This window comes from Parapedobacter sp., assembly GCF_035556095.1.
Classification (GTDB): domain Bacteria; phylum Bacteroidota; class Bacteroidia; order Sphingobacteriales; family Sphingobacteriaceae; genus Parapedobacter.
Genome location: NZ_DATMFT010000025.1, coordinates 57,526 through 115,196, shown reverse-complemented (window position 1 = coordinate 115,196; position 57,671 = coordinate 57,526). Strand labels below are relative to the sequence as shown.

At 50.0% G+C, this 57,671-nt stretch carries 47 protein-coding genes (2 of these 47 only partly in view); 23 read left to right on the top strand and 24 right to left on the bottom strand.

Features of this window, described 5'->3' with window-relative positions; genetic code table 11:
- The 11 genes from VNQ80_RS16215 to VNQ80_RS16165 all read right to left on the bottom strand — a co-directional run.
- Positions 1-1,321, bottom strand: partial view of an ABC transporter permease gene (locus tag VNQ80_RS16215; protein ID WP_325640553.1) — the 5' portion only. The gene continues 1,088 nt to the left of window position 1, outside the view; the window shows 1,321 of its 2,409 coding nt (coding positions 1-1,321); the start codon lies at positions 1,319-1,321; its stop codon lies beyond the left edge, outside the window.
- A gap of 30 nt (positions 1,322-1,351) precedes the next feature.
- Positions 1,352-3,778, bottom strand: a complete 2,427-nt coding sequence (locus tag VNQ80_RS16210) for an FtsX-like permease family protein (protein ID WP_325640551.1) — start codon at positions 3,776-3,778, stop codon at positions 1,352-1,354.
- 86 nt (positions 3,779-3,864) lie between these two features.
- Positions 3,865-6,237 carry an ABC transporter permease gene (locus VNQ80_RS16205; protein ID WP_325640549.1) on the bottom strand — a complete coding sequence of 791 codons (2,373 nt, stop codon included), beginning with the start codon at positions 6,235-6,237 and terminating at the stop codon, positions 3,865-3,867.
- Positions 6,238-6,309: 72 nt separating this feature from the next.
- On the bottom strand, positions 6,310-8,736 hold the full coding sequence (locus tag VNQ80_RS16200) for an ABC transporter permease (protein ID WP_325640547.1): 2,427 nt from the start codon (positions 8,734-8,736) through the stop codon (positions 6,310-6,312).
- A 52-nt stretch (positions 8,737-8,788) separates the two neighbouring features.
- Complete coding sequence (locus tag VNQ80_RS16195; protein WP_325640546.1) at positions 8,789-11,203, bottom strand: ABC transporter permease; 2,415 nt, start codon at positions 11,201-11,203, stop codon at positions 8,789-8,791.
- A 67-nt stretch (positions 11,204-11,270) separates the two neighbouring features.
- Positions 11,271-13,646: an ABC transporter permease gene (locus VNQ80_RS16190; protein WP_325640545.1), complete on the bottom strand. Its 2,376-nt coding sequence runs from the start codon at positions 13,644-13,646 to the stop codon at positions 11,271-11,273.
- A gap of 88 nt (positions 13,647-13,734) precedes the next feature.
- Positions 13,735-16,203 (bottom strand): ABC transporter permease, encoded by a 2,469-nt coding sequence (locus VNQ80_RS16185; protein ID WP_325640543.1) that lies wholly within the window; start codon positions 16,201-16,203, stop codon positions 13,735-13,737.
- 131 nt (positions 16,204-16,334) lie between these two features.
- Positions 16,335-18,746 carry an FtsX-like permease family protein gene (locus VNQ80_RS16180; protein ID WP_325640540.1) on the bottom strand — a complete coding sequence of 804 codons (2,412 nt, stop codon included), beginning with the start codon at positions 18,744-18,746 and terminating at the stop codon, positions 16,335-16,337.
- 370 nt (positions 18,747-19,116) lie between these two features.
- A complete protein-coding gene (locus VNQ80_RS16175; RefSeq protein ID WP_325640538.1) occupies positions 19,117-21,483 on the bottom strand; it encodes an ABC transporter permease in 2,367 nt (788 codons plus the stop codon).
- Positions 21,484-21,564: 81 nt separating this feature from the next.
- Positions 21,565-23,988 carry an ABC transporter permease gene (locus VNQ80_RS16170; protein ID WP_325640535.1) on the bottom strand — a complete coding sequence of 808 codons (2,424 nt, stop codon included), beginning with the start codon at positions 23,986-23,988 and terminating at the stop codon, positions 21,565-21,567.
- Between the two features lie 258 nt (positions 23,989-24,246).
- On the bottom strand, positions 24,247-25,062 hold the full coding sequence (locus VNQ80_RS16165; protein ID WP_325640533.1) for an SGNH/GDSL hydrolase family protein: 816 nt from the start codon (positions 25,060-25,062) through the stop codon (positions 24,247-24,249).
- A gap of 206 nt (positions 25,063-25,268) precedes the next feature.
- Between VNQ80_RS16165 and VNQ80_RS16160 the strand changes: the two genes are divergently transcribed.
- Complete coding sequence (locus VNQ80_RS16160; protein ID WP_325640531.1) at positions 25,269-26,033, top strand: DUF4197 domain-containing protein; 765 nt, start codon at positions 25,269-25,271, stop codon at positions 26,031-26,033.
- A gap of 11 nt (positions 26,034-26,044) precedes the next feature.
- Positions 26,045-27,208 (top strand): FAD-dependent monooxygenase, encoded by a 1,164-nt coding sequence (locus VNQ80_RS16155; RefSeq protein ID WP_325640529.1) that lies wholly within the window; start codon positions 26,045-26,047, stop codon positions 27,206-27,208.
- A 9-nt stretch (positions 27,209-27,217) separates the two neighbouring features.
- Here VNQ80_RS16155 and lgt read toward each other — a convergent pair whose 3' ends face one another.
- The 3 genes from lgt to VNQ80_RS16140 are packed head-to-tail and all read right to left on the bottom strand — an operon-like array spanning position 27,218 to position 28,642.
- Positions 27,218-28,090 (bottom strand): prolipoprotein diacylglyceryl transferase, encoded by an 873-nt coding sequence (lgt, locus tag VNQ80_RS16150; protein ID WP_325640527.1) that lies wholly within the window; start codon positions 28,088-28,090, stop codon positions 27,218-27,220.
- A gap of 52 nt (positions 28,091-28,142) precedes the next feature.
- Positions 28,143-28,403 carry a DUF6929 family protein gene (locus VNQ80_RS16145; protein WP_325640525.1) on the bottom strand — a complete coding sequence of 87 codons (261 nt, stop codon included), beginning with the start codon at positions 28,401-28,403 and terminating at the stop codon, positions 28,143-28,145.
- Positions 28,400-28,642 (bottom strand): helix-turn-helix transcriptional regulator, encoded by a 243-nt coding sequence (locus tag VNQ80_RS16140; RefSeq protein WP_325640523.1) that lies wholly within the window; start codon positions 28,640-28,642, stop codon positions 28,400-28,402. Before VNQ80_RS16140 ends, VNQ80_RS16145 begins: the two co-directional genes overlap by 4 nt.
- 120 nt (positions 28,643-28,762) lie before the next feature.
- On the opposite strand from VNQ80_RS16140, the gene VNQ80_RS16135 reads away from it, so the two are divergent.
- From VNQ80_RS16135 to VNQ80_RS20970, 3 genes are all read left to right on the top strand, one after another.
- Positions 28,763-30,535 (top strand): HEPN domain-containing protein, encoded by a 1,773-nt coding sequence (locus VNQ80_RS16135; protein ID WP_325640521.1) that lies wholly within the window; start codon positions 28,763-28,765, stop codon positions 30,533-30,535.
- Positions 30,536-30,727: 192 nt separating this feature from the next.
- Complete coding sequence (locus VNQ80_RS16130; protein WP_325640519.1) at positions 30,728-30,871, top strand: hypothetical protein; 144 nt, start codon at positions 30,728-30,730, stop codon at positions 30,869-30,871.
- Between the two features lie 148 nt (positions 30,872-31,019).
- Entirely contained in the window at positions 31,020-31,592 is a 573-nt protein-coding gene (locus tag VNQ80_RS20970; RefSeq protein ID WP_414693006.1) for a type II toxin-antitoxin system VapC family toxin, read from the top strand.
- Here VNQ80_RS20970 and VNQ80_RS16125 read toward each other — a convergent pair.
- Both VNQ80_RS16125 and VNQ80_RS16120 read right to left on the bottom strand, forming a co-directional pair.
- On the bottom strand, positions 31,566-32,498 hold the full coding sequence (locus VNQ80_RS16125; protein ID WP_325640517.1) for a hypothetical protein: 933 nt from the start codon (positions 32,496-32,498) through the stop codon (positions 31,566-31,568). The two genes, VNQ80_RS20970 and VNQ80_RS16125, sit on opposite strands and share 27 nt — an antisense overlap.
- Positions 32,499-32,562: 64 nt before the next feature.
- Entirely contained in the window at positions 32,563-33,177 is a 615-nt protein-coding gene (locus VNQ80_RS16120) for a hypothetical protein (RefSeq protein ID WP_325640515.1), read from the bottom strand.
- 77 nt (positions 33,178-33,254) lie between these two features.
- Here VNQ80_RS16120 and VNQ80_RS16115 point away from each other — a divergent pair, with 77 nt between their 5' ends.
- The 3 genes from VNQ80_RS16115 (at position 33,255) to VNQ80_RS16105 (ending at position 36,293) form a co-directional block, all read left to right on the top strand.
- Entirely contained in the window at positions 33,255-33,824 is a 570-nt protein-coding gene (locus VNQ80_RS16115; RefSeq protein ID WP_325640513.1) for a PhnA domain-containing protein, read from the top strand.
- 124 nt (positions 33,825-33,948) lie between these two features.
- Entirely contained in the window at positions 33,949-35,283 is a 1,335-nt protein-coding gene (locus VNQ80_RS16110) for a cytochrome ubiquinol oxidase subunit I (RefSeq protein ID WP_325640511.1), read from the top strand.
- A gap of 5 nt (positions 35,284-35,288) precedes the next feature.
- Positions 35,289-36,293: a cytochrome d ubiquinol oxidase subunit II gene (locus VNQ80_RS16105; RefSeq protein WP_325640509.1), complete on the top strand. Its 1,005-nt coding sequence runs from the start codon at positions 35,289-35,291 to the stop codon at positions 36,291-36,293.
- 3 nt (positions 36,294-36,296) lie between these two features.
- On the opposite strand, the gene lpxK is transcribed toward VNQ80_RS16105, so the two are convergent.
- Entirely contained in the window at positions 36,297-37,349 is a 1,053-nt protein-coding gene (lpxK, locus tag VNQ80_RS16100; protein WP_325640507.1) for a tetraacyldisaccharide 4'-kinase, read from the bottom strand.
- 47 nt (positions 37,350-37,396) lie between these two features.
- On the opposite strand from lpxK, the gene mqnB reads away from it, so the two are divergent.
- The 6 genes from mqnB to VNQ80_RS16070 all read left to right on the top strand — a co-directional run bounded on the left by mqnB (position 37,397) and on the right by VNQ80_RS16070 (position 41,971).
- A complete protein-coding gene (gene mqnB / locus VNQ80_RS16095) occupies positions 37,397-38,041 on the top strand; it encodes a futalosine hydrolase (RefSeq protein WP_325640505.1) in 645 nt (214 codons plus the stop codon).
- Between the two features lie 92 nt (positions 38,042-38,133).
- Complete coding sequence (locus VNQ80_RS16090; RefSeq protein WP_325640503.1) at positions 38,134-39,120, top strand: pyruvate dehydrogenase complex E1 component subunit beta; 987 nt, start codon at positions 38,134-38,136, stop codon at positions 39,118-39,120.
- An 87-nt stretch (positions 39,121-39,207) separates the two neighbouring features.
- Entirely contained in the window at positions 39,208-39,642 is a 435-nt protein-coding gene (locus VNQ80_RS16085; RefSeq protein WP_325640501.1) for a DoxX family protein, read from the top strand.
- Positions 39,643-39,709: 67 nt separating this feature from the next.
- On the top strand, positions 39,710-40,882 hold the full coding sequence (locus VNQ80_RS16080; protein WP_325640499.1) for a trans-sulfuration enzyme family protein: 1,173 nt from the start codon (positions 39,710-39,712) through the stop codon (positions 40,880-40,882).
- Positions 40,879-41,295, top strand: a complete 417-nt coding sequence (locus tag VNQ80_RS16075; RefSeq protein ID WP_325640497.1) for an OsmC family protein — start codon at positions 40,879-40,881, stop codon at positions 41,293-41,295. Before VNQ80_RS16080 ends, VNQ80_RS16075 begins: the two co-directional genes overlap by 4 nt.
- Positions 41,296-41,440: 145 nt before the next feature.
- On the top strand, positions 41,441-41,971 hold the full coding sequence (locus VNQ80_RS16070) for a YceI family protein (protein WP_325640495.1): 531 nt from the start codon (positions 41,441-41,443) through the stop codon (positions 41,969-41,971).
- A gap of 51 nt (positions 41,972-42,022) precedes the next feature.
- Here the strand turns inward: VNQ80_RS16070 and VNQ80_RS16065 are convergent, their stop codons facing one another.
- Positions 42,023-43,066, bottom strand: coding sequence for a DUF2157 domain-containing protein (locus VNQ80_RS16065; protein ID WP_325640493.1), 1,044 nt, complete (start codon positions 43,064-43,066; stop codon positions 42,023-42,025).
- A 51-nt stretch (positions 43,067-43,117) separates the two neighbouring features.
- Positions 43,118-44,317, bottom strand: coding sequence for an aspartyl protease family protein (locus VNQ80_RS16060; protein ID WP_325640491.1), 1,200 nt, complete (start codon positions 44,315-44,317; stop codon positions 43,118-43,120).
- 340 nt (positions 44,318-44,657) lie between these two features.
- Between VNQ80_RS16060 and VNQ80_RS16050 the strand changes: the two genes are divergently transcribed.
- The 5 genes from VNQ80_RS16050 to VNQ80_RS16030 all read left to right on the top strand — a co-directional run bounded on the left by VNQ80_RS16050 (position 44,658) and on the right by VNQ80_RS16030 (position 49,282).
- Positions 44,658-46,553, top strand: a complete 1,896-nt coding sequence (locus VNQ80_RS16050) for a heparinase II/III domain-containing protein (RefSeq protein WP_325640489.1) — start codon at positions 44,658-44,660, stop codon at positions 46,551-46,553.
- A 64-nt stretch (positions 46,554-46,617) separates the two neighbouring features.
- A complete protein-coding gene (locus VNQ80_RS16045) occupies positions 46,618-47,583 on the top strand; it encodes a CPBP family intramembrane glutamic endopeptidase (RefSeq protein WP_325640487.1) in 966 nt (321 codons plus the stop codon).
- Entirely contained in the window at positions 47,564-47,782 is a 219-nt protein-coding gene (locus VNQ80_RS16040) for a DUF2007 domain-containing protein (RefSeq protein ID WP_325640485.1), read from the top strand. The genes VNQ80_RS16045 and VNQ80_RS16040 overlap by 20 nt, the downstream gene beginning before the upstream one ends.
- 4 nt (positions 47,783-47,786) lie before the next feature.
- A complete protein-coding gene (locus tag VNQ80_RS16035) occupies positions 47,787-48,587 on the top strand; it encodes a phosphatidate cytidylyltransferase (RefSeq protein WP_325640483.1) in 801 nt (266 codons plus the stop codon).
- 20 nt (positions 48,588-48,607) lie between these two features.
- A complete protein-coding gene (locus VNQ80_RS16030) occupies positions 48,608-49,282 on the top strand; it encodes a DUF2461 domain-containing protein (protein WP_325640481.1) in 675 nt (224 codons plus the stop codon).
- On the opposite strand, the gene VNQ80_RS16025 is transcribed toward VNQ80_RS16030, so the two are convergent.
- The gene (locus VNQ80_RS16025) at positions 49,283-50,482 is read right to left on the bottom strand and encodes an anhydro-N-acetylmuramic acid kinase (protein WP_325640479.1); all 1,200 of its coding nucleotides are present in this window, start codon (positions 50,480-50,482) and stop codon (positions 49,283-49,285) included.
- A gap of 193 nt (positions 50,483-50,675) precedes the next feature.
- Between VNQ80_RS16025 and gcvH the strand changes: the two genes are divergently transcribed.
- On the top strand, positions 50,676-51,056 hold the full coding sequence (gene gcvH / locus VNQ80_RS16020; RefSeq protein WP_325640477.1) for a glycine cleavage system protein GcvH: 381 nt from the start codon (positions 50,676-50,678) through the stop codon (positions 51,054-51,056).
- A gap of 94 nt (positions 51,057-51,150) precedes the next feature.
- Positions 51,151-51,573 carry a VanZ family protein gene (locus tag VNQ80_RS16015; protein WP_325640475.1) on the top strand — a complete coding sequence of 141 codons (423 nt, stop codon included), beginning with the start codon at positions 51,151-51,153 and terminating at the stop codon, positions 51,571-51,573.
- Positions 51,574-51,706: 133 nt separating this feature from the next.
- On the opposite strand, the gene VNQ80_RS16010 is transcribed toward VNQ80_RS16015, so the two are convergent.
- Positions 51,707-52,405 (bottom strand): ComF family protein, encoded by a 699-nt coding sequence (locus VNQ80_RS16010; protein ID WP_325640473.1) that lies wholly within the window; start codon positions 52,403-52,405, stop codon positions 51,707-51,709.
- Between the two features lie 6 nt (positions 52,406-52,411).
- Entirely contained in the window at positions 52,412-53,476 is a 1,065-nt protein-coding gene (gene rlmN, locus VNQ80_RS16005; protein ID WP_325640471.1) for a 23S rRNA (adenine(2503)-C(2))-methyltransferase RlmN, read from the bottom strand.
- Positions 53,477-53,635: 159 nt separating this feature from the next.
- Between rlmN and VNQ80_RS16000 the strand changes: the two genes are divergently transcribed.
- Complete coding sequence (locus tag VNQ80_RS16000) at positions 53,636-54,811, top strand: amidohydrolase family protein (protein ID WP_325640469.1); 1,176 nt, start codon at positions 53,636-53,638, stop codon at positions 54,809-54,811.
- On the opposite strand, the gene VNQ80_RS15995 is transcribed toward VNQ80_RS16000, so the two are convergent.
- Positions 54,808-55,380, bottom strand: coding sequence for a hypothetical protein (locus VNQ80_RS15995; protein WP_325640467.1), 573 nt, complete (start codon positions 55,378-55,380; stop codon positions 54,808-54,810). The two genes, VNQ80_RS16000 and VNQ80_RS15995, sit on opposite strands and share 4 nt — an antisense overlap.
- A 189-nt stretch (positions 55,381-55,569) precedes the next feature.
- Positions 55,570-57,393: a DUF4153 domain-containing protein gene (locus VNQ80_RS15990; protein ID WP_325640465.1), complete on the bottom strand. Its 1,824-nt coding sequence runs from the start codon at positions 57,391-57,393 to the stop codon at positions 55,570-55,572.
- Between the two features lie 194 nt (positions 57,394-57,587).
- Between VNQ80_RS15990 and VNQ80_RS15985 the strand changes: the two genes are divergently transcribed.
- Positions 57,588-57,671, top strand: partial view of a DMT family transporter gene (locus VNQ80_RS15985; RefSeq protein ID WP_325640461.1) — the 5' end (the start) only. 885 nt of this gene lie beyond the right edge of the window; 84 of the gene's 969 nt are visible here — the first part of the coding sequence; it begins with the start codon at positions 57,588-57,590; its stop codon lies off the right edge, out of view.

Genomic DNA, 57,671 nt, shown 5'->3' with positions numbered 1-57,671 from the left:
GGATCGCGATGGAAATAGCAAACTGGGCTACAACAAGACTTTTTCGTAGCCACCCTTGGCTGGTTTTACCCGCCTTCAGCACCTCTTGCATGGTGCCCATTACACGGAAGCCAGATACTAACCAAGCCGGGTATAATCCGCTGAACAGGCAAATGGAAAAGAACGCGATAAGGGCGTATGCGAGATAAGGCCCCGCAGCCGTGAAGCTGAATGCCAGTGGATGGCCGATAAATCGCTCCATGGCTGGGAAAGCCAGCTGATAGCATACCCACGATAAACCACCGGCTACGCTGAAAATGAGCAGTGATTCGAGTAATGATTGCAACAAAATCCGTTTACGCGAAGCACCCAGTATTTTCTGCACACCAGTCTCTTTCAATCGGCTGCTGGCGTGCGCCGTGCTGAGGTTGATGTAGTTGATACTGGCAATGAGCAGCAGCAATGCTGCTACGGCGGCGAAAATATAGCTGTGTTTTATATTGCCTTTTACGAATTGGTACGCGGGGAAATCCGTTTTCAAGTAGATGTCGGACATTGGTTGCAGGGCAAACCGTATGTTGTCTTTTTCAGTAAACTGGGCGTACCAACTGTTTATCTTTTGCTCAAACAGCCGGGGGTCGGTCCCTTCACGCAGCAGGATGTAATGTCTTGCATACCGCATCCCTGGGCCTTTGCCGTCTTTGGCGAGCGCGTGTTCTTTACGTTCTCTTAGTAAAATCATATCTGCCCGCAGGTGGGTATTCGATGGGATGTCTTTCATCACACCAGCCACCATGTATTCGTTGGCTTTTTCGCCATATTGGGGCACATCATAAACCCGTTGCCCCAACGGATTTTTCCCGGAAAAATGGGTCTTGCTGAACGATTCGGATAAGATGATTTTATTGATGTCTCCTGCGGGAGTAATATCTTCGTGCGCAAGTAAGTTGATGTCCAACAGCTGTAGCACTACCGTATCTGCGTGAAGCATCGTTGTTTCGAGTGGTAGCGGGTCGGTCTTTTCAATTTTCAGGTGAGCGGATACGGGATAGATTTCACTGTAATCGGCTACTTCGGGAAAGTATTGCTTTAATGCCGGTGCAAGCCCGGCGTAAACCGTTCCGCCCTTTTGGGAATAAGCGCCACCACCCTCCCGGATGGATAACAAGCGATAGGTGTCGGCTGAACGGCTCCATTGCTTGTCGTAAGACAGTTCATCGATTACGACCGTACCGATCAACAAACAAGCGGTGATACCCAACGTCAAGCCGAAAATATGGATAAGTGTATATAGCTTTCCTTTCTTCAGGCTACGGAGGGCAATTTTTATCGCGTATTTCATAAATTTATATACTTACTCATCTTTATATACTTACTCATCCCGCAACGACTCAACCGGGTTGACTACCGCTGCCCGTATGGCCTGCCAGCCAACCGTTAGTAGCGCAGTTGCCCCGGCGATCACTCCAGCCAAAGCAAATATCCACCACGCCACGTCGATACGGTAAGCGAAATCTTCCAACCACCGGGTCATCGCCCACCACGCGATGGGCGAGGCAATGACGAGGGCAATCGCCACCAATTTGATATAATCAATGGCGAATAGCCGTACAATGCTAGCGACGGATGCTCCCAGGACCTTTCGGATGCCGATTTCTTTCACACGTTGTCCGGTGGCCTGTACGACCAGCCCGAAGATACCCAGTGACGCTAAAAATAAGGTTAGGATACTGAAAAGTGTAAACAAGTAACTTAACTTCGTTTCTTTTTCATATTGATTTTTGACCAAATCTTCCAGCCAATCCAGTCTCAGCGTTTGTTCGGGATGGAATTGCTTCCACAGTAGGTTGAGGTTACGCATCACGCGTGATTCATACCCTGCTTTCACTTTTATTAGCACGGAGGCATAATTTAGATCGCCATCTAGCTGGATAACGGTGGGTTTAATAGGGTCCCGAAGGGAAACGCTGTGAAAATCGTCGATAATACCTACTGGAGTAGCATTCATTAACGGCGCAGATTCTTCGAGCATTGGTATTTCAAGCTGTTTAGCAGTGTTGGCCGTCAGCAACACCTTGGAAGACTTTAGGGGGCTCATCAGCCCCGCTTCATCGATCCTGAACGCCGTTGTTGCGGTGTTTACGTCCCGATTGTCAAAAAGGCGCCCATCCAAAAGACGAAAACCCAGTAATGCCGGTAAATCGGTATCGCCAATGATAAAGTTAAGTTCTATGGTTTCGGCCGGACGTTGGGGATGGGGCAGCTTCATGACCATATCACCGGTACCAAGGGTTGGGACCCATCTTGTGAAGCTGACCTGATCGACACCGGGAATCTGAGATATTTCGTGTTTCAGTGCACCGCTGGAACCTCTCGTGTTGAAAGAGCGTATGGTTAGCACATTGGAAGGGTTGAACCCTAGGTCTTTATCTGCCATAAACCGCATCTGCCGCCAAACGGTAATCATGCCAATAAGCACTAGCAGAGCAAGGCCAAATTGGGTTGCTATCAGTATTTTGCGAGCGGTGGAAACGGTTGACAGATTACTTGCTCCAAAACGATTTTTTAAGGCATTGCTTGCCTTAAAACCCGATATCATTGTGGCGGGGTAGGTGCTGGTAATCAATCCGATAAATAAAACCAGTAAAAGAAGCGACAAGAATAACGGCATATCGCCGATTAGACTTACGGTAAGTTCATGGCCAATAAATTGATTCAAGGGCCGTAGAAATAACGCGTAAAGGCTACAGGCAAGTACCATGGAAATACCAAAGAACAACAACCCTTCGACCAAGAACTGGGAAGTAAGCTGGCTTTTTGAAGCTCCTACGACTTTACGGATACCTGTTTCGCGCAATCGCCTGATCGCACGGGCACTGCTAAGGTTGACAAAGTTGATGCACGCGATAGCCAAAAGAAGTACGGCGACTATGGAGAAAATAAACATATCGCTCGGGCTGCCTTTTACGTCTTGATCTGCGAAGTCCGATTTTAAATAGATATCACCGATGGGTTGAAACTCATACGAACTTATCGCTCCTTTTTTGCTGTCTGGTACGTCAGTCAAAAAATTGCGATACCAATGATTGACTTTTTTCGTAAATGCGGCTATATCCGTATTAGGTTTCATCAAGATCAGTTCCTCTTCGTAGTAGCCGTCCCACCCATTACGGCTAAGCGCTCGGGGAGACGCTTTGGTAACGTGCAACCCTTCAGCCCGAAGGTAGGTATTCGTCGGTAAATCCGCTATTACGCCTGTGATTAGAAATGGAGTGGCATTGGCTCCGCTATAGAGGATTTTACCTATCGGGTTTTCATTTGGGAAATTTTGTTGCCGAAACCGATCGGTGATGATCAGGTTATTCACATCGTTGGTATAATGTTGTGGATTGCCTGCCGTGATGGTAAAATCGAGCATGTTCCACACATTGGTATCGGCCCTTATGACCTTCATGTGAGTGGGTTCACCATCGGTTTTTGCCTTACGGAAGTCGTAACGCCATGTGTGTATCTTCGAAGTGGCTTCCACTTCTGGAAAATTGTCTTTAAGTGCATCGCCGAGGCCTGCGGGTGCTAAGGCTTTCTTGCCGGCTAGTGCCCGAGTAGAGTCGTGGGTAATGATGCGGTACAGGTCGTCTTTACGCGTCCAGAACTTATCGTAAGACAAATTATCCAGTACAACGGTACTTACCAGCATACATGCGCATAGCCCGATAGTGAGACCTGCAACATTGATAATTGAATAGACGTTATCTTTGGCTATCGTGCGCCAAGCAATTTTAAAATAGTTCTTTATCATTCTTTAGTAGTTAGTACAAAGTACTTAGTCGTTGGAAAAGTCAATCTTTACTCCATCAATCCTTGCTCCTTCATCCAATAAACCCATCACTCGTCCCTCAAACTATCCACGGGATTGGCCACTGCTGCTTTGAACGTTCTGAAACCGACTACGATTAACATACTGCAAAGCGTGAATAGGCCGGTAAGTGCAAAGAACCACCAAGGAATTTCAATGCGATACGCAAAATCCTCCAGCCAATCGCTCATTATCCACCAAGCGGTTGGGAAAGCGATCACTGCCGCTAGGCAGACTAATTTAAAGAAATTCATGGAGAGGAGACACATAATGGAATATACCGAGGCTCCAAACACCTTACGGATGCCGATTTCCCTTACTTTACGCTCTACGGTATAGACGACGATACCAAATACGCCTAAAACCGCTAACAACATGCTGATTCCACTGAATAACAGCAACTGGTGAAATTGTTTCCGTTCACTTTGGTATTGATCGATAAGCATTTCGTCTGTCCAATTCATTCGGGGCAACCGACCGGGAAACGTTTGGTTCCAAGCAGCCTCCACCGCTGCCAAGGCCTCTCTTTCTTTGCCTTTGGCAACCCGGACCAATAGGCACCCCCGGTCCAACTCGTGCCGACCCTGGAGTATAACCGCTTCTATCGGTTCGCGAAGACTGTTGAAATGGAAATCTTGTATAATCCCCACGGGTATGCCATGACCATTTTGGTCCGCTTCGTTCAGTGTCGCACCCAAACGAAGAGCAGCTGTTTGTGTATATAATGCATTTGGAAAGTCGACCATATAGCCCTCATCCCATCCGTCCACATTCGTAAGGTTATCTTTTGCGAAGGAGTTGCTCAACATACGCCCATCCATGAGCCTGAATCCGATTACGCTCAAAAAGTCGAAATCGGCCTCAATAAAAGAGGTTTCCACGGCTTCATTTGGGTTATCCGGAGCGGTGATACGCCTGGTCACGTAGTGGCCGCTCCCCGGTGCCCAATGGGATAAACTTACTGCGGTGATGCCCGGCTGTTGCAATAGTGTCTGCTTGAATGCCGCGCCTTTCCCTTCCCACGACATGTAGTCCAAAACGAGGAGATTAGCAGGCTCATAGCCCAAATCTTTCTCCAGCATGTACCGCAACTGTTGCCGAATGGTAAGCATACCCACTAAGACAAGCATGGCAATGCTGAACTGCAAAACAATAAGTGTGCTGGTTAGGCCGGTTTTCAATGGGATGCGGAGAATTTCCATCCGTTTTTTCAACGCATGGGAGGTTTTTGTTTTTGCCAACGACCACGCTGGTGCTAAACCGCAACTCAATCCTAGGCCCAGCCATCCTACCAGCAGAAGCGAGCCCAACAGGAGTGAACGGTGAAATACCAAGGTAAGCGAATAGCCAATGTATGTTTCTATTCCCGGAATTACCAGTAGGTAGAGAAAAAAGGCCATTGCAAAGGACAAACCGAAGAATACTAGACTTTCGGTGACGCCCTGCAGGACCAGTTGGACCCGTCGGGCGCCAAATGTTTTCCGCACACCCATCTCCAGCGAGCGTTTCAGTGCATGGGCAAAACTCAAATTGATGAAATTGATGCTGGCTAGTGTCAATATTAATAAGCCGATTCCTGCTAGCACATAGACGTCCCTCGGTTCTTTTTTGGCACCAAAGCCGGAACGCAGATGGATATCTCGGATAGCCTGAAACTCAAAACCGCTTCGATACTCGTCCGCTTTCTGTGTCAAATAATCTTGGTACCAAGTGTTTGTTTGGGTTGTCAGCATACCCATATCGGTACCTTTCTTTATCCGCACATATTGTTTGGTAACATAGCCTGCACCGTAAGGGCTTAGCGCTTGGCTTTCTTTTTCAGAAAGCTCGATGGCCTCCGCACGTAAGTGCGTATTTTGTGGTAAATCACGGATAATAGCCGTTACTATATAGGGTTGTGGTTCACCCTGGTTAGGCCGGTTATAAAAGGTTTCGCCAATCACTTTTACACCTTTGAAATATTCCCGATGTAGGCTTTCCGTAATCACCAGATTCTTGACGCCGGCAATGATTTGTTTCGGATTACCTTCCAAGCAGTACGTATCAAATAGGTTGAAGAAGTTGGTATCGGTATCCAACGTGGCAAGCGTTATGTGCCGGTTAGTGGATTGGTCAAGTATCAGGTTCAGTTTTGCCGTACTTAGATTGGTGTGTTCAAGGATCGAGGGGAACTGCTGTTTCAAGGCGTTCCCGAGGCCTGCGAGAGCACCCGGGCCCCGATAGAGGATATTTCCATCCTGGTCGGTGTTCACTGAATTGATAGCGAATAATTCGTCGGATAATGTCCATTGCTTATCGTACGACAGATCATCCATAACCAATGTTGTAATGCACATCACCACGGTGAGGCCGATGGTCAGCCCCGTTAAGTTTATAACGGAGTAGGCTCGATTGCTTAACATTGTGCGCCAAGCGATTTTAAAATGGTTCTTGATCATTTTTTAGGTTTCTTCCATCCTTATTCCAATTCCTTATTACTCATCCCTCAAACTGTCCACTGGATTGGCCACCGCTGCCCGTATGGCTTGCCAACTGACGGTAAGGAGGGCGATCACCATCGCCACCAGTCCGGCAGTAGCAAACATCCACCACTGGATGTCGATTCGGTAAGCGAAATCTTCCAGCCATTTGGTCATCGCCCACCAGGCTATCGGGGTGGCGATGAGAATTGCCAGAAACACCAGTTTGACAAAGTCTCGCGATAAAAGGGCCACGATCTCCGATACCGATGCGCCTAGTACCTTGCGGATACCGACCTCTTTTACCCGTTGTTGGGTTACAAACATGGCCATCGCCAATATGCCGAGTGCGGAAATGAGCAAGCTCATAGCGGCAAACACCATCGAGAAAACCAAGGCTTTTCGATCACTCTTGTAAAGCCGGTCGAATTCCTCATCCAAAAAAGTATATTCAAAAGGTTTATCGGGATATTGTCTTTTCCAAGCCGCTTCCGTAACAGCGAGTGCTTCGGCAACACGTCCATCTTGGGCCTCTACCATGAATTTGCCTCCCATCGCGTGCTGATCAAGTTCAATGATTACTGGCTCAATCGGTTGGTGTAGGCTGGCGTGATGGAAATCTTTGACGACTCCGATAATTGTCCCTTGGTACATACCGAGCACATCGAAAGTAGTACCCACGACCGGTTCGTTTAAGCCAAAAGCATTAATTGCGGTCTCGTTGATAATGATGTTATTTTGGTCGGAGACATTGTTGTCGTCAAACCACCGGCCTGCGACTAATTCAATATCGGCCAAATCCAGGTAGTCGTGGTCGACCCATAACCGTACAGCTTTCGGGAGGTTCCCTTTTTTGGGATAGCCAATCCACTCATGTTCAACTCCCATGCTTCTGGGGTTATCGATTAACGAAGCCCCGTTAACACGCGTGACTGCCTTGATTGAACTGTTTCGCAAAAGCTCCTCTTTAAGGGTATTAACGCCACGGAGGTAGTTGGCTTGCTCCGGAGACCCGGGGTAAATCACCTCGCCCGTGTTTGTCTTTCTTTGGAAGATAAAAACTTGGTCCATCTGGTATGCTTCGGTAGCTAGCTGGATATACTTGAATTGCCTATGAATGACGATAACGGCTACCACCATGGCAACAGCAAGAACCATCTGGCCCACCATCAACATCTCACGGAACCGACGGTTGTCGCTGTGTTCCAAAACCCGCCCTTTGAAGAGATTGAGCGGACTGGCTTTGCCAGTCAGTAAAGCTGGATAAACCCCTGTGAGGAGCATGACCACCACAAAGGTGGCTGCCAGCAAAACCAAGGTTTCTACGTCGGCCAAGGAAAATACCAGCGAGGTTTCAAAATACCGATTGAAATGCGGTAATAGTAAAACGACGAGTAATAGGGTTACTACCGAGCTGATAAGAACCGTTACCAGTGTTTCGGTCATTATTTGGTTGAATAGTTGCCACTTGGCAGCTCCGCTTACTTTTCGGATGCCGATTTCCTTATGACGGGTAGTCATCCGCGCTATCGAAAGGTTGACGAAATTTACACTTGCCGTAAGTAGTAACAAAAATGCTAGCGCCGAAAATATGACGATTGATTGTTTGTTACCTTGCGGTAATGTTGAGAATTGGAACCCTCCCAAATGAATACCGGATAAGGGAACCAAATGATGGTGAAATTCCCCTTCTTCTTTGTAGGGTTGATTTTTCGCGAATATCGGTGTTATCTTAGACGCGATTACCGCGGGGTCTGCGTTGCGATGTGGTTTGATGATGACGTAGGGGATGTATGCACCCCATTCATCTGTATAATTTTGGAAGTAGGTCTTCTTTAACAAATCCTGATGGGGCAGTAAGACCCCTTGATGAAAGGTAGAATTTGCGGGGACATCGGCAAATACCGCTACAACCGTGGTAGGAATGCTGTCGACGACGATTGTTTTTCCAACCGCGGGTTCCCTACCAAAATAATGTTCGGCTTTAGACTCGCTGATGGCGATGACATTCGGCTCGGTCCGCAACCGATCGAATGACCCTGCGGTGATCCGGTAATCAAGTAGGTTTATCCAATTTGAATCAATGAATAAAAGGTCCCTTTCAAAAAAGCGTTTGTCATCCAAAGCAAACACCAGATCCATATAGCTTCCAGGAAAAGCCACAGCAACCCGCTCTACCTCGGGGATTTCTGATTTGATAGCTTGGCTGGCGGCATATGGCGCTGACTCGCTATACTCGCCGCTACCGCTGTTGAATTCAGTTAACAAAAAAATGTGGTCGGCATCGCTATTCACGGAGTTATATGAGCGTTCGTGCTGTACCCACAACAGAATCAACACGACGACCGATAAGGCGACAGCCAGCCCACCAATGTTAATGACGTTAGGAAGAATATTCCGATACAATGATCTGAATGCGATGCTGAAATAGTTTTTTATCATTTGTTTCGTAGTTGGTACAACACACGCTTTTTGCCCTAATTCCGATTTCTAATTACTCATCCCGCAACGACTCCACCGGGTTGGCCACCGCTGCCCGGATGGCCTGTCCACTTATGGTGAGCAGCGCTATCACTACGGCCACTAATCCCGCCAGCGCAAACATCCACCATTGGATTTCGATGCGGTAGGCGAAATTAGCAAGCCATCGATCCATCGCAAACCAAGCGATCGGAAAGGCAATCAGTGAAGCAACGAGTACCAATTTCAAAAAGCCTTTAGACAGCAATTGCGTTACCTGTGTTACGGTAGCTCCCAATACCTTCCTTATCCCAATTTCTTTGATTCGTTGTTCTGCCGTAAAGGTTGCTAACCCAAACAACCCAAGACACGCCACCAATATGGTCAGTACGGTGAACATATTAAGAATAATGGCTGTTTCCTGCTCGGCGGCATAGGTATGACGGAACAGGTCGTCCATGAATGCGTACGTAAAGGGCTCGCCTGTACCAAAGTCATCCCATTGCTGCTCCATTGTTGCCAGCAAGCCCGAGATATCCGGTGTGTTTATTTTAAAGATGAGTCCGCCTTCGGGATGAAGTGTCAAAAACAGCGGACTGATGGCCTCGTGCAACGACTTGAAATGGAAGTTTTTTACCACGCCGACTATACGGAAAGGAAAGTTATCGCCTTTCGGACTGTTTTGCCTGATTATGGTTTTGCCTACAGCGATTGATGCGTCCCAACCCAAGGCCCTTGCCGCGGTCTCATTTACAATAATTCCTGAAGAGTCCGTGGCGAGATCTTTGGAAAAATTCCTTCCTTGGATGATGTGCATACCCAATGTTGGGATATAATCTTCATCCACATGATAATCTACTCCATTTACAATATGCTTATCGTTGCCTTGCGGGTAGGCCAGTGCATTGTTGTAATGGCTGGGCCCGGCGGGCTTATACCACGATGCCGTTGCGCTTACTACCCTTGAATCCTGCAATAGCTGCCGTTTAAATACCTGTTCATTGTTGCCCAGTGCATAAGAATTTGGGATGGTGATGAGCTGTTCTTTATCGAAACCGAGATCCTTGTTTTGTATATACCTCATTTGCTCGTACACGACTATGGTCCCGATAATGAGCGTTACTGAAACAAAGAACTGAAACACGACAAGTCCACTTCTTAGGCTGACGGTTTTAACGCGGCCCGAGGGCTTGCCCTTTAGCACTGCGACAGGCTTGAATGAAGACAAGTAAAAAGCCGGATAAATACCAGCAATTGCACCCACCAGCATGCCCAAGCAGACCAGGGCGAGCGTAGGTCCAACATCAATGGTTAACTCCTTGCCCGAAATGTGATTGAACGCCGGTAAGACGAGCTGCACCAGTATGAATGCGACCATTAGCGAAAAACACGAGATGAGAGTCGATTCGGATAGGAATTGTTTGATGAGTTGGAACCTACCAGAGCCTACCACCTTCCTTATCCCGACCTCCTTTGCCCGTTTGGATGCGCCCGCTGTAGAAAGGTTGACGAAGTTGATGCAGGCCACCGCCACCATAAACAGGGCAATACCCGAAAAGATGTACACAAACGCCTTATTCCCGCCTGGCTGAAATTCCGTTGTCGTGTAGGAATTAAGATGGATATCCGACAAGGGTTGTAAGTCAAATCCAAGCCGATTGCCTTGGGTGGTGAATTGCTCCAAGCTTATGCCCATGTGCTCCTGAATCTGCGGACCCATATAGGTCTTAACCATTTGCGGAAACCTGGCTTCCAACTGTTCCAGGTCGCTGCCCGACCTTAACAGGAGATAGGTGTGAAATCCGCCATACATCCACGAATCAGACTTCGCATCGGCGTAGCCCACCATGGAACCCAATAAATCGAAGTGGAAATGGGAATTGACAGGAATGTCTTCGATGACACCCGTTACCACATAAGGTTGGTTGCCATCATCGGTCAATACGATGGTTTTCCCGATCGCATTTTCTTCGCCAAAATATTTCCTGGCGGTAGATTGTGTGATGACGACCGTGTGGGGTTTGAGCAAGGCCGTTTCGGAGTTGCCCTCAACCATCGGTAGCGTGAAGATGCTGAAGACATTGGGGTCGGCGAAAGCAAACCGGTCGCCTTCAAATACGTCATCTCCATGCAGCCACTTTCGGTAGCCATAATCGAGCAGCCTGGTGGCATCCTGTACTTCCGGGAAGTCGTTCACCATGGTTTGGGCCACCGGAGCCATCACAATGCTTTCGTTTATTTTGCCGCCATTGATGTCGGCACGGAAAACCATCCGCACGATATTCGGGGCATGCTCATGGAACTTATCATAGCTTAACTCATCCTGTACATACAGCATGATAATAAAACATGCCGCGACACCCAGTGACAAGCCAGCGATATTGATGGATGAAAATAGCTTGTTCCTTATCAGGTTCCGCCAGGCAATTTTGAAATAGTTTCTAATCATTTTTTAGACATTAAACATCAGACCATAGCGTCCTTATTCCTTGCTCTTTCCATCTTTATTCTACTAATCACTCGTCACGCAGTGACTCCACCGGATTGGCCACCGCTGCCCGTATGGCCTGCCAGCTTACGGTCAGCAGCGCGATGACCACCGCTGCCGATCCTGCCACGGCAAACATCCACCATTGGATATCGATGCGGTAGGCGAAGTCTTCCAGCCATTTGTTCATGGCCCACCACGCAATCGGTGAGGCGATGACGACGGCCATCACCACGAGTTTAATGAAATCCGTCGAAAGTAGCCTTACGATACCCGATACTGATGCGCCCAGTACCTTGCGGATACCGATTTCCTTTACCCGTTGCTGGGCAAAAATCGTGGATAGCCCCAATAGTCCCATGCATGCGATCAGTAATATCAACAAGGCCACATAATTGGTTACCACCAATATCCCGTCGAGCAGGGCATACTGGTTGGCCACCCGCTCATCCATCACCTGATAGGCAAATGTCTTTTTGGACGGGATTTGTTTGAAAGCATCCGTTAGTTCGGCCATGATCTGCGTTTTGCGTTGGGGGTCAATGCGGATACTTAAGTAACTGTTGGATGCAAGCCCAGCTTCGCCCCCATAAAAATGGATTAAAGGGCCTATGGCATGAGCAAGGCTACCATAGTGAAAATCTTTCATTACACCGATAACAGTGACCACTTGGTCCGACCCATTTTGGCGGAGTTTTTTCCCGATCGGGTCTGTCCAACCAAACGCCGTCGCCGCCGTTTCATTGATGAGTATTTTATCGTCTTCCGTCGCCTTGAGGCGATCGTCGAAATTCCGACCGGCAACAATCGGGATCTGGAACGTTTCGGCAAAACCGGCATCGGCCTGCAAGTACTGAATATATCTCTCCGTGCCACCTTCAACATCGGCAAAACCATTGCCATTACCCCAATAAGCGGTAGGGATTTCTTGAGAAGTAGAAATAGCTTTTACGTAAGGATTGGCTTTCAGCGATTGAAGCATGACATCGAAACGGCTGTCCGCTTGTTCGGGCTGCTCAAATGCGAGGTCCAGCGTACCTACAACCACATCTTCAGCGTTGAAACCTAGCGGCGTACTTTTCATGTGCCGGATTTGCTTGTTCAGGATAAAAGCCATGCATAGGAATGTGATGCCCAGTACAAACTGTGTAGTGATGAAGGTATTCCGGATACCGCTTTTCCCCATCTTATTGCTAACCTTTCCTTTAACGGCTTCCGTTAGCCTCAGGCTATTGAGGCGTAAGCTAGGTATGATAGCGGCAAGAAATACAGCTGCTAACGCAACGGCAGCAACCAGGATAGCCACAGCATATCCTGGTTGCAAATCCACTTGGCCCAAACTTCCGCCTATCACATCGTTTAAGAGCCTCAGTAAAACCAACCGGAAGATAATCAAGCCCAAAATGAGCGATAGTATCATCACAAGACCGTTTTCTATACCGAATTGCACGAGACTATTCCATTTGGAGGAACCGACGATCCGCCGTACGGCGACATCCTTGGTGCGCCTGAATAAGATGGCCATATTGAGGTTAATCAAGTTAACCACGATGATCAACAAGATAAAGACAGCTGCGGCAACTGCTCCGATGATGACCTTACGCACCGTATCTCCTACTTCTGTTTTCAGCTGGGTAAAAGGGACAACGTTTACCACATTGTTGTTTATCTGGGGGGCGTAATGGTGTTGGACAATACCCGCGATTTTCTGGTTTAAGCGTTCGGGGTCGGCCCCGTCTCGGAGCACAAGGTACCCCGGCGCAAAGACATTGTACCAATTGGCCATTTCCTCAAAGCCGTCTACATGGTCCCGGAGAAACTGTACTGGGAGAAACACATCCGCAGCGAGGGAGGAAGTTGCCGGTATGTCCAGTACGCCGGTTACCGTACGTGGGATGCTATCCGATACGATGACCATTTCGCCCAATGCCGGTTTATCACCAAATAGTTGGGTCTTTACCCGTTTGGAAATAACCAGCGATTGGCTTTCGTGCATGGCTGTTGTCGGCTCCCCCTCCGCCAGTTTGAATGAAAACAGCTGTAAAAAATCAGGGTCTACATAGACGGTATTCTCCTGAACCTCATACTCTCCGAACGACAACCAAGGATTGTAACCGATTTGCCAGTGGGAGGCTGCTTCCACTTCCGGGCAGGTGGCGGCAATCTCATCCAGCAAAGGGAATGTGGTTTGTTGATGGCTGTTTCCGTCCGGCGTAGTTGTTTTGAGGTAATACATCCTATCCTTCCGCTCGTGGAATTCATCGCGCGAGAAGTATTGGTTTACCAACAACGCTAGCGACAGTATGCTAGCCAGCCCGAACGCTAGCCCTAGGATATTGATGAGCGTGAAAACTTTGTTGCGCCAAAGGTTCCGCCAAGCCGTTTTGATGTAATTGGTTATCATATTTTAGTGTTTAGTAAGAAGTCCTTAAACATCAGATATTCGCCAAGAGACCGTTGCATCTTTAATCCTTGCTCTTTGCTCCAATATATCATTCATCCCGAAGCGACTCCACCGGATTCGCCACCGCGGCGCGTATGGCCTGCCAGCTCACGGTGAGCAGTGCGATGACAACCGCCGCCAGTCCCGCCATGACGAACATCCACCATTGGATATCGATGCGGTAAGCGAAATCTTCCAACCATTTGGTCATCGCCCACCACGCGATGGGTGAGGCGATGACAATGGCCAAACACACTAATTTTACAAAGTCTTTGGACAGCAGGGCCACGATGCCTGAAATGGAAGCACCTAATACTTTCCGGATGCCGATTTCCTTAGTGCGCTGGAAAGCAATGAGGGTGGCTAAACCGAACAACCCGAGGCAACTGATCAGGATGGTAATGGTGGTGGCCAGATTAATCAATCGGCCAACCTGCCTCTCCTGTCGATACATGGCCTCCAGCGTTTCGTCGTAAAAACGAAATTGATAGCCATCGGCGGGATAAAATCGTGCCCATTTCTGGCCAATGGCTTTCAAGGTTGCTTGCCAACGATCGGGGTCCCTACTGTCCAGCTTGATGTTGAATGAAGAGAGGTTCGCTTTGTAGCTCGATAGGATTGTCGATGTAATGGGAGTATAAAAATCCTGCGTATGGAAATCCTTGACGACGCCGACAATGGGATGTTTGGTATTGCCGCGTTGGCCGATAAACTGCCCAATGGCTTCCTGCGGAGTAGCGAAGCCAAATGCTTCGGCAGCCGTTTCGTTGATGATAAACTCGGAGATGGTATCGGAAGCATGGATATTCCGACCTGCCAATAATTCCATTTTATATAACCCCAGGTACGCGGTATCGATGGTTTTCTTGAAGCCGGTGATTTCTATAGGGTCCTTCCCGTCCGGCACATAGCCGAACGGACTTGACGAATAGCCGGACGACAAGGGCGCCGTTCCCATGGCTACGTTGGCAACTCCCGGAAGCGTGCGGATTTCGGTCAGCAGTGTGAATTGCTTGCCTTCGTAATGTGGGTCATTCGTGTATTTCCAGGGCACATCCACCAGTACCGTGGCGTCTTTGTCAAAACCCATGTCGGCTTTAAGGGTATGGCGCAGTTGGGTGCTTACGATAATCGTGCAGATGATAAACACCAATGCAATGGTAAACTGGAAGACAATCAGCACTTTCTGCAAGCTAAACCCGCGTATGGGCGTCTGGTTGTCAAACCATTTCTTGAACACATTAACTGTTTTTACCCGGGTAATCAGCCAACTTGGATAGCCGCCCGCGGCGAGTGTGACGAGTACAATGAGGGCAAGTATAAACCCGATAAGCTCGTAACCATTGCCCTGTGGCGTGATACCCGCGGGGATAATGTCTTCCAGTAGCCAAAAGCCTAAGCGGGTAAAGGCAAATGCCAGCGCCGATGCCATGAGGGTAACGGCCAGCGTTTCGCTGAGGAACTGGCTAATCAGCTGCCAGTGGCCGCCACCGAGCGTTTTACGCACGCCGATTTCCTTGCCCCGTTGCGGAATTTGGGCTACACTCATGTTGATGTAGTTGATGCAGGCAAGGAGCAACAGGAAAATCCCTATCCCGATAAGCCCGTACATTACCGGTTTACTAGTTTTGGTTACATTATATTCCGACACGTGTGTGGCGAAGTGGACATCCCTGATGGGAAGGAGCTCATAGGTCCGGCTGCGCGGGGGAGCATCCGTTTTTCCCTGGTTCTGTTGCTCTTCCGCAAGTGCTGCCCAATGGCGCGCGTCCAGTTCGTTGATTTGCTGCCGTTTGGCATCCACATTTGCCCCTTTGCCGAATTGTAGATACAATCGATCGGTGCCGTTGGTGTTCGTCCATTGATACGTTTCGTAAGCTATTCTCGGCAGTACGACAAACTCCTGTCCGGCAAATTCGGAAGGCGTGTCATAATCGGCAACGATGCCTGTTACGGTACGGGTTACCGTATCCTGTCCGTAGTAGGTGATGGTTTTATTCAACATGGCCTCCGGCTTGGTGTCCGGAAAGTATAGGTTTGCACGGCTTTCGGTCAGCACCACGCTTTCGGGGACGTCGAGGGCATTATGCTTGTCGCCTGCCAACCACCGATAGGGAAGCATTTGAAAGTAGGCGGTGTTCGTGGCTATAATGCCTTCGGGCTCTTCCTTCACAAAAGGAGGTTGGTTTTGCCGCCTGATTTCGACGTGGTAGACCCACTGGCGGAAAGCGGGCACCACGTGCTCCACTCCGGTTATTTCGTCTTCGATTCCTTGGTACAACGGTGCCGACGCCCCCCCGATGGCGCGTTGTTCGCCGTCCCTGTCGAACGTACTGATGACCTTGAATATGCGATCGCTATTGGGCAAGCCGGCATCGTAGCTGAATTCGTGGTCAACAATCCGGAAGATGATCCAGCAGGCGCTGATGCCGATAGCCAAGCCGAGGATGTTGAGTCCGGTAAATAGGCGATTGCGCCATAAGTGGCGAAGGGTGGTTTTTATGTAGTTTTTCAGCATATCGTTTGTTTTTATTGGTGCTTCAGCTATCCTCCCTTCGGTCGGATGGTTTTATCATTTTTAAACACTAGATATAAGATATGGGATTACCACGTCCTTGTTCCTTGCTCTTATCATCCTTATTCCGTTCATCACTCAGCCCTCAAACTATTCACCGGATTGGCCGATGCGGCCCGGATGGCCTGTCCACTTATGGTGAGCAGCGCTATCACTACGGCCACTAATCCCGCCAACGCAAACATCCACCATTGGATTTCGATGCGATAAGCAAAATCTTCCAACCACAAGTTCATCGCCCACCACGCAATAGGTGTGGCTACGATTAGGGCGAAGGTGACCAGCTTTATGTAATCTGAAACGAATAGCCGCACAATGCTACCAACTGAAGCCCCTAGCACCTTACGGACTCCGATTTCTTTCACACGCTGCGCTGTGGAATGTACAACGAGGCCAAGAAGGCCGAGAACAGCAAGGAATAGCGTCAGTGCGGTGAAAAGCTTAAATAAGATGGCTTGCTGGGCTTCTTTTTCATATTGGGATTTCACCATATCGTCGAGCCACTGCAATTGGAGTGGTTTTTCGTCGTGGAAATGTTTCCAAAGTTGGTTAACACTGCGCATGACCTGTGATTCATACCCCGGCATCACTTTGATGAGGACACAAGGATATTGGATGTCTTCGCTTACGTGGATCATGGTTGGTTTTATTGGATTGTGTAGCGAGACACTATGGAAATCACTTACAATACCGATAGGTGTGCCAATAAATGACGGAACAAATGTATCTAGGGAGGTGATGTCGAACAGGCTAGCGGTACTGGCCATAAGAATCACTTTAGCGTGGTTCCTGTACTGCCTTCGGGTGTCTTTATCCTCCGAAAACAGCATATCACGCGTTAAGCCGATAGTTGCTTCTCGTTGATCAAACAAGCGCCCCTCTTCGACGCGCAATCCGAGCAACGTCGGTAAATCCCTGTCGCCAAAGATGATGTTTACCTGTACGTGTTCATAGGGCCGTTTTGGATGGGTGAGATTTAATGATATACCTCCCGTACCCTGAGTTGGTAACCACTCCGAGAGGCTCACGTGTGCTACGCCGGGAAGCTTGGCGATTTCTTGTTTCAGAATACCGCCTTTCCCGCCGGCAGAAAAGCTGTTGATGGTCAGTATGTGGTCGGTATTGTAACCCAGATCTTTGTTGGCCATGAACTGCATCTGCCTCCACACGGTAATCATACCAATAAGCACGAGCAAAGCAAAGCTAAATTGAGTGGCGACCAACACTTTCCGTACAGTGGAAATGCTGACAATCGTATCCGGTGCAAAGCGATTACGCAACGCCGAGGTGGTTTTGAACCCAGATAACACGATGGCGGGGTAGATACTCGTTAAAACTGCAATAAGCAAGACGGCTACGGTACCCGCTGCGAACAAGGGTAAGTTGGTCATGAAATCGACGGCAAGCCCGTGAGTGAGGAAACGTTCTAATGGTGCCAATGCTAACCCATATAGTGCAAAAGCCAACAGTGCAGACGTGCTGAAGAACAGCAAGCTTTCCGTAAGAACCTGGCGAATGAGCTGCCTCCTTGTCGCGCCCAACACCTTACGGACACCCGTTTCGCGAAATCTGCGGATAATACGTGCCGTATTTAGATTTACAAAATTGATACAGGCGATGGCCAGGAGCAGAACGGCTACTACCGAAAAGATATAGATGTTGCTCCAGCTACCTTTGACCTCCTGGTAGGCAAATTCCGAATTGAGGTATATATCCGTGATGGGTTGAAACTCATATAATGGAGGATTTTTTAGAGCGAGTTCCGAAGCATCTGCAAGGAAATTTCGGTACCAGCGATTTGCTTTCGTGGTAAAAACGGCCATATCCGTATTGGGCTTCATGAGCACCAGCTGTTCTTCGTGGTTACCCCATCCTTCGCGGCTGAGTGCCTCGCTTGCTGGTTGGGTAATCTCTAGCCCGTCAGCTCGTAGATACGTATTGGTTGGCAAATCGGCCATGACTCCAGTAATAAGGAAAGGTTTGGCTTCGTCGTCATAAGTGGATACACTATAGATGGTTTTTCCTATTGGGTTTTCGTCGACGAAGTGTGTTTTTCGGAAACGCTCGGAAATAATGAGGTTATTTATACCGGGGGTGTATTGCCGCGGGCTTCCGGCCAAAATAGCAAAGTCGAGCATTCCCCAAATATTGGTGTCTGCAACGATGACATCCATCGTGATTGCTTCTTCATCAGCTTTAGTCTTGCGGAAGTCATATTGCCATTTCTGTACGGCTGCTGCCCGTGATATTTCAGGCAGGTTGTTCGCCATCTCAATGCCCAGGTTGGAGTAGGCTACTTCCGATTTTCCTTCCAAGCCTGCGGTGGTATCGACGGTAACGATGCGGTACAGCGCGTCCCGATGTGTCCAGAATCTATCATACGATATGTCGTCCAGCACGACAGTAGCCATTAACATGCAAGCACAGAGTCCTACCGTCAGACCGACTACGTTGATGATGGCATAGGTTTTATCCTTAACTATCATGCGCCACGCGGTTTTAAAATAAATTTCAGTCATTTTTATATTTATGAACTTGTGAACATTTGAATTCGTGTTGTATCTTACTAATATTTTGTCTAGACTTTTATTTAATCTATTCGTGAATCGATTTGCCCATTCCACGGGCTATCACCTTACGCACGCTAACATCCAATTATTCATCACTCAACGAATCCACCGGATTGGCGATTGCTGCGCGGATAGCCTGCCACTTACCGCGCTGAGTACTCTTTATTTTTCCAAAGGTTACACCATATTAATGTTGAAATAGCTCTTTATCATTTTCTTTGCATTTATTCGGCAGTTGAACTACCTATGGTGTTTGCCACACAGGCTTTTATCATTAGGTGGTTAATCACTCATTTCTTAAACTCTCGGTCGGGTTTGTCAGGGCAGCTTTGATGGCCTGCGAACTCACCGTAAATAATGCAATCGTCAATGCCCCGATGCCCGCCAGTGCAAACACCCACCAATGCAGGTCGGTGCGGTACTCGTAATTGTCAAGCCAATCGTACATAATCCACCAAGCGATGGGGAACGCCACGAGGCAGGACACCAGTACGAGAATCACAAACTCCCGGTTTAGCAAGCCGACGAGCGTTGCTATCGAAGCCCCCAACACCTTGCGGATGCCCATCTCTTTTGTCCGACGCTCGGCAGTGAATGCTGCGAGGCCAAACAGCCCGAGGCACGAAATGACAATAGACAGTACGGCGAACACACCGGCCAGTTTTTGAATCAGTATTTCGGATTTGAATTTCTCGTCGAATTTCTCGTCGAGAAAAGTATATTCAAATGGATATTCGGGGTTGTTGGCTTTCATTACAGACGTTATATGCGATACGGCCTTAGGGATATCAGCTCCTGCACGGATTTTGATGTTTACAAAACCGCTACCCCACGTAAGTGGATGTAAAAACAAGGGTTCCGATGGTGCATAAACGTTGTTGTACACAAAATCCTGCACTATACCTATAACGGTATAATCCCAATCGTTCCAACGGATGGTCTGTCCGGCCACTTTGCCGTCCGGTTTGATCAACTTGGCAAATGCTTCGTTGATGATGACGCTATTTCCGTCGCCCAATAGTCTATCCCTGAAGTTGCGCCCGTCTGTCAACTGCATGCCCAAGGCAGGGATAAAGCCTGCATCGGCTTGCAGAACACCTATAGTCACTTGCTTGTTCGGGTCTTTCCCTTGCCAACCGACTGCCCATGTACTCTCCCTTGGCGATAGTACCCCAGCGTTACTGAGCCCTACTTCTTCAATTACACCTGTTTCTTTCAGTTGCTCCTTGATGGCGTCAACATGCGCTAATATATTACCGCGTATCGGGGTAAGGAGCACTTGGCTTGATTCGAAACCCTTGTCACGTCCTTTAACATAACTGATTTGCTGGAATATAATTATGGTACAAACAATAAGCGTGATGGAGGCGGTATATTGCAGCACCACTAATCCCTGGCGGATAAACCTTCCTGAGAAAACTTTTTGTTTTGTGCTTTTTAGCGTGGATATCGGATTGAACGAAGAAAGATAAAATGCTGGGTAGATTCCCGAAAGCAGTCCACAAACCAGCACAACATTACCTAGGAAAATGAGGTGCGTGACTTTAAGTGGGGTTATCGACAGTTCCTTTTCGATCAAGCTATTGAACCCTCCGATAACAAGATAAACAAGCACAACCGCGAATACGGCCGAGATTGCAGCCAAGACCAAGGATTCGCTTAAAAATTGACCAATAAGCGATGTCCGTGTAGCACCTACGACTTTACGCATGCCTACTTCTTTGGCCCGTTTTTCCGAACGGGCGGTGGCAAGGTTCATAAAATTGATGCAGGCAATGACCAACACCACCCAAGCAATGACACTAAACAATCGTACGTATTTTATACGGCCTTCCTGTTCATTGCCGTTGCTGTCAGCGCTATTGTACAACCGCCAACGCGCCATGGGATATAGGAATTGGTTTGCAGTCCGTTGATGGTCTCCCAACTTGAGGTTGACAAAGTTACGGAGTTGCCCGTCGACCACCGCTAGGTCGGCTGATGGATTCAATTGCACAAAGGTCATTAGCGAGAAGTTGTTCCACTGCCGCACCATCTGTTGGTTTGCGTTCTCGTATGTTTCAAAAGGGATGAGCCAGTCGAATTGATAAGTGCTGTTTTTGGGCAGGTCTTTGACCACGCCAGAGATCAAGAAGCTTTCCTTGTCGTCGAGCCTGACTGTCTTGCCAAGTGCAGATTCATTTCCGAAAAGGCGTGCCGCGGCAGATTGGGTAATTACTAAGTCATTAGGCGCATCCATGGCTGTTTTGCTGTCACCTTCTACGAATTGCAACGAGAATATATCCATGAAATCCGGCTCGGCGAAATAACCATCTTGATAGATGCGGCTGTCGTCCACCGCAAACAGGGAGGTGGTTTTCCACGATACTCGAGCCGCGTAATTAATGTCAGGTATTTCGTCTTTGATCGCCGGGCCGAAAAGACCGGGAACGGCATCAAATACTTTCGTGACCCCATCAAGGGTCTGCTTTGATTTGACTATATATATGTTTTCTTTTCCCGGAAAATCGTCATAACCCATTTCATCCTCCACCCACAGGAATATAAGCGCTGCCGCGGTGATGCCCACGGTAAGGCCAAAGATATTCAGGAAGTTGTGCCCCCTGGTTTTCCAGAGGCTGCGGAATGTTATTTTGAGATAGTTCGTTAACATTTCTTTAGCTGTAGTATAAAGTACTTAGTCGTTAGCCTAACCCGTCTTTGCTCCTTCCTTTTTTCATCCTTATTCCATTGATTACTCATCCCTCAAGCTATTCACCGGATTGGCTACCGCCGCCCGGATTGCTTGCCAGCTTACGGTGATCAGTGCAATGGCAACGGCTGCCGCCCCTGCTACCCCAAACATCCACCACTGAATGTCGATGCGGTAAGCAAAATCTTCCAACCATTTGGTCATCGCCCACCAGGCTATCGGCGAAGCGACCACGACAGCAACCATTACCAACTTTACGAAGTCTTTGGACAGCAAGGCCACGATGCCGGATACGGTTGCCCCCAGCACTTTGCGAATACCGATTTCCTTGGTGCGCTGGAATGCGGTGAGCGTAGCCAGGCCGAACAGGCCGAGGCAGCTTACCAGGATGGTTACGCCGGTGGCCAATCCAATGAGTTTGGCCATCCGGTATTCCGATTCGTACAAGCCCTTTATACGCTCATCATTAGACCGGTATTCAAAAGGCGCATTTGGGTAAATGGCTTTCCATTCCTGTTCCATCGCCGCAAGGGCTTTTTTCCATTGTTTCCGGTCGGTCGGCAGTTTGATGTTGAAGGTTTGTAGATAGTTCCTTTGGTTGGTCGTTCCCAATGCAAGGGGTTCGATTACTACATGCAGGTCTTTCTGGTGAAAATCGGCAATAACCCCCACAATGGGATATCGATTACTGCTGCCCCCCATAGTAACAAGCTGACCGATAGCAGCCTGTGGCGTCTTAAAGCCGAAAGCCTTGCGTGCGGCATCATTGATGATGACATCGCGGAGGGTATCGGTCTGCTGGATGTTGGTGCCTGCCAGCAATTTGATTTGATAAAGGTCGAGGTAATCCGCGTCGATGTATTTCCGGGGCATATTTACCCGCACGTCACCGCTATCGGTCGTGATGCGGAGATCCGTACCCCAGTGGTTATTGTTGAGCGGTTCATGGCCCAGCGCAACGCCCGTAATTTCAGGATGCTGTGCCAGTGCCTGTTTGTAGAGAAATGGGTCGATATCGGCCCCTTGATCTGAGCGGTAGGGTGTGCCGATGTTGACTACCGCATCGTGGGTAAAGCCAAGGTCTTTATCCAGCGTGTAGTTGAGCTGCTGCCCGATGATAAGTGCGCTGACGATAAACACCTGCGCGATGATGAACTGGAAAACTATGAGGGCCTTTCTTAGGTTCAGCCGGGCACCGACGATCATTTTTTCGCCCTGCCCTTTCAATACCTGTACCGTTCGCACCTTGGTGGCGAGCCAGGCGGGGTAGATGCCGGCCGACAGCGCGATGACGATGAGCAGCGACGTGAGGAAAAGTGTTAGTCCCAGCGGGTTTTTAAATGCCTTGAGGCCTTCCGGAATAAATTCGGGAAATATCGCCATGAATAGGCCGGCCATCGGTATAGCCAGCAGGAGCGCCATCACGGCAACGGCCAACGTCTCTACGAGAAAGCTACCGATTAGCGTCAGTGGGGTACCGCCGAGTGTTTTGCGAACGCCTATTTCTTTAGCACGCTGCGGCACCTGTGCGGTACTGAGGTTGATATAGTTGATGCAGGCCAGTATGAGTAGGAAAAAACCGATGCCGACCAGGCCGTATAGCACATGCATACTGGCCGACCGCGAGCCGGCGGCGTATTCGGGCGCGAAGTGCTTCTCTGCGAGTGGCAAAGCTTCGAACCAAGCTTCAAATCCATACTCCTTTTGCAGTTCGGCAGTGAATGCCAACCGTTTTTCGGTAGCGAAATCCACGATTGGTTGGATAGGTGTGCCTTCCGCGACTTTTACGAAAACGAGATGTGCTGAATTTGAGCCGCCCCAGGTATCAGCCGTCCATTCGGAGGCCGGTACGGCTATAAACTCTTTTTCTCCAAAGCTGCTGGGGTAGTTGAGGTCGGCGATCACCCCGGTTACGGTCCGTGCTACCGTGTCGTACATTAAGGTCTTACCAAGTATATCTTCGGGTTTGAAGCCTGGGAAGTAATCCGCAGCACGCGATTCCGTAAGCACCACCTTGTCTGGTGCGTCGAGGGAAGTTTGTTTGTTGCCGGCTAGCCACCGGTGTGGGACGAGGTCGAAATAGGCAGGTCTCGTTGCCACAACCTGTGGAGCTTCTATTTTCCGCTCCGGCTGGTTGCCTGTAGCGGGTATTGTAAGCGTTTCCGTATACTGATTATATAGGGGTACCACAAGTTCCAAGCCTGCAATCCCTTCGGATAGTGAAGGAGCTAGTGGAAGAGGTACACCGCCGAAACCGCTTTCCTGTCCCCCCTCTTTATAACGCCCCACAATTTGATAGATACGCTCGGCATCCGGGTGTGCTTTGTCAAAGCTCAACTCGTAATCAACAATGCTGTAAACCACCCAGCATGCGCTGATGCCAATAGCAAGTCCAAGCACGTTTAGTGCCGTGAAGAGGCGGTTGCGCCAGAGGTGGCGGAGGGTGGTTTTTATGGTGCTTCGCATGTTTATCTTTTGGACTTCGGCCTAATGGCATGGAGCCCTGTTGTTGTAGAAAAAAAGATGCAGATTTAACGCCAAAAAGACAATACACTGATAATGAGCATAATGTGGATATGCTCTGCGGTGGATGTGTTCGATATCGAACACTTGCTGTTCACTAGCGGACAGTTTAACGGATGTACAAAATCATCCAAGAGCAAACAACTCGTTCAGTGCCTCGGTCATGCTAGGATGGCTGGGGGTGTCGTCGTTGAATGTTTGTCAAAAATGTTTTGAGAGTTCGTTGGCTATTACGCGATAACCTTTATCCGAGGGGTGTAGTCCATCGTATGTCATGTCGATGGCTGTTTGCGGATAGGGATATTCGTCCCTCTCGGGGTTGAAGGGCGCTTGTATATACGTAGGATATCGGTATTTACGATACTCATCGCTCCCCGGCTTTTTCAGCCATTTGAATTTTACTAGTTTTTCGAGCTTCAGCTTTGGATGGTGGTACAGGTCGACTACCTCGAATCCGGCCGCCTGGCCAATTGCCCGGATCGTATCGGCGAATTGCTCCAGCGTCTGACCACTCCGATTCGGTTTGTATGAACCCCAAGCGTTGTTTTTATAATCGTTGATATACACAAAGTCGGCCCGTTGCATGGGGGTGATGAGGATGATGGGCGCATCTGGATTCAGCTGCTTGAGTTTATCGGTGATGATACGGAAGGCACCGCTGGTGGTACCGGCGCCGGTGTTGTTCCGGTAGTCGGTCAACGAGCCAAGGGGCAGTCCGGCCCACCAATCGTTCGTACCCAAGAATACCGTATAATAGTCGGCCTTTACCAGCCCGAGGTCCTCGATCTGTTCGGCAATCCGTACCGCGGTCCAGCCGTTATGCCCTTGGTTGATGTAGCGGAGGCCGGGGCGTTCTTCGGTAACAAGCGTCATGTACCCTTTGGTGATGCGGTAATCCGTTTCGCCGGTGTGTTCGTTAAGGTACGTAATGGAATCGCCGAGGGCGAGCCAGGTTTGCTGCGGTTGTCCGAAGGAGCAGCAGAGAAGGAAAAGGGACAAAAAGAAAGAACTTTTCATAGAGCCAATTGAAACTGGTTTATAAATCGTACGGATTGATAAGCTTCAAGGCTTTACCAAAGATGTTTTGTTTTCTGGTACCTTAATGATGAATGTATCCATAGTAGCAAATTTAATGAAAGAAACGTTGTTTCCAAAAGTTCTTGGTCGGAATGGTTCGTCCACGTTGTGTACCTTTGCCACAGAAATAATAAAATAAACAGAGGATGACGATTAAGAAAATTCTATTAGTGGTGTTGCTCATGGGAGCTACGGGATATACGTCGGTACAGGCACAGGGCCTATTCGATCGGTTGAAAAAAGCGGTGGAGGGTGAGCAGGGAGCGGATGGCGACGGTAAAAAGAAGAACATCGACCTGACAGGATTATCCACCGGGGAGGTGTCGGGCGCATTGAAGGAAGCACTGAACATCGGTGTAAAAGAAGGTATTACGAAGCTGGGCGCCGAAGACGGGTTTTTCAAGAATGAGCTGGTGAAAATACTCCTTCCGAAGGAGCTGAGAAAGGTCGACGCCGCGTTGCGTGGTGTTGGGCTGGGCAACCTGGCAGACCAGGGACTGCTGCTGCTCAACAGGGCGGCAGAGGATGCCGTACAGGAGGGAGTGCCTATTTTCGCAAACGCCATTACGTCCATGACGTTTGACGATGCCAAAGCGATACTGCTGGGCGACAGCGTAGCGGCGACTAACTATCTGAAGGGTAAGACATCCGAAAAGTTATTTACGGCCTTTAAGCCGAAAGTGGAAGGTTCGCTGGGTAAGGTGGGTGCCGACCGCGTATGGGAGCAGATCATTAGTAAATACAACGGCTTGATGAACCAGTCGATTGATACCGACCTGAACAGCTATGTGACCAACGAAACGATATCCGGGGTTTTCAAAATGGTGGCAGAAAAGGAAAGCGCCATCCGCGACAACCCAGTTTTCCGGACCACCTCGCTGCTGAAGAAGGTATTCGGTGCGGCTGACTAACCAGTGAGCACGTGGAGACGGTGGAATATGCCATTATCGGAGGCGGCGTTGCGGGGCTTTCCGCGGCCATCGGGTTGTCTGCTTTGGGCAAGGAGGTACGTGTATTTGAGCAGGCACCTCTGCTAAAAGGTGCCGGGGCCGGATTTGGCCTAGCCGCAAATGCCATGCAGGCCTTTGCCTACCTGGGCCTTCGTGAGGAGGTAGAACAGATTGGATTTTATACCGACAGCTATACGATACTGGATCAGCGCGGCCGTACATTAATCGCCCCCGACACGCAAAAAATAAGTTCGCGTTACCAGCAATTGAATTTTTCGGTACACCGCGCCGACCTCCACCAGCTGCTGCTTGGCAGGGTAGCCGATATAGTTGTGCTGGGAAAACGCTTGAAACAGTTTGAGGAAACGGGCACCGCTATTGAACTGGCCTTTGAAGACGGGGAGCGTGCCCGGTGCCGCTACCTGATAGTGGCCGATGGTGTGCATTCGGCGGCACGGCAGCAGTTGCTGCCAAACGCTTCACCCCGCTACGCGGGGTATACCTGTTGGCGGGCCACAATTTCCAATCAATCCATCGGACTGCTCAAGGGATCTGAAACGTGGGGAAGGAATGGCCGTTTCGGGATGACCCCGTTGGTAGGCGACCGCATCTACTGGTATGCATGCATTAACGCGACGCCCGCAAATCCGGTCTACCGCGGTTACACCGTTAGTGATTTGGTCAGCCGATTCGGTGATTACCATGCACCGATACCGGAACTCCTAGCCGCCACGGGCGATGAGGACCTTTTATGGAACGACATCATCGATATCAAACCCCTCGGCCATTTTGCTTATGGCCGTATACTCCTTATCGGCGATGCCGCCCATGCGACTACGCCGAATATGGGGCAGGGGGCATGCCAGGCACTCGAAGACGTCGTGGTATTATGCGACGAGGTGTCCCGCCGGACGAACGTCGAGGAGGCCTTCCTACGTTTCGAAAAGCGACGGCTGGCGCGGACTCGTTATATTACGGAAACGTCGTGGTGGATAGGCAAATCGGCACAGCTTGCGCACCCTTGGCTGATTGGCTTTCGGAATACGCTATTGCGCCACATGCCGGCTGCATGGGCTCAGGCGAGCCTGAGAAAATTGCTCGACGTGGATTTTATGTCGGCGAGCGATAGGAAGTAGTGCTCGCGGCTAATTGTCAACGATTGCGGCCGACTGGTCTGGAACACTGGTATTATCTGCTTCTTTGTTTTTGCACAGCTCCCGGATGGTCAAGTAAAGCCCGACAGCAATGAACGGGAGGCTTAAGAGCTGCCCCATGTTCAATAACATGCCGTTTTCGAACCCCACCTGGTCTTCTTTTACAAATTCAATGAGGAACCGCATGGCGCACATCAGGAAGATGGACAGCCCAAAGTAAAATCCGTGCCCGATTTTGTGGATATTTTTGCGGTAAAGCAGGGCCACCAGCAGGAATATGGAAAAGTAGGCCATTGATTCGTAAAGCTGTGCCGGGTGGCGCGGGATGCCGTCGATGTTCCGGAAGATGAACGCCCACGGCATATCCGTGGGGTGTCCAATCATCTCCGAATTCATCAGGTTCGCCAGGCGGATGAAGCCGCAGGCGAGCGGGGTGGCGATGCCGACCATATCAAGCACGCGGATAAATGTGACCTTGTATTTCCTAGCGTAAAGCAATAAAGCGGTAATCAGCCCGATGGCACCCCCGTGGCTCGCAAGGCCCTGATAGCCCACAAAGCGGTAATCGCCGTTGGCGTCTTGCTGTATCGGAAGAACGGCTTCCAGCGGATGCTGCGTGTAATACGCGAAATCATAAAACAGGCAGTGCCCCAACCGTGCACCTACAAATATGCCCACAAAGCCATAGACGATGAGGTTGTCGTATGCCGATTCGCTCAGCTGCTCACGGCCGTAGATCCGCTTTAGCAGCAGGATGCTCAGTAGGATACCTGTCCCGAACAGCAGACCGTAGTACCTTAGCGGGAAACCCCACAATTGGAAAATTTCAGGATTCACATCCCAGTTGACGTAGGCTAACAGCATGGACAAATGTAGCTATTTATGTAATTTAATGAGCTTGTGCACCGACATTCCTTCACTTTGGTACGGCCAACTTATAAATCGTCGATTCGGCGCTACCGTCGTCGGGGTCCTCGCAGAGCAAAAAAGATATAGTTTCGGCGCTTTCGGCAAATAGCGCGATTCCTTCAAACTTATGAGTGCCGGAAATCTGGATCCAATCCAACAGTTCCATTTCCGGGAACGAGAGCCGACCCAATATACTGGCCGTAAGCAATGTTTTTTGCGGGGCGTCATCATCAATCGGGCACATCACTTCAAGTATAAAATCGTTCATGCGGCAGGTGTTTTACCGCCACCCTGCTCCTTGAGCTTCAGGTGGCCGCAAAGCGCATGCAATAGATCGCACGGTCCCATATCAATAGCCTTGGCAATGAGGTAAAGTTCATCGGCCCGCAGCTTGGCTGTGGGGGTCAATGTCAGCTCATTTATCCGCGCTTTACTCAGTCCCGTACGTCGGGCTACCATCGATTTGTTGACCGACCGCTTTGCCAGGATCTCGCCCAAAGATGTCATATTCCTAATCGTTTGTTCCGGTAAACATACGGATTGTATAGAAAATCTTAACAAAAATTTGTCTTATTAAAATAATGTCTTTACGTTTGTATTGAAAATCTATACAAATAATAAACTATTATGAAAGAAGTATTCAACCAACAACTTGTCGAGCGGCTGACCCAGCGCATGGATTTGCACCGTATTTTCCTGTTTTCTTACCCCTATCTGGAAGAAGAACGGCCACATTTGCTGCTGGTCGTCAACCCGGTTAAAGGGTTAGCGCCAAAAACGATGGCACCGCTGGTATCGCTGTGTTTTTCGGATACTGAACCGCTTCCTTTTGATATCATTCTTGCTGGCGAATGGCAGAACCAGTTGAAACAGGGAAGCCTGTATTACACATATGCGTCGTTGCCACAGCATGAGCTGTATGCCGGGTCAAAAAAGGGAAATCCGTTGCTTTCCCACAAAACCATTGGAGGACTGCTGGAGTTGGCGGAACTTAATTACGACAAATGCCGCAAGGGGTCGGACGAATTCCGGGAGGGCGTAGAAAATTTTCTTGCTAAGGGCGACTACGCGCAGGCGACGTTCATGTTGCACCAGTTTCTGGAACTCAGATTGAAAGGCTTTCGGACCACGGTGGGAATCAATGGAGGCAAGGGCCATAATGTAGAGCATCTGATGAAAACCCTTCGCGGGATATTGCCGCAGCTGCAAGCGATTTTCCCGTATGATAGCCCATCGGTGGATTTGTTCCGTCTGCTGGATCAAAGCTATACGAAAGCGAAGAAACAAGAATCCATTGAAATCGGGGAGGACGAGTTTGGTATCCTGCTGGACAAATGCGAGCAAGCTAAGGCGGCGATGGATGAGATGGTTGGCTCGATGGTTGCACGGGTAAAGGCTTACCGTGAGCAATTGCCGAAGGAAGAGGCAAAGTTGATTGAACCAGCCGCGACAAAGCCTGCAAAAGAGCCGATGGCTGGCCTAGCCCCGGCTACCCAAGTGGTCTGTGAGGACTTTAGCAACTTTCCGTGGCCGAACCGGTATAAGCGGGATGTCAACAAACTGCTCGATAAAATACGCCAGAACCACAATCCTGAGCAGGTTTTGCTGCTGAACTACCATACCGGCGGCTTCTCGGGCAATTACCTGTTCCGGCCGGAAGAGGGGGAAGATGGCGAAGGAGGCTCGAAAGTGGAACTCTACCTCGTGGTGTTGATGAACAACAAGGGTCCCTTCCATTTCCGGACCATGCAGGTGGGAGTCGCGAGCGCCATAGTGGTTTACCTGAACACGAAAACCGTCCAAAAGAATCTAGCGGAAGGGAACCGCTTCTTTCATACGCTGTGGACCAAAGGCCGGATCTTGCGCAGGAAAGCGACCTTCGAGCCTTCCTTTGAAGTGAGAGATGTGGATTGGAGAGCCGAGTATGAGCGTGTCGAAAAAACGTGGCGGAATGCCAAGACTTGCATGGACAACTTAAACGCCCTCATTCAGGATGCACCGGCATTGAAGCTGGATACCTGCTTCCTGTTGCTGCGGAACCTGCTGGAAATGGGGGTCAGCACCTATCTGCGGTGTGCCGTGGGGTTTGAACCCTATGGGGTGGATTTAGCGGAATTAATTGATTGGAGTGGGGTAACGGGCCGGAAACTCTTGGACTTTGTGTACCTGACGAGCAGTATGGAAACGGCACGCATGCAATTGATACTAAGCCCGCATACGGTGTGGTGGCAAAACGTGGAGATCGGCCTGTCAAACATTTCGCAACCGTTTTATAAAGACCGGGCCGCGGAAATCGTACAATTCTTTGAAGGGATGTTGGATGAGGTGGTGAAGGAGTTGGAGGGGAAAGTTGAGAAGGAGGAGAAACCCGATATAATAATCAACAAAGTATCCGAATAGAAAAGTTCCGACAACAAATGATTAAAAAATGGAATTTCAGTGGCGTTTCTAATCGGAATCTAATTTTTATTTGCCAAACCAAGCGTATATGAATGACCAATTATCTACCGAGAAACTAACCATAGATAAACAACAAGAAGTATTGTGCAAGCCATTGACCGTTGTTGCCGCATTGGTTAGGACAAGCATGTGATGGCTTATCGGACGATTTGTAAAGACAGTATTGAGGAGAAAATCCTGGACATGCAGGCTGGTAAGAAGAAGCTGGCGGACTCCCTTGCGGAAATTGACAAACAGTTAGCCGAATTACCTAACGAATGGCAACGGGATATTTGATTGATACCTCTGTGATCATCAAATACCTCAATGGAACGTTTCCCGAAACGGCATTGGTGTTTTAGATGACGTTGTCGACGATGATGGCAGTATTTCTTTTATTTCAGAAGTCGAACTTCAGGCATAGGCACCCTCAAATCCCAACGACCTGCTAATTTACCAGCAATTTGTATTTAATTCTACCGTAATCGGTTTAGACAATAACATCGTCAACGAAACAATTAGGATTCGAAAAATCCATAAAATCAAATTACCAGATGCACTTATTGCCGCCACGGCAGTTGTCAATGACTTGACATTGATTGCGGACAATGAAAAGGACTTCCTCAAGGTTTCAGGACTTAAATGTAATCAATCCAAAGAATCGCTGACTCGTAATCCAAGTCACGACATCAGCAGTTTCGGGAGTATGAACTGCCTTGTAATACCACTCGTATTCACATTCGGTCGAAATTGCTTCGATACTTGTTCGACACTTGTTTGCCAACGGTTCGAGACTGCTTCGCTATGCCTGCACCCTGTGAGCACGGTGAGTCCACGTCGAGTCCACGTTTCATGTGGTAGAACGTGCTATCACTGTAGAGGTATGGCGGCTATAATGTGCTGGCATGGCGAATCTATCTCGAAGGAATTGCGAACTAGTGTCGAAGTTGAAAGTTGCCGTTACTCCTTATCATTACATCGCGTAGCGTCGTTATTCAAGAATACCGTCATCCAATGACAAGCCATAATTCTGAAAATCGGGCCATAATTCGACTTCCTGGTACAATGCTGCCGATTCGATTTCTATATCCGGATAGGCCGCGTTGATGTGGAATGTTAAATCTTTGAAAACCTTGATGTGGCGATCGAAATAGTCGATAGGCGTTTCGGCATGGATAGCGCTCATCCGTTTTTCTGCCATTGCCGGGCTGCTTTGTTTACCACTGCTGAATTCCTGCAGGGTGTTCTTTGCCCATGCGCTGTTTGCGTAGACGCCCAAGGAAAGGGAGTTTCCTTCGCCGTCAAAATGCAGGGTTAGCTGCTGTTCGCCGTCTGTGCTGAAGACCAGTTCATACGTCCCGGATTGCTTCAATGCGGATTCCGAAAGTTTCTCCCCTTTTTCAAAGTCTACCTTTCCAAAAACAAAAAAACGCTGCTCCTTATTCCGATGTAAGACGAGGATGTCATCCAGATCAAAATCTGCAAACGTTTTGACTTCTTCCCGGATCGTTTTTCGTGTTGCTTCTGGTACGAGTGGGTCAAACTTAACCGCCGGAACAGCATGTCCTAGCCTCGATACCAGGAACGGGTCGACCACATGGATGGTTAACGAAACTTCCTTTCCAGTTATTTCGTCTGTCACGCTCAACACGGAGCTCCCTTTTTTCAGACCTTTCACCGTAAGCTGGCCAGCGGGCCAAGGAGTACCGTCGGCTACAGCTTCAATAATCGTTTCATCGCCGGCAAGCAATTGGTATCTTTTGTTGCCCTGCATGATGTAAAGCGAGGTCTGGCTACCCGCTCCCACATAATAAGTGTCGGAAGGGAAAACTAAATCAGCGATTTCTGCTGGCTGTTCTTTTTTGCTGCAAGATAGGGCTAGTAAGCCCAAAAAGAAGGAAATGTAGCGAGGTATATTCATCATGTTGGGGCAAAGTTATGATTTTAGACAATATTCGAGCAGGTCCGTTAGCGAAAGAAGAGCATGGTCAATCAATCGCTTCAATTAGCCGGATACTGATACCCGAAAAGCAATCGTCCATGCAATTGTTGGGCACGAAGCCGGCGGAAGAAATCAGGCCGTTGTTTTTCGCCTCGAAATAGACTTCCGCATCCGAGCGCTTTTTCAGCCAGAAAGACCTGGCTTTTTCATAGATGTCGTCCAGGGTCTGTATGGTACTGGCAGGAGATATCTCGTGCAGTCCGAGTTCACCTTCGTGCTCTGTCCACCGGAGTGATTCGAGAAGCGAGTGTCCTTCCTGCTCTTCGAACTCGTCGGCGGTAAAGCCAAAACTGTCCAAAAGATCGGCCATCGAAGCCGACTCCCAGCCGCCGTCGGGCATGGGGTTATTATTGAAGACGATGTATTGGAAGTCTCGTTGCACAACCTTCCCCTCCCGGACGGTAATCGTGGTGCGCCAGGACGATCCGGCCCAGGTAGCGCCGGAGACTTCATAGCGATAGCTGTCGCCGCTGGCCGCTTTAAAATCCAACCACGTGTGGTAACTCCGCTCAAAGGTGCTTTCGTGTTCGATGTCGCTTTTTTCGCACGCACCAAAGAGCAGGGTAGCCAAAAGAGTAAAGAGGGAATAGCTTGTTTTCATAACATTGTCAGTTTTTAAGCTAAACGCTGCAAAGAGGCTTTTCGCTACACATCGGAATCATTGTTATCTTTGCGGCCATGAACGATAAACTGTTGGCCCGAAGCGGTGGCAAGTGTGAACTCTGTGGTAAAGAAGCGGAAGTGGTGGTATATCACGTGCCACCGGATAACCACTCGGAAAATGAAGTGGTGGTATGCCAGTCGTTACTTGCGCAGATCGAGGGTCGCGAGCCGGTAAACCCCGACGAATGGCGATTCCTTCCGGATACGATGTGGAGCGAGGTCCCTGCTGTGCAGGTGCTGGCTTGGCGGATGCTTAACCGCCTGAAGGGCGAAAGTTGGGCCGCGGATGCGCTGGATATCCTCTACCTCGATGAGGAGACGTCGGCGTGGGCAGAAGCTGTGGCGGCACCCGAAGAACCGGGTGAAGCCGTCATCCACAAAGACGCGTTCGGCAATGTACTGCAGAACGGTGACTCGGTGGTATTAACCAAAACGCTGGATGTGAAAGGCAGCACTATCAGTGCCAAATTGGGTACCGTAGTTAGGAATATTCGCCTGGTCGAAGACAATGCCGAACAGATCGAGGGCAGGGTTGAAGGACAACAGATCGTGATCCTAACCAAGTACCTCAAAAAACAAAGTTAACAAGCAGGGGATATTAATTTTTAGAACGTTTTTAAATTAATCATTTGCTTGCATAGCCTATTAGAAGGTCGCAGCGGATAGCTGTTATTTCCGTAGCTTTGGGGAGACAAATCGCAGTATCGGCATGGATGATTTTCTCGCGGCCCGTTCACAGATGGCCATGTCCCTGGGTTTCCACATCATTTTTGCCTGTATCGGCATGGTGATGCCGTTTTTCATGTCCATTTCGCATTTCATTTACCTGAAAACGGGAAATGTGTTGTACAAAGGGCTTACCAAAGCTTGGAGCCGCGGGGTAGCCATTTTTTTTGCCACAGGAGCAGTATCGGGAACGATGCTCTCTTTTGAGCTTGGGCTGCTGTGGCCGACCTTCATGGAACATGCCGGACCGATTTTCGGCATGCCATTTTCGTTGGAGGGCACCGCGTTTTTCATCGAGGCCATTGCGCTCGGGTTTTTCCTGTATGGCTGGGGGCGGTTCAACCGGTGGTTCCACTGGGCGACCGGTGTGGTGGTGGGCCTGAGTGGTATCGCTTCCGGTATCCTGGTGGTGGCCGCGAATGCGTGGATGAACAGTCCGGCAGGTTTCGACTATGTCGACGGGCAATACCTCAACATCGATCCCATCGCTGCGATGTTTAACGACGCGTGGTTTTCACAGGCGTTGCATATGGTACTGGCCGCTTTTGTCGCCACGGGTTTTGCCGTTGCCGGCGTACACGCGCTGATGCTGTTGAAAGGGAAAAATACATCGTTCCATCATGCGGCGTTCCGCATTGCGGCACTCTCGGCGTGTATAGCGGCATTATTGCAGCCGGTCAGCGGAGATATTTCGGCGAAAGACGTAGCCAAGCGGCAGCCGGTGAAACTGGCAGCCATGGAGGCGCATTTTGATACCGAGCCACGGGCACCGTTTATCGTGGGGGGTATCCCCGATGAGGAGAACGATACGGTGCGATATGCATTGAAAATACCGGGACTGCTGAGTTTTCTTGCCCATGGTGATGTGGACAAGCCGGTGATGGGACTCAAGGATGTTCCGCGCGAGAATCGGCCACCGGTGGCCGTAACGCACTATGCGTTTCAGCTCATGATTGGGTTGGGGATGTTGCTGGCGGCGCTGGCGGTTGTCTACCTGTATGGGTTGATCCGCAAGCGGCCCTGGTTGTCCAGCCGTTGGCTACTGCGGCTGTTTGTGGTGGCCATTCCGATGGGGTACATCGCCTTGGAGGCAGGGTGGACCGTCACCGAGGTGGGCCGGCAGCCGTGGATTATCCATGAGGTGATGCGTACGGCCGACGCCGTGACGCCCATGCCCGGGATCGTCTATTCGTTCTACCTGTTTACGGCGATTTTCATATCGCTTTCGCTGATTGTGATATTCTTGCTGTATCGGCAGATCAAGATGGTGGGCAGATTATACGATCCGACAGACCCCGAATACCAAAAGAATCCATAACGACTATGCTGTATATCGTCATCGCTTACCTCTGGGCTTCCATCTGTCTGTATATCCTGTTAGGTGGAGCTGATTTCGGTGCGGGCATCGTGGAGCTGGTGAGTAAACCCAAGCATCGCAAAACCGTTCGCAACATCATGTATGATGCCATCGGGCCGATCTGGGAGGCCAACCACATGTGGTTGATCATTGCCATCGTCATCCTTTTCGTGGGCTTTCCGGAAATCTACACCACCATGTCGGTTTACATGCATATTCCGCTGGTGCTGATGCTGTTGGGTATCATCGCACGGGGGACAGCGTTTGCTTTCCGGCATTACGATGCGGTAACGGATGAGATGCAAACGGTCTATTCGCACGTTTTTACGCTATCAAGCCTTATTACGCCGTTTTTTCTGGGCATCATTGCGGCAGCGACGGTTTCGCGGACGATCGACACGGAAGCGACCGACTTCTTGTCGGCATACGTATACAGCTGGCTGAATCCCTTTGGCGTGAGCGTAGGATTTTTCACGGTGGCCATATGCGGCTACCTCGCGGCAGTGTTTGCCGTGGGGCAAACGGCAGACGCCGGGCACCAGCGGATGCTGGTGCGGCTCGCTCGGGCATTCATTGCCATCGCTGTGGCGTGCGGTGGAGCGGTTTTCGTGTCAGCTCATCGGTCGGGTATCCCTCTTGTGGAGTGGATTGTGGGAGACCTTTGGGGACAACTGGCAGTGCTGCTGGCCACCCTGTCGTTGGTCGCGTTATTTGTTGCGCTCAACAGACGTTCCGTGCTATGGATGCGGCTGTTGGCCGGTTTTCAGGTGGTGATGATTCTTTTTGCCGCGACGTATCGCCACTACCCGCACCTCATTTTATTGAAGAACGGCGGAGACCTGTCGCTAACCGACCACCACGGGGGCTTGGCCAGTATCGATGCGCTGGGGTGGGCACTCGTGCTGGGTAGCATCTTCATCCTGCCAGCACTGTTTTATTTGATGTATGCTTTCAGGGGAAACCGGAAATAGCTATTAATGTGGCCTGGAGCAGTAGGCTAATACGCGTTCACGGAAGGTAGCCTCATCCTTGGGGTCAAACTCCAGATGGATTGGAACCATATAGAGGGGTAGCCCCACCATTAAATCCGAAATCGCCGGTTCCCGCAGTCGTTGTGCGTCTTTTTCTGTGGTGACGATCAGTTTGTCTGGATTATTTATTTCACCGAAGCGGCGGACAACCTTGTGGATGTCGGCTGTGGAATAGTCGTGGTGATCGGCATAACGCATGTGCACGATTTCCGACACTTGCGACGACAGGTACTCGTAAAGGGGCGCTGGGTTGGCAATCCCCGTAAGGAGCAGTACTGCGGCATCACGGTGCAAGGCAGCCGCGCCGGATTCATTCGCCAGTACCCGTGTAAGCGACCCATAACCGATGCCCGCGAACAAGATGGGGATATGGCGTGCAGTAGAAAGCCCCCTGCGGATACGATCTTTTTCGGCTTCCGTGGCTCCCAGTGGGGTTTTAGTAACCACCATCACATCGGCACGTCGGCGTTCCTTGAAAGCGTCGCGATAGTTGCCAGCAGGCAGCAGCCAATTCGGTTTACTCATTGCATGGTAATCGAACAGCAGGATCGCAAATCCCGGCCGCAATGCCCGGTGCTGGTAGGCATCGTCGAGCACGATGATGTCATGCCCACTTCGGATCAACCGCGATACGCCGTCTACGCGGTCTTCATCTACGGCAACCGTGACTTCAGGGAACTTGCGTTTGAATTGGAGCGGTTCATCACCGCTGCGACGGGCAGTGTCATCAGGCATCACTTCCAGAAAACCCTTCGTTTTCCGGCCATAACCGCGGCTCAACGTGGCTAAGCGTCCGCGTGGAGAAAGCAACCGTACGAGGTATTCGGTCATCGGGCTTTTACCGGTGCCACCCACGGCAAGGTTGCCCACTACAATAACGGACCTGTCGAAAGCCACCGACCGCAACCACCCCCAATCGTATAGCCGATTGCGGATCCAGATTGCCAACCCGTAAAGCAGCGAGAACGGTAGTAAAAGCACCCTTAGATAAACCATTGCTGGCAAAAGTAATTCATTTTGCCTACATTCGTGGTTAAAAGCAAATGGATGTATTGGTCATTGCAGCTACGGAAGCGGAAATCAAACCGTTTCTTGGTCTGCCGGTGCAGCGACGGCAGGGGATGGATACGCTCATCACCGGCGTAGGCATGGTAGCAACGGCGCTCGCACTTGGCGAACGGCTTGCCAGTACCCGTTACGACCTGTTGCTCAATGTGGGCGTGGCAGGCAGCTTTGACCGCGCCATCCAACTGGGCGAAGTGGTGTGGGTGGTTGAGGACATCTTTTCGGAGCTAGGCGTTGAAGACGGCGAGCGGTTTATCGACAGTGAGGCTGCCGGACTGACACCGTGTACGTTCTATAGCCGATATTCCCATCCATCGGTCGAAAACCTGCGCTCATGCAAAGGCATTACCGTGAATACGGTACACGGTAACGACGCCGCCATCAAAGCTGTTGTCGAACGCTTATCGGCCGATGTCGAAAGCATGGAAGGGGCGGCGGTGTTCCAAGCGGCCCAGCACTTCGGTATACCGGCGCTCCAGGTACGTGCAATATCCAACTATGTGGAGCGCCGCAATAAGGCGAGCTGGCAACTCGCGCAGGCCGTCGAAAACCTCAATCGCTGGCTCATGAACTTTACGCGCAACATGGAATGGCCTGAACACCGCTTAAACACAAAAATTTGACAGAAACCGGTTCAAAAATGTCGATTTTTTGTAGTAGGTTTGCATGCTATATTTTTTGACAACGATATACTGTCGACAACGATAAACAACCGATGAGAGAAATACAATTCAGGGAAGCGCTTCGTGAAGCGATGAACGAAGAGATGCGCAAAGACGAAAAGATTTTTTTGATGGGTGAAGAGGTGGCCGAATACAACGGTGCCTACAAGGTGAGCCAGGGGATGCTGGATGAGTTTGGCCCCAAGCGCGTCATTGATACACCCATCTCCGAACTGGGATTTGCCGGGATAGGCATCGGTGCCGCCATGAACGGGCTGAAGCCCATTATCGAATTCATGACGTTTAACTTTTCATTGGTTGCTATAGACCAGGTAATTAACTCCGCCGCCAAAATGAATTCCATGAGCGGTGGGCAGTTTCCCATCCCTATTGTATTTCGTGGCCCTACGGGCAATGCCGGACAACTCGCCGCCCAGCACTCCCAAAACTTTGAAAACTGGTATGCCAATACGCCGGGCCTCAAAGTCGTGGTGCCAGCGAATCCCTACGATGCCAAAGGGCTGCTGAAACAATCCATCATTGATCCCGACCCGGTCATCTTCATGGAATCGGAAGTGATGTACGGCGATAAAGGCGAGGTGCCGGAAGAGGAATATTACCTTGAGCTTGGCAAGGCGCATACCGTGAAATCAGGCAACGACGTAACCGTCGTGACATTCGGCAAAATGCTGCCGCGGGTAGTAGAGCCGGCTGTCGAGGAATTGACAAAAGAAGGAATCGACGTTGATCTCATCAACTTGCGTACGGTTCGCCCTATCGATTACGGTGCGATCATCGAGTCGGTGAAACGGACCAATCGCTTGGTGATTGTGGAAGAAGCATGGCCGCTGGCATCGATATCGTCCGAAATTGCATACAAGGTACAGCGCGATGCGTTCGACTACCTGGATGCGCCGGTGGTGCGGATCGCGTCGGCCGATGTGCCCCTGCCGTATGCCCCCACGTTGTTGCAGGCAGCCCTGCCTAATGTGGAACGTGTGGTCAAAGCCGTAAAGGAAGTGATGTACATCAAGAAATAGCCGGTTAACGGTAAAACAAAATAAACGGAGCCGGCTTTCAAACAAAAAGCTGGCTTTTTTGTTGTCTAACCGGAAAGGAGACCTATTATGAATGTCATCGAAAAAATCGAGTACTGGGGCGATGCCCACCACCCCCGTTGGCTAGATATTATCCGCATTGGTTTGGGTATTGTTATTTTCCTGAAGGGTGTAACGTTTCTTGCTGACACACAGGCCTTGAGACAGTTGATCGAAGACGCCCATATCCAGGTCTATACGTGGGGTGCCGTCCATTATGTCGCTTTCGCACACCTCGTAGGCGGTATCCTCATCGCGCTAGGGTTGACCACGCGCTTGGCCGTGGCGTTCCAACTGCCCGTGTTGTTTGTTGCCGTATTTTTCGTGAACATAACCCGGGGGCTCACCTTCCTTAATTCAGAACTGTGGGTTTCATTGGTGGTCTTGGCACTGCTCCTCGTTTTCCTCGTTGTCGGGTCGGGGCCCTATTCGCTAGACCATCAGCTAAAGACCAAGAAAGGCTGAAAAACAGGGGGCAGGCAATTTGCATTTCCACGTGACTTTGGCTAGATTTGCCTCACTAAGATTGGAAATGAACGAACAAACAAAGGCCATCCGCGAACAGGCCGACCGCTCTCCCTATCGGGAACATGCGGTACCCCTCTACCTTACATCCAGCTTTATTTTCGACGACGCTGAGCAGAGCCGTGCTATATTTGCTGAAGAAGAACAGGGAAATGTGTATTCCCGTTACTCAAACCCGAATACCACCGAATTTATCAATAAGGTATGTGCCATGGAAGGTGCCGAGGCGGGCCTTGCATTCTCATCGGGCATGGCTGCGGTGTTTGCATCGTTTGCGGCACTGCTGAAAAGCGGCGACCACATCGTGTCGTGCCGGGCAGTATTTGGCTCCACCCATCAACTCTTCACCAAATTGTTCCCCCGGTGGGGCATCACCACCACCTATGTGGATGCCGCCCATCCGGAAACATGGGAACAGGCCATCCAGCCCAATACACGGATGATTTTCCTCGAGACACCATCCAATCCCGGATTGGAACTGGTGGATCTGGAATGGCTGGGCAAGTTCAAAGAGAAATATCCCGATATCATCCTCAACGTAGACAACTGCTTTGCTACACCGTATCTTCAGAAACCCATCCAATATGGGTTTGACCTGGTGAGCCATTCGGCCACCAAATACATGGATGGCCAGGGGCGTGTGCTCGGCGGTGTGGTGGTAGGCAAACAGGAATTGATTGATGAGCTTATGTTTTTCATCCGCCATACGGGTCCGTCGCTCGCACCGTTCAATGCCTGGCTTTTATCCAAAAGCCTCGAAACACTGGGCTTGCGGATGGACCGCCATTGCAGCAACGCACTGGCTGTGGCCGAAGCGTTGGAAGCAAACCCCGAGGTGGAAACGGTACGCTACCCGTTCCTGCCCTCGCACCCGCAGTATGCGCTTGCGAAGAAGCAGATGAAGGCTGGTGGTGGCGTTGTGACCTTTGTGCTCAAAGGCGGATACGACCGGGCCAAACGGTTCCTTGATGCGTTGAAGATGCTTTGCATCACGTCCAACTTGGGCGATTCGCGCAGTATCGCGACACACCCGACATCCACTACCCACTCCAAGCTGACCGAGGCCGAACGGCTGCAGCTTGGCATCCAGCCGGGCAGTATACGCATCTCGGTGGGGTTGGAAGATGTGGCGGATATCATCGACGATCTCGAACAGGCACTAACGAACAGCAAGTCATGAATATCAAGTTAAGTAAAGTCAACGATGCGGTCCACTTTGAGGGCAGCAGCGACACCACTCCGGTAAAGGTGCATATCGACGGCTCGCCCGATATCGGCGGCGAAGGGCTGGGCGCACGGCCCATGGAATTGGTGTTGATGGCGCTAGGCTCATGCAGTGCGCTGGATTTGGTGAGCATCCTCAAAAAGCAGCGTCAGCAAATAGACGATTTGCAAATCAACGTGGAGGGCGAACGGCGGGAGGCCATTCCTAATGTATTTACAAGCATTCACATCTCGTTTTCCCTCAAAGGCGACATCGATCCCGTGAAAGCCGGGAAGGCAGCGGAACTGGCGGTAAAGAAATATTGTTCGGTTCACGATATGCTCGCAGCCGGCGGCGTGGACATCACTTATGACGTGAAGGTGGGCTAACTCTCGGTAGCAACCGCTATAAAAAACGTTGGTAAAACCAGTTGCCATTAAGATTGTTCTGTCTAAATGAAGAACTTAATCTAGTTCAATGCCTGCTTAAGAAACAGGACGTACCTTTGCATCGAACTAGTTAAAAAAAGACATTATGGCAACAACATGGAAGTTAGACCCTACCCACTCAGAGGTAGCATTCAAGGTGAAACATTTGGTCATCACGACAGTTACCGGTTATTTCCGGTCGTTCGACGGAACGGTGGTGACGGAAAACGAAGATGACTTTACCACCGGTAAGGTAGATTTCACCATCGATACAACGAGCATCGACACCAACCAATCGCAGCGTGATGAGCACTTGAAATCGGCCGACTTCTTCGATGCGACGAATCATCCGCAGATAACGTTCGCATCAACTTCCATTGAAGAAAAGGGCAGTGATGAGTTTGTATTGCGTGGCGACCTGACTATCGGGGGAACTACGAAGCCCGTGAAATTCGATGTGGAGTTTGGCGGCACGGTGACCGACCCATATGGTAATTTCAAGGCCGGGTTTGAGGTGTCAGGCAAGATCAGCCGCAAGGAATTCGGTTTGACGTGGAGCGCCGTTACCGAAGCCGGTGCGGTAGTGGTGAGCGACGACGTGAAAATACAGGCAAGCGTTCAGTTTGTTAAACAATAAGAACCTCAGGCGCTAAGCAAATTCGGTAAAGGGGTGCCAATCTGCGCACCCTTATTTTATCCCCTTGCGCCATATCCGCTCGGCCCAGCGGCCGATGTACCAAAAGGATAGCGCGAGTAACAGGAAAAAAACAGCCCGGTTGATGTTATCCCATAAGTACTCAAAAAACCGGGTATAAATGTTGATAATCAAAAAGACAATGCCGAATTCGCGGGCCACATTATCGTGCTTTTTCAACCCGTACCAAGCCAGGCCCAGCGATACTGCCGACGATAATAAGCCCCAATAGAAAATGTGCCACTGCCGCACCTGCGACCAAAGGTCCAGGTCGCTGTAATTGCCGAATATGGACAGCAACCATAGTGCAGTCATCAAGTAGGTAAGTCCGATGATATACGTGAGCTGCTGGAATTGGCTGATTGGTTTGACTCGGTGTTGCCAGAACAGCGCAAATGCCGTGAGCAACGCGCCAAACAGCGTAAAGCGTAGTGGGTAGTTCATGCCCCAAAAACGGAACCCCCAGTTGCTGTGATAAGCTGTTTCAGTTGCAAACCATACGCCAAAAGCAACCAGTGTGAATATCCAGATTAGTTTTGAAGATAGCTTTACCGAGAGTACGCCGTAAATCACCACCGAAGCGAGAAACAGCAGCGAAAAGTGCCCCGATCCTTTGTCGACTATTTTGCCGAAATAGCCAATGAAGGCAGCCGTGGCGAATACGCCAAGCGCCATCAGGGCCTCGTTACTAAACGTCTTGTCGGGATGCTTGCGCTTATTACGGAACCCCCATGCATAGCATACAACGGCTAGTAACAAGCAGAAAATACAGATAACTACATCGGGCGTGTCGTACAACCGCTCGATCCAACGGAGCACCAGCTGGTCGGCAAATAACGAGAGGAAAGCCAACACCACGCACGAAAGGGCGACCCAGAATGCGTACTGGGCGAGCCTTTTCCAGTCGAACCCCTTCACCTCATACGATTCACTCAACCGATCGGCCGAAGTATTGTCAATCAATCCGGTCTCCCGCCAGTGCGTGATGGCTTCGTCTAATGTTTCTTTCTCCTGTTTGCTGACCGTTAATTTTTTCACCTATCACCTTTTTCAACCACTAAGGTAGAAATAATCGGCATACCTCGTTGCTTATAATAGACTCATCAGCTTGACCTCAATTTCCATCAGCTTCTCGTCGCGCCGTATAATAAGCCGTACTCGCTTCTTGGCCGATGTCAACGCCTTTTTATATTGGGTGAAATTTTGGTTGGCATTATTATCGACTGCGATGACGATATCGCCTTTTTCAATGCCCGCTATAGCCGCTGGTGAGGCTTTAATGATGGAGCCCACCACGATATTACCATCGACGTAATAGAGTTCCATGCCGGAATAGGAATACTCGAACGGCTCGCGGTACAACGAGTTTGGTTTGAGGTGGATTTCACGACGCTGGTAGTTGATAATAAGGTTGAAGCGTTTCAGAATCTGGTTGCCGATAAGCCCCCCGAGGTAGGGATAGGACGTCACATTGAATTCATCTTCAAATATCATGGTAGGAACATTGCGGAAACGATAGGGGCCTAACCGGAAATCCTTCACGAGCGTCATTTCCATGCCTAGTTTCCCACCCACGCCATGTGCTTCTATGGGAAAGCGTTTACGCTTCTTGCGCATGACCGAACTATCCGTTTCGAACTCCTTCGACAAAACCAACGATAGCCCAGCCCCGATGTCGAAAAGGAAACGGGATCTGATTCTGCGGTGGTCTTTCAGCTGGGCGCTGTGCACAGGAAGGGTACGGATGAACGGCCGCAATAGGTGGCCCCCACGCGGATATTTGATGGTGCCCTGCGAACAGATGGTCATCTCCTGGTCGTCATAATCGATTTTCAGAATATAGCGGCTTAACAGCGAGTAGCCAATGACGCCGTCGATACGTGCGCCATAAACATACGATAGGAACTCATAGTCGTTGATATGGAAGTTGAGGCTGTCTACAATGAGGTCATTGAGTTTGAGTTGTTTGGCATACAAAAACTTGGCCTTTCGGACGCCGGCAATGCCACGGATATTGATGTCCGACTCTTCGGGTACAAAACCAAGGCTGCTGGCGGTAGTCGAATCCAATGAAATACCACTACTTCCTGTATCGAGGATAAAGTTCAATGTATCGGGGGTGCCCACCAATATGCCTTTGACGAGGATGACGCTTTCAGCGGCCAACGAAAACGGTAACGTGGTCAGCTCTTGGGATGGGGGCGGGATGAACTCTTCCTGCGCGCGCGCTCCTGTCGCGACAAAGATGCTGGCGATTAGTAGGGGGGCTATAATCGGTAAGGCTTTCATTGTAGTGCCTTTACGTTTGTTATTCAAATATAGGTTATTTTAACTTTCTATACTCGTCTGCTACAACGTTTTCGTAAAAATTACCGCGTAAGCGACTACGTAAATGAAACATTTTCTCTAGGTTTGCGATAACTGATATAAACACAGATTGATCAAAATAATGCTTGAGTAGCGAGTCAAACCTAGTATATTTTAGAGGTGTTTTTATTTGCTAATGCACTCCACCGGACATTTTCCAGGCAATAGTGAAATCGAAGTGCCGCTGTCATACGCCGATTATTACTACGAAGAAGCATTGACTCGATACAAACAGCTGTTAAATCGCTAAAAAGCAAAATCCATGGATACCAAAACGCAACGTTCCATCCTTCGCCTGTTTATTTTTTTGTTGTCATTCGCAGCTGTGACCTTTACTGTTGATGCACAAACGGATGAAGAAGGCAGTCCGAAGCTAGAAAATCCCATCAGTGTAGCGTATGTAAAAAAGCACCTGCGGAAAGCACAGCCCAGGCTGGTGTTTAACCGCGACATCGAGAAGCGGCTCAGGCAGCAACTCAAAACCGACCCGGTGGTACAAAACATGTATAAAGCCATTCAGCGGGATGCCGAAGCAATTCCAAACGAACCGTTGCTGGAACGCAAACAAATCGGCCGTCGCCTGCTCTCTGTTTCCCGGGAGATGTTGCGCCGGGTAAATATGCTGGGCATAGTATACCGAATCGAAAAGGAGCCTAGTATTTTGCAGCGCATCAACGACGAAGTACTCGCGGTTTGCCGGTTTTCAGACTGGAACCCGTCGCACTACCTGGATGTAGGCGAAATGGCCTTGGCAGTTGCCCTTGCGCTCGACTGGACTGCAGGAGATCTGCCCAAGGCCACCATTGAAGAAGCCGAGAAGGCGCTGATTGAAAAGGGGATTAACCCCAGCTGGCCAGCTGACAATAAAAACCCATCATGGGCCTATGGCAATAACAACTGGAACCAGGTTTGCAATGGCGGGATGATTGCGGCGTCCATCGCTATCGCCGAACGCGACCCTGAACTAGCTGCTAAAACACTCTACCGAGCACTCGACGGGTTGCCCAACGCCCTCCATGAATACATGCCCGATGGCGTCTACCCGGAAGGATCAGGATATTGGGACTATGGCACAAGCTTCTCCGTGGTAACCATTGCCATGCTGGAAAGTGCCTTTGGAACGGACTTCGGCTACGGTGAGTTCCCGGGATTTGTCGAAAGCGCAACATTCAAGGCGCTCACGAACGCACCTTCGGGCATGTATTATAATTTCGCCGATTGCGGCGACCGTCGCGGGCGGAACGGCGACATGGTACTGGCATGGTTTGCAAAACGGACGGGGAACGCCGCTTATTTCGAGCGCGATCGGTTTTTAAAGCCGGTGGATGAAATGAGCCGCCTTTCGCGGCTGGATGGAGCCGGATTGGTATGGTTAGCCCAATTCGAAGAAAAGGTCGAGGGAAGCATCCCGACTGCTTGGAAGGGTGATGGCCCGAATCCGGTGGTTTTTTTTACAGGTGGCCCCGACGATTCTCATCAATACTATTTCGGTGGGAAGGGCGGCCGCGGTACCGTCAATCATGGCAATATGGACGGCGGCTCGTTCGTATTTGAGTTGGACGGTGTACGCTGGGCGATTGATCCGGGAAACCAAAGTTATGAAGAACTCGAAAAGGCAGGCTTTGAATTGTGGAGTAGTAGCCAGAATAGCCAACGCTGGACATTGCTCACCAAAAATAACTTCGGCCATAGCACCCTCACCGTAAATGGCCAGATGCATCGGGTAGATGGGATGGCCACGATTACAGATTTCAAAAACGGTACGATGCCCGAAGCGACGGTGGACCTTACCGCAGCTTTTGGCGATCTATTGGCATCAGCTCAGCGTAGATTTGTGAAAGATAGCCCCACCTCATTACTGATAGAAGACCAAATCTCTCCTGCTGAAAAAACCGAAGAGGTGACTTGGCAGTTGATTACGACGGCGGATGTGGTTATCCAACCCGGTGGCGCGCTGTTGAAAAAGGATGGCAAATCCCTCCGCATCGAGAACCTATCGCATCCCGAACTGCGGTTTTCTGTCATCTCGCTAGACCCGGCACCGCTGGCCTTGGACCGACGTATTAAAGGATTGAAACGAATTGAATTGCGTGTTCCTCGCTGGACAATGAAACAAACGACGGAAACCATCCGAATCCGGCTGGCGGGCGCAGGGTAGCCCGTCCTTGTTTCCGAGTGTCAGTCGCAATCCGTATCTTCATCCCCAAATTAATGCACGCCCAATGACTGAGCACAATGCGTTCCGGGGAGGCCTCCAGCAACCTGGAGAAAATCATCCCGTCACATCGTTGATTCTGCTGCTGGCCCTTGTTTTTGCTGGGGCAGTTGTTTTTGGTGCGCTCTCGATGCTCATCGGCTTGGCTGTGACGAATGGGGCAGCTGGTATCGGTAACCTTGAACGGGTTCTTGAGGGCAACATGTCGGATGTCAATTTCCTGAAAATTGTTCAAGCAGGCTCCAGTATTGGCATGTTTGTCTTGCCCGCGATATTAATGGGGGTCATTGAAAAACGGCGCTATCGATACCTCGATTTCAACGCATCGGTCAATCCGCAACTGTGGTTTGTCATTATCGGCATTATGTTTTTTTCAGCCCCTATTTTCGAGCAAGCCATCAAGCTCAATGAACGATTGGTACTGCCCGAAGCACTGTCGGGTTTAGAAAACTGGATGAAGGCCAAGGAAGCCGAACTCGAACGGCTTACCCGGATATTCCTTTCAGACACCACCTATTGGGGGCTTTTCATAAACCTCCTCATAATCGCTGTCATTGCCGCCATCGGCGAAGAATTTCTTTTCCGTGGATGTGTACAGGGCATCCTTCAACGGTGGTTTCGCAATCCGCACGCTGCTATTTGGGTCACCGCCATTGTTTTTAGCGCCATACACTTGCAGTTTTATGGTTTCCTACCACGGATGTTGCTTGGAGCACTGTTCGGATACCTATTGCTGTGGGGGAAGAATATCTGGTTGCCTGTATTGGCCCATTTCATCAATAACGCAACTGCGGTGATATCTGCGTTTTACCTTCAGCGGCAGGGAAGGTCGCTCGATGATATGAATTTTGGAGAACAAATCCCTTCGTATCTATATTTTATTAGTTTTGTGCTCACGGGGGTGTTGCTCTACCAATACCACAAAACAGCCACCGAAAAAAACACGCGACGCCATGGAAAAACATTGGGTTAAACTATTCACTACGGGCAATCCCGTTCAGGCGGAGATTACCAAACAGATGCTTGAGGAACATGGTGTATCGGCGGTGATTATGAACAAGCAAGATTCATCTTACCGCTTTGGCCAAGTGGAGCTGTATGTACATGAATCGGAGGAGGCGTTTGCAAAAGGACTGATTGCCGAAATGGAGGGCGGAGATAGCGAACAATAATGCCATGAGAATACGCGCCATTACTGCTCTTTTTTTTGTCATCGTTATGGTGGCTTCCATGTTGTTGGGTCGCTATATCTTCGCTGGCTTTTTTATCCTGTTAAGTGCCTATTGTCTAGGTGAGTTTTACCGCATTATTGGCGATGACAGTAGTCGACCGAACCGGCTGCTAGGCTTGTTACTGGGCTTACTCGGATTTGGGCTGTTCACGGGTTACCGGTTGGTGGGTTTCGATGCGCACTATCTGTTATTGCTTGTACCGCTTATTGCGGCAACATTTATTATCCCGCTCTACCAGAAACACGAAAAACCGTTTGGCGGCATCGCCCATACGCTGCTTGGCGTGGTTTATGTCGTATTGCCTTTCATCGCCTTTTTCTCGTTGGGCTTCGTTACAGGCACATACGATTACCGCTTGCCGCTTGGCTTCATGCTGATTCTTTGGGGCAACGATACCGGAGCATACCTGATGGGGAAGTTTTTCGGCAGGAACCGCTTGTTCGAACGCATATCGCCCAACAAAACCTGGGAAGGATTTGTAGGCGGCGTGCTACTGGCGTTGGTGACCGCGCTCGTATTGGCCCATTATTTTACGATATTGGTTAGCTGGCAATGGGTGGGGATGGCACTGGTTGTTTCGCTATTCGGTACGTTCGGCGATCTTGTGGAGTCGATGCTAAAGCGCAGCCAGCAGGTGAAGGACTCTGGCGCGGTCTTACCCGGACATGGGGGCTTGCTAGACCGCTTCGATGGACTACTGTTCGCCGCACCAGCGGTGCTCGTATTTCTTGAGTTGGTGTATTGATTTAAAAAACATATCGCATCATGCAAGCTGCTATACATGCCGACACGTTTCGTTTTCTTACGGCAATCAAAACAAATAACGACCGGGAATGGTTTCAGGAACACCGCGATGAGTATGAGCGCGCCTGGCAGAACATGAAGGATTTTACCGCGGGGCTAATCGACGGCCTCGCGCAATGGGACCGTTACATTTCGGCGGATATCCCCGTGTCTAAGTGTGTTTTCCGGATTTACCGGGATACGCGTTTCAGCAAGGACAAGACGCCCTACAAAACTTGGCTGGGCGCCGGGATTTCCACGGCCGGCCGTAAATTGAACGGCCCCGAATACTATATCCATATCCAGCCGGGCAACAGCTTCGCCGCAGCAGGGTATTGGCGGCCCGAGAAGGAACACCTCGCGGCCATCAGGCAGGAGATAGACTATAGTGGTGCCCGCCTGCAGGAAATCGTGGATGAACCGGCATTTAAAAAATACTGTCGGCTAGACATGCAGGATACGTTGAAGAGGCCGCCGGCCGGATTCAGTGAGGAAAATCCCTACATCGCGTGGCTTAAACTCAAAAGCTTCACGGCATTCGAATCGTTCACGGATAAGGAACTGCAACATACGGACGGCTTAGAACGCGTTTTAAAAGCCTATCGCCGGATGTATGACTTCAAATTGTTCCTCCACGAGGCTCTCGGCGAGGAGTAGCTATTCTGGAAAACTAATTTTCCCCATACACACGGCCGGCGAATCCAGTATCGCTGTTGCATTGGCGGCTTTACCCGCTACGGTTTCGTTGGCCAACAGGGCAAAAAGAGCCGCTTCCTTGGCATCGGGTAAAAGTCCCAATACTTCGAAAGAAGAGACAGGGATCTCCGCGAGCCCATCCGTTATGCGGTCGACCAATAAGGGGTTATGTAATCCGCCGCCGCTGATGTAGACATGGGGATTTGGGGATGCCTGTACTGCACGTCTTATCGATGTGTTGATGGCCGATGCGGAGAATGCGACTAAGGTGGCCATCACATCGCGCGTATGCAGACCCTCGGTACCACTCGCTTGCTGAGCATCGGTGAGGTACTGGAGGCTAAATAACTCGGGCCCCGTCGTTTTAGGAAAGGGCATTGAAAAGAAGTCGTGGTTTAACAAGGCGGCTAGCAACGGCCGGTTTACGGCACCTGTGGATGCTAAGCGGGCATTGCGGTCCATTTCCACACCCAGCTGCGCCAGCATATATTGGTTCATCAGAGTGTTTCCCGGGCCCACATCGGTGGCAAAGCAGGGGCCGCCATTGCCGCCGGTGGCAGATAGAAGCGTGAAGTTGGCGATGCCGCCGATATTGAGCAGTATACGTGTTTCGTGGACGTCGGTAAAAAGGAGGTAGTCGCCGTAAGCCGCTAGCGGTGCTCCCTCGCCTCCTGCGGCGATATGCTTCTGCCTGAAGTCGGAGATGGTGATGATACCTGTAGTTACGGCCAAGTGGTCGCCGTCGCCCAGTTGCAAGGTACTGTTTGGATACGCTGTTGTGTCCGTGAGCGACTGTGGTGCGTGGAAAACCGTCTGACCATGGCTTGCGAGCAGGTCGACGTCGCTAGGCGATATACCCCATTTGCGCAGAGCGTCGTTTACCAGTACCCCATGGGTTTGCCCGATGAGGGGGTGGAGCCCGCAGAGCACCTGTTGGTCAATGGTACGTTTAGCGAAGATTTGGCGTATCCGTTCGCGAAAGTTATCGCTATAACCTATCGTCTCAAACCGGAGGAGATCGAGCTCGGTACTGCGTCCGCTGCCCACGATACGGCACAGTGCGATATCCAAGCCATCTAAGGAAGTGCCCGACATCAAGCCGACGACCAATCGCTGGGACTTGTTGGCTATAGCATATAGTTTATCGACGTGTGGATTCATAGGTCTTAAAGATATGTATTTTCTGATTGCGTGTTATTACCCTGATCTGAGCCGACAAAGAATAATCGAACTCAGGTTTTTATATTGTGTATGAAAGCAATTTTAGCTAAGTTTGAAGGTGTTTTAACAGGATACTGTTTCGGTACACTGTATCGTTAATGTATGCATGAATTAGTAAGTAAATCGTATTTGAATGACTTTTCCTAAAGATTTAAAGTACACGAAAGACCACGAATGGATACGTGTATCGGGTGAGGAAGCCGTAATCGGGATTACCGATTTTGCCCAGCGTGAACTTGGCGATATCGTGTTCATCGATGTCAACACCGTAGGCGATGCGGTGGCGCAAGATGAGGTATTTGGCACTGTAGAAGCCGTGAAAACGGTGTCTGATTTGTTTATGCCTGTCGCGGCCACCGTGTTGGAAGTTAATGATAAGGTAGACAGTTCACCGGAGCTGGTCAACCAAGACCCGTACGGAGAAGGCTGGCTCGTCCGGGTGAAACTGAACAATCCCGCAGATGTAGAAGGGCTGCTTTCTGCAGCAGATTACGAGGCACAGGTTGCCGTTTAATGTGTTGCTAGATGCAAAACGACATCCGCCGTCTCGGCAGATGTCGTTTCTTTTTGGCATTATAATGGCTCGATAGCAGGCAAAAAAAGAAAAGATGAAGCATTACATATGGGCTGTATTGTGGGCAGTGGTAGTGGTGGTGCTGTGCGGCTTGCCATCAGCGGCCACAGACGAAGTACCAAATTTTCCGGGAATGGATAAATTGGTGCATACCGGTTTTTTCTTTGTTTTCACTGTGCTGCTTTATTACGGGGCTATCAGGCAGGTCGGCACGTCCAGGCCATCGTGGCGCATATCGGTTAGGGTGGTACTTTTCTCTTGTTTATTCGCGTTGTTCACGGAATATTTGCAGTGGCAGATTTTCACCTACCGCTCGGCAGAAGCTTGGGATCTTTTTGCAGATGCCGTAGGAACAGGGATGGGCGTATTTGCCTACCTGCTATTGCACAACGTCTACAGGGCTGAAACGGCAGTAAGCAAAGTAAGCCAGACCAAGAATAAAAGTTATGAGGTATAGTCGCATTATCAGGCTTGCACTTGCAGCCATTGTGGTCATTTCTGTATCCTCATGCGGAATTTTCCGCAAGGGATGTAAATGCCCGCCGGTCCATCGCCAAGGGGCGGTACCGTCTACGCACGCCGTGCCGTCATTACAGGGCTTTGGCCAGGGTAACCGCACTCACCTTGGCGGCTCCGTTCTCCAGCAAAGTGCTGGCGCAAGCTTCGAGGGTGGCGCCAGTCGTCAACACATCATCTACCAATAATACATGCTGGCCGGCAACTGAATCGATATCGGTTGCTTCAAATGTTTTCAGCATATTTTCATACCGCTCGTAGCGATTTTTATGGGTTTGGCTTTCGGTGGCACGACGCCGTATAATGCCATTTTCCGCAACGGGGAGCCGCATCGAACGGGCAAGCCCATTAGCGAAAAAGGCACTTTGGTTGTACCCTCGTGCGCGTAATTTTTTAGGATGCAAGGGTACCGGAACGATGATATCCGCCTGGTTGAAAGGTGCCGTATCTGCAAGTATTTTGCCATACCTTATCCCCACTTCGGTGCCGATTTCGGGGCGATTACGGTATTTGAGGTGGTGGATGATTCGTTTTACACGCGACGCTTCGCGGAAATACCAGTAGGATGTTACCGCCTCGATGCGAACCCGGCCCCACAATTGGCGGGCACTGCTGTTCTGTCTATCTGCATGGGCGCGGGTGTGGGGGAGATGGTACCAACAGCTGGTGCAGATGAGTTTTTCACCGTCCACCAATGGCGTATCACATCCCACGCAGGCCTGTGAGAAGAAGAGTACGGAGAAATCGTTGAAGTATCGCTTGAGGAGGCGCATGGGCGATTAGGCTGTTGGCATCGCGGTTTCCTTAATCGCCAGTTGCCCGCATGCGGCGTCGATATCTTTGCCCCGACTGCGACGGACATTGGTGGTTACGCCCCGTTGCCGCAGGTAATCGGCGAACTGGTCGATCTTGTCTGCGGCGGCGTTCTCGAAATCAGCAAAGGCGATGGGGTTGTACTCGATGATGTTTACCTTACATGGCAGGTGCTTGCAAAATGCCGCAAGTTCCTGCGCATCGGCAAGGTCGTCGTTCACACCATTGAATACGATGTATTCATACGTAACCGGATTCTTGGTCTTGGCGTAGTAATATTTCAATGCCTCGGCGAGGGCACGCAGTGAATTTTGCTCGTTGATGGGCATGATTTCGTTGCGTTTAGTATCATTGGCAGCATGCAGCGATAAAGCCAGATTGAACCGTACTTGATCGTCGCCCAGCTTCTTGATCATCTTGGCGATGCCGGCCGTGGAGACTGTGATGCGTTTTGCCGCCATGTTCAGCCCGTCGGGTGCCGTGATGCGCTCGATGGACTTCAGCACATTGCTGTAATTAAGTAGTGGCTCGCCCATCCCCATGTATACGATGTTGGTGAGGGGCTGCCCGTAATACTCCTGTGCTTGCTTAGCGATAAGCACGACCTGGTCGTATATCTCGTCGGCATTCAGGTTGCGCTTACGGTCCATATAACCCGTGGCACAAAACTTGCACGTTAGGCTACAGCCCACTTGGGAACTTACGCAGGCGGTCATGCGATCGGGTGCGGGGATGAGGACCCCTTCGATGATGTTATCGTCGTGAAGCGCAAAGCTGCTTTTGATGGTACGGTCACTACTGCGTTGCTCCTGGCGAACCGTAACCGCATTGATGGTGAAGGTCTCTTGCAGCATGTCGCGTAGGGGTTTGGCCAGGTTGCTCATCGCTTCGAAATCCACGCACGATTTCTGCCAAAGCCACGAATAGATTTGCTTTGCACGAAATGCCTTTTCGCCCATATTGACCATATGGCGCTGTAGCTGCTCAAGGGTCAGGCTACGTATATCGATTTTCGATTTGACCGCACACACGGCACAAAGGTACGGCTTTTTTTGTGGGTATTTTTCCCAGTTGTTTGGTTAAACACGAAAAAAAATACATATTTGCATAAGTGTATTCGTCAAATTAAGCCTAGCCTGAATGACACAAGATATAGTTAGCCACCAACCAACGATTAAACCCATGGAGCTATGAACACATTTTTCTCGGCAACATATGTAATGCCGGTTACCGGAAAACCCATCAAGGATGGCGTTGTAGAGGTAGCAGATGATGGCACGATCCGTGGGATTTACCCGCCCCATAGCGACGCCGTCGCCAGAAAACCGATTCATAACCATGCGGGTATCATTACGCCCGGCTTTGTGAATACGCATTGCCACTTGGAGCTCTCACATATGAAAGGCGCCATACCGAAACAAACCGGGTTGATACCGTTCCTGCAACGGGTTATGGCCCAGCGGTCAACCGATGAGGACAACATCACGCGTGCCATGCGGGCGGCAGATAAGGAGCTTTATGACAACGGTATCGTAGCTGTAGGGGACCATGCGAATACCGGGGTTTCGGCGTCGGTAAAAAAGGATAGCAAATTGCATTACCACACCTTTGTGGAAGTGCTGGGTTTCGAACCGGAAATGGCTAGCAGTAAATTCACCGAGGCCCTTGCTGTTGCCGGGCAATTTGATAAGGCTACGTCTTCCATTACTGCACATGCCCCGTATTCCGTATCCAAAGAACTGTTTAAGCTGATCGACGACGAAGCCCAAAGACGGCGGGTACCGCTTAGCGTACATAACCAAGAAAGCGAGGCCGAGAATCGGCTTTTCAGGTATAAGGAAGGGCCGTTTTTAGATTTTTACCGGGCTTTGGGTAAAGACATCACCGATTTCAAGGCGCAGGCGCGAAATTCCCTACATACAGTAATGCCGTACTTGTCGGTCGACACACCGGTTTTGTTGGTTCATAATACCTTTACAGCTGCCAAGGATATCTTTTTTGTCGAACGGCAGGGCCGGAACGTCACTTGGTGTTTCTGCCCCAATGCAAACCTATACATCGAGGGGACGTTGCCACGGATCCAGCATTTTGTTCAATACGGGCATACCATTACGTTAGGTACAGACAGCCTGGCCTCCAATGATTGCTTATGTATCTTGGCCGAGCTGAAGACCATCCACCAACACTTTCCGGAGCTTTCGCTTACCGACACCATCCAATGGGCCACCATCAACGGTGCACGTTTTCTCGGTATTGCTGAAGAGTTTGGGTCGTTAGAAAGGGGTAAAACTCCGGGTATAAACTTACTGACAAAGACCCGTGGACTTGACCTTACGCCGGAGACCGAAGTGGTCCGACTGATTTAATGCAACACCCAGAAAGTAATGCCCAGTAGGGAGCCTAAGGCGGTTCCAACCACAACCTCTTTCCAAATGTGACGGCCCAAGTGTATCCGAGACCAAGCCAGCGGTAGCGCAAATAATAAAAAACAGGTACCAGCCACCCAGTTTAACGAAAGGATGAGAAAACCTAGAAATGCATGGAAAGCTAAATGCATGGACGCCTTTATCCGCCTATTTACCAGCTGTGCGATGATCAACAGCGACAACGCACAGGCGAGGGCAAGCCGGAGCGTCCATTCTTGATTCGTAACCCAAACGATGATGGTAACGATTAGCAGAAGTAAGGTTGTTGCAACAAACCACTTTTGCCGTTGGGCTTGGTCAGATACGTCCAGGTTGGTGTATGTGCCCTTCCGTACGCCCCAGATGGTCCGCAGCCCGACGGGTAAAAAGATGCCACCAACAATCAACAGCGAGAGGTAAATGGCGCGTTGCGTTGATTCAATACTGAAAAGCAGGAAGACAGCAAATACCGGAACCGTCAAAAAGGGGTGACCTATGGTAGATATAACTTTGGCTATTGTTGTCTTCAACTGCGTATACCTTGATTGGCAGACACTGGATACACCGTGTGCACCAAGCCACAGTGAAACACCAGTATTACGTTGCGAAGGTAGCCAAACTTTCGGAGGTAGGCAATGTTAACTTTCTTCGATACAACTTGGGTAAAATTAGTGCTCCTTTCGGGGGTTAGCAGATAATTCATCCGTAAACGGAGTTTTTTAAAACGGATTTACTTTCTTTTCCCGGAAAAGCAAATAGCCGGCGGCATATATACCGCGGCTCGACTTCTCGTGGGGGGCAAGGAAATCACCATTCACTTGGTCTAGCAACAACGTGATCACAAAGCGGTTATTTTCTTGTTGAATTTCCATCTTTTCTGGAGGATACAAAAATCCGGTTCCGTCATTTTCCTTCGGCGTAAGTTTTCCTTCTTTTTTTGCTTGGTAGATTTCATCGACCAACGGCACCAAATCAAATAAAACGGCACTATCGTTTTCCATTGCCACGCTGATAGCCAATAAGCTGTCGCGTTCCATGGAAATACGCACGGCACTTTTTCCAATGGCTATCGTAGCGGAGTCGGTCGCATAGGGCTCAATCCGATAAGCATAGTCGTACCCTTGTATCGGTATGACGCGCTCGCCTTCCCGATGAATCGAAAGGTACCGCCCATCGGACAAGGTACTTGGCGGTACGTTCAAAAGGGCGAAGATGGTATCACGTTTCAACCACGTGATACGGTAAAGGGGCAGTTTAGCGTTGGCTGTCGTAATTTCACGGTCTAAACGATCTAGATCCGTTTCGGTAAACGCCTGCATCGACTGCAGGCCATGTGCCTCCAATAGGTAGGTGACGATACTCGGGCGCTCATCCGTGCCTTCAGTTGCAGCGTTGAGTAGGTGGGCTAGCCTACGCTGTTGCGAATGGCGCGAGATGTCGGTGGCGCTTTGTGGTCCGAAGGTGCTCACCAATGCCAGCAATGCCAGGCTAACCGGAATCAGCTGGATGTTGTCTTTTCGGAAACAAAGGAAATAGACGGTGATTGTGGTCAGCCAAATCGTCAACACCATCAGGATATGGCGCTCTTCCGTAAATCCGTAATGGGATACGCGCTGGTACACAGCTAAAGCCAACAACACAATGAGCGGCAGCATAGTGAGGTAGAACGACTTGGAAAAGAGTGTTACCCAACGGCTCCCATCATCGTTCCGTATGGGCCATATAAGTAACAGCGAGAGCATGCCGAATACGGCATAACCTAATATGAGTGTGGCCACGATACCCTTTGGCATTTCCCATTCGACCAAGATTTTGATTTCGTACACCAGCAAAATAGCGAGGTAAATCGTCATCAAGGGTATGAGTACGTATTGCGTAAAAATTTTGAGTCCTTTTGGGTAGGGCGCCGCTGTTGATGTCGTTTCAACGATTGTGGGCACACCTGCTAAGAAAAACAACGTATTGAAGCCCACGGCTACCAAGGCAAAAAGCTGGGCATAGATTTCAGAAGGCAGATTGAGGTTAAAAAGTTCTTTGACACCGAATATGGCCACCGCGAGCCCTGCGTATAGGGATGCTGAGTAAAGCATGGCGGTGAGGAAACGCAGAAATAGAACCTTGTTGAAGTGCCAGAAATCGTTATTGCTGCCGCGATTGATAAAGGGGGCGAAGGCCACAAGATGGTGGAAAGCAAAGATGAATAGCCCGAACCGCACTATATCGGTTTGGTACAGGGCGGGTTCGAGTACGATATATAGCAGACCGCATAAGATGAATACTGCTGCCCGGAAGGTCCACTTGCGGACACTCCCGAATGCCCTAGACTCCGCATAAAGTTCCATGGCAAGGCCCAACGTAAGCAGCAAATCGCAGGTGGCCAATAATTGCCAAAGCTTATGTTCCAACCTTGTATCTAACGACGGATCACCCATCAGGAAGCAAGCCAATGCCGTGGCGGCAGCTACTACAGCGAACAGCGTAGGGAAGCGCTTGAATACAGCAGCGGCGTTTCTTGAAAGGCTGGCGAAGGAAGGGAATTTCATGGTGCGTGGATTTACTAACCGATTACAAGAGATAAAATTAAACATAAACCAGCAATTATTTTTACCTTAATGGGAATTTCCCGTGCAACATTTGTGCCCCGCGCTCCGCATGTTGTATGTAGGTGCGTTGTCATTTTTGCGTTGGTGTCCGCTCACGTTAAAGAAAAAACCGGAGATTAGCGAAAAATTTTTCAGTGAATCCGGTATATCACAAATGGGTGCTATTGGGCATTCTTACACTCACGTGGGGCAGCTCCTTTATTCTGATCAAACAAGGC

Bases quoted from the DNA above. Each gene is read 5' to 3' on its own strand.
- VNQ80_RS16130 (WP_325640519.1), top strand. From the start codon at position 30,728: ATGGCTTATCGGACGATTTGTAAAGACAGTATTGAGGAGAAAATCCTG.
- gcvH (WP_325640477.1), top strand. From the start codon at position 50,676: ATGACTTTTCCTAAAGATTTAAAGTACACGAAAGACCACGAATGGATA.
- VNQ80_RS16110 (WP_325640511.1), top strand. From the start codon at position 33,949: ATGGATGATTTTCTCGCGGCCCGTTCACAGATGGCCATGTCCCTGGGT.
- VNQ80_RS16175 (WP_325640538.1), bottom strand. From the start codon at position 21,483: ATGTTAACGAACTATCTCAAAATAACATTCCGCAGCCTCTGGAAAACC.
- VNQ80_RS16060 (WP_325640491.1), bottom strand. From the start codon at position 44,317: ATGAAAGCCTTACCGATTATAGCCCCCCTACTAATCGCCAGCATCTTT.
- VNQ80_RS16045 (WP_325640487.1), top strand. From the start codon at position 46,618: ATGACTGAGCACAATGCGTTCCGGGGAGGCCTCCAGCAACCTGGAGAA.
- mqnB (WP_325640505.1), top strand. From the start codon at position 37,397: ATGGATGTATTGGTCATTGCAGCTACGGAAGCGGAAATCAAACCGTTT.
- VNQ80_RS16190 (WP_325640545.1), bottom strand. From the start codon at position 13,646: ATGATAACCAATTACATCAAAACGGCTTGGCGGAACCTTTGGCGCAAC.
- VNQ80_RS16115 (WP_325640513.1), top strand. From the start codon at position 33,255: ATGAACGATAAACTGTTGGCCCGAAGCGGTGGCAAGTGTGAACTCTGT.
- VNQ80_RS16200 (WP_325640547.1), bottom strand. From the start codon at position 8,736: ATGATAAAAAACTATTTCAGCATCGCATTCAGATCATTGTATCGGAAT.
- VNQ80_RS16025 (WP_325640479.1), bottom strand. From the start codon at position 50,482: ATGAATCCACACGTCGATAAACTATATGCTATAGCCAACAAGTCCCAG.
- VNQ80_RS16010 (WP_325640473.1), bottom strand. From the start codon at position 52,405: ATGCGCCTCCTCAAGCGATACTTCAACGATTTCTCCGTACTCTTCTTC.
- VNQ80_RS16075 (WP_325640497.1), top strand. From the start codon at position 40,879: ATGAATATCAAGTTAAGTAAAGTCAACGATGCGGTCCACTTTGAGGGC.
- VNQ80_RS16185 (WP_325640543.1), bottom strand. From the start codon at position 16,203: ATGCTGAAAAACTACATAAAAACCACCCTTCGCCACTTATGGCGCAAT.
- VNQ80_RS16030 (WP_325640481.1), top strand. From the start codon at position 48,608: ATGCAAGCTGCTATACATGCCGACACGTTTCGTTTTCTTACGGCAATC.
- VNQ80_RS16160 (WP_325640531.1), top strand. From the start codon at position 25,269: ATGACGATTAAGAAAATTCTATTAGTGGTGTTGCTCATGGGAGCTACG.
- VNQ80_RS16145 (WP_325640525.1), bottom strand. From the start codon at position 28,403: ATGAACGATTTTATACTTGAAGTGATGTGCCCGATTGATGATGACGCC.
- VNQ80_RS16205 (WP_325640549.1), bottom strand. From the start codon at position 6,237: ATGTTAAGCAATCGAGCCTACTCCGTTATAAACTTAACGGGGCTGACC.
- VNQ80_RS16135 (WP_325640521.1), top strand. From the start codon at position 28,763: ATGAAAGAAGTATTCAACCAACAACTTGTCGAGCGGCTGACCCAGCGC.
- lpxK (WP_325640507.1), bottom strand. From the start codon at position 37,349: ATGGTTTATCTAAGGGTGCTTTTACTACCGTTCTCGCTGCTTTACGGG.
- VNQ80_RS16070 (WP_325640495.1), top strand. From the start codon at position 41,441: ATGGCAACAACATGGAAGTTAGACCCTACCCACTCAGAGGTAGCATTC.
- VNQ80_RS16080 (WP_325640499.1), top strand. From the start codon at position 39,710: ATGAACGAACAAACAAAGGCCATCCGCGAACAGGCCGACCGCTCTCCC.
- lgt (WP_325640527.1), bottom strand. From the start codon at position 28,090: ATGCTGTTAGCCTACGTCAACTGGGATGTGAATCCTGAAATTTTCCAA.
- VNQ80_RS15990 (WP_325640465.1), bottom strand. From the start codon at position 57,393: ATGAAATTCCCTTCCTTCGCCAGCCTTTCAAGAAACGCCGCTGCTGTA.
- VNQ80_RS16105 (WP_325640509.1), top strand. From the start codon at position 35,289: ATGCTGTATATCGTCATCGCTTACCTCTGGGCTTCCATCTGTCTGTAT.
- VNQ80_RS16015 (WP_325640475.1), top strand. From the start codon at position 51,151: ATGAAGCATTACATATGGGCTGTATTGTGGGCAGTGGTAGTGGTGGTG.
- VNQ80_RS16210 (WP_325640551.1), bottom strand. From the start codon at position 3,778: ATGATAAAGAACTATTTTAAAATTGCTTGGCGCACGATAGCCAAAGAT.
- VNQ80_RS16195 (WP_325640546.1), bottom strand. From the start codon at position 11,203: ATGATTAGAAACTATTTCAAAATTGCCTGGCGGAACCTGATAAGGAAC.
- VNQ80_RS16000 (WP_325640469.1), top strand. From the start codon at position 53,636: ATGAACACATTTTTCTCGGCAACATATGTAATGCCGGTTACCGGAAAA.
- VNQ80_RS16180 (WP_325640540.1), bottom strand. From the start codon at position 18,746: ATGATAGTTAAGGATAAAACCTATGCCATCATCAACGTAGTCGGTCTG.
- VNQ80_RS16040 (WP_325640485.1), top strand. From the start codon at position 47,564: ATGGAAAAACATTGGGTTAAACTATTCACTACGGGCAATCCCGTTCAG.
- VNQ80_RS16120 (WP_325640515.1), bottom strand. From the start codon at position 33,177: ATGAAAACAAGCTATTCCCTCTTTACTCTTTTGGCTACCCTGCTCTTT.
- VNQ80_RS16170 (WP_325640535.1), bottom strand. From the start codon at position 23,988: ATGCGAAGCACCATAAAAACCACCCTCCGCCACCTCTGGCGCAACCGC.
- VNQ80_RS16165 (WP_325640533.1), bottom strand. From the start codon at position 25,062: ATGAAAAGTTCTTTCTTTTTGTCCCTTTTCCTTCTCTGCTGCTCCTTC.
- VNQ80_RS16125 (WP_325640517.1), bottom strand. From the start codon at position 32,498: ATGATGAATATACCTCGCTACATTTCCTTCTTTTTGGGCTTACTAGCC.
- VNQ80_RS16035 (WP_325640483.1), top strand. From the start codon at position 47,787: ATGAGAATACGCGCCATTACTGCTCTTTTTTTTGTCATCGTTATGGTG.
- VNQ80_RS16050 (WP_325640489.1), top strand. From the start codon at position 44,658: ATGGATACCAAAACGCAACGTTCCATCCTTCGCCTGTTTATTTTTTTG.
- VNQ80_RS16085 (WP_325640501.1), top strand. From the start codon at position 39,208: ATGAATGTCATCGAAAAAATCGAGTACTGGGGCGATGCCCACCACCCC.
- VNQ80_RS16090 (WP_325640503.1), top strand. From the start codon at position 38,134: ATGAGAGAAATACAATTCAGGGAAGCGCTTCGTGAAGCGATGAACGAA.
- VNQ80_RS16140 (WP_325640523.1), bottom strand. From the start codon at position 28,642: ATGACATCTTTGGGCGAGATCCTGGCAAAGCGGTCGGTCAACAAATCG.